Below are 57,671 nucleotides of genomic sequence, written 5' to 3'. Positions count from 1 at the left end.
AAATGTGGCAAAGGCATTGGAAATGATGGATACCTTTGGTATAGTTGAAGGATTGAACAAATTTTCAGAGGAAAGCAAAGTAGTCGGGTAACCGTCAAAGTGCCAAAAAAGCTATGAACTATGAAGACTTTGATCAAAATACATCCAACGGACAACATCGCCATTGCATTGGTGGATTTTGCTGCTGGTTCGGAAGTGGTTTTTGAAGAAAGACCCATTACATTTTTGGAAAAGACAAAGGCAAAGCACAAGATTGCACTGGACGACCTCAATGTGGGCGATGCCGTTTATATGTATGGCGTTCTGGTCGGAAAAGCGGTAAAGCCCATCAAAAAAGGCGGATTGCTGACCACCGAGAATGTTAAACACCAAAGCCATGTCACCACGGGAAAAACCGAGACCACATCATGGGTCCCTCCAGATATATCCGCTTGGAAGGACCGTACCTTTATGGGGTACCACCGCCCCGACGGACAGGTGGGGACCGCCAATGTATGGTTGTTCTTTCCCTTGGTTTTTTGTGAGAACAGAAATATCGAAGTGCTGAAAGAGGTTTTCGAAAAAGAATTGGCCTATCACAGGCCGACCAAGCACCAATTGATGCTTCGGAACCTATTGAAACCGACTTCGGGTTCGGAGCTAGCGAAAGAAGAGGAACCGGAAGGGTTTTTCAATACTATTGAAGTAAAGTTCATTACCCATCAAGGGGGCTGTGGCGGTATCCGCCAAGATTCGCAATTGCTGGCCAAGCTGTTGGCGGGTTATGTGAACAACCCTAACGTGGCAGGGGCGACTGTCTTGAGCCTTGGGTGCCAAAACCTACAGATAGATATCTTCAAAAAAGCATTGGAGGCCATCAACCCCGATTTTCAAAAACCCGTGCTCATTTATGAGCAACAAAAAATGGGAACGGTGGAAGAAATGCTTTCCACCATCATAAAGGACTCCTTCGAGGCCATTAAAAAGGCCGATCAAATCCAACGACAGCCTGCGCCATTGTCCAAGATCAAACTGGGATTGGAGTGCGGTGGGTCCGATGGTTTTTCCGGAATATCCGCAAACCCGGCCTTGGGATATGCTTCGGATATTTTATCTGCTGTGGGAGGTTCGCCCATTCTTTCCGAATTTCCCGAACTGTGCGGTGTGGAGCAAGAACTGGTCAACCGTTGTGTGGACGATGCGGATGCGGCCCGTTTTTTGGAATTGATGCGGGACTATGAAAAATCGGTAGTGGATGCAGGTTCAGGTTTCGACATGAACCCATCTCCCGGAAACATCAAGGACGGACTCATCACGGATGCCATGAAATCTGCCGGGGCCGCCAAGAAAGGAGGAACCTCACCTGTGACTGCTGTGTTGGATTATGGGGAGTATGTGACTAAACCAGGTCTCAATCTGCTTTGTACGCCCGGGAACGATGTGGAAAGTACCACCGCAATGGCAGGTTCTGGGGCCAACATGATCGTGTTCACCACCGGATTGGGCACGCCTACCGGAAACCCGATCACCCCTGTGATCAAAGTATCCTCGAACAGTGAACTGGCCGCCAAGATGTCCGACATCATTGATGTGGATGCAGGACCTGTGATCAAAGGAGAAAAAACCATCGAGGAAATGGGGGAGGAAATGTTGGAATACATCATCAAAGTGGCCTCTGGGGAAATAAAATCCAAGGCCATGCTACTCAACCAAAACGATTTTATTCCGTGGAAACGGGGGGTGTCCCTTTAAGGCTCTTCGTTTTGTTGGATGATTTCCTGATGACAAGTTCGGGGGCAAGGACCACCCGCTTTTCCACAGAAAGTACATGTTGCTTGTTGTTGATCTGCTCCAAAAATACCTGAGCGGCAATTTCGCCCATGGTGACAGGGGTTTGATCGATGGAGGACATCGGAAGTTCCATGTACTTGGTAAAAGGTTCGTTACTGAACCCTACAACACCTACTTCTTCGGGAATCTTCACCTTAAGTTTGCGCAATTCTTGGATGGCGCCCAATGCGGCATAGTCACTGGATGAGAAAATGGCATCGGGCCTGTTCTTTTTGGCCCAAAGTTTGGCCACAGCCTCGGCGCCGGCCTCAATTCTACTATTGGTATGTATGATAAGGTTCTTGTTGATGGGGATGTTATGATCCTCCAAAGCCCTCAAAAAGCCATTGTTCCTGTTCTTGTAAATCTCAAGGTTCAGATCGCCACAAAAATGGGCAATGCGTTGTGCACCTTGTTGGATAAGATGCTCCGTGGCCATGTATCCACCCCTGAAGTCGTCAATGGTAACGGAACTAACGCCAGGAATGTCCTTTTTACGGTCGAAGAAAATCAACGGCGTATTGTTTTCAAGGATTTTCTCAATGTGTACAGTATCATGGGTGGTCTTGGAAACCGACATGAAGATACCGTCTACCTGGGTGTTCAACAAAGCATTGATATGATTGGCCTCGTTTATGGCATCTTCATGGGATTGGCAGATGATCACATTGTAGCCATGTGGTGTAAGTTGTTTCTCAATCCCATCGATGACTGCGGAGAAAAAATTTCTGTTGATGTAGGGAACGATTACACCTATACTATTGGTCTTGCCGCTTTTTAAGGCTAATGCCAATCGGTTCTGCTTGTAGTTGAGCTCTTGGGCCGTTTTCATGACAAGCTCCCTCGTCTTCTCACTTATTTTCGGGTTGTTGTTCAAAGCCCGTGACACTGTGGCCGCGCTAATGTTCAACTTTTTTGAAATATCGTAGATGGTAACTTTTTCATTCTTTGCCATAACGCGGTGGTTTTCTGGACAAATTTATGTAATCGATTGAAAATATTTCCAAAATATAACAAATTCCGAACATAAGTTGCATTTTTTAGGTTTACGAATGTGAAATAGTTGAATATATGGGCTTTTTTCGGTGTCAAAGCACTAAAAATAGGTTCTTAAATTTACTATATCTCTAAATTTAGCACTTAAATTTTTGCAATTTCAGAATTAATATATATTTTGGTGCAATCGATTACAAAACAGTATTGCTAACAAACTCATTCATGCCTTTTGGAAGGCGACCTGTGCTAAAAATTAACTCAAAAACAACTTTATGAAAAAAACATTCTTTTTAAGGAAGAAAGTACTCTTGGTGCTGATGGGGCATCTTTTGGCTTTTTTGCCCATGCTGGGCTCCAATGCCAAAGGTGATACCAGTGCAGTGCTGGGCAAAATGCTGTTTCCCGATACGCAGCAATATGTGGTGAAAGGGACGGTGAGTGATGCCAATGGGATGCCCTTGGCCGGTGTTGCCGTTGTGGAAAAAGGTACCACCAATGGAGTTGCCACCGATTTTGACGGTAATTACGAAATTTCCGTGGCAGGTGAACAAAGTGTGTTGGAGTTCGTTTATCTGGGCTTTGCCACCGAAACGCGTACGGTAGGGAACAATTCTACCATGAACATAACACTAACGGAATCAACATCCGAATTGGACGAAGTGGTGGTGATAGGTTACGGTACCGCCCGTAAATCGGATTTGACGGGTTCGGTGGTGACCGTTTCGGGTACCGATCTTAAAAATGTGCCTGTTGCCACAGCGGCCGAAGCCATGACAGGACGTTTGGCCGGGGTGCAGATCGTATCCACAGAAGGCTCTCCGGATGCCGAGGTGAACATCCGTGTACGAGGGGGCGGGTCCATTACTCAAGACAGTTCGCCGTTATTGATTGTGGATGGATTTCCAGTGAACAGCATCAATGACATTTCCCCTTCGGATATTGAGAACATCACTGTGCTGAAGGATGCTTCCTCCACGGCCATTTATGGTTCCAGGGGAGCGAATGGGGTCGTCATCATCACAACCAAAAGTGGAAGGGACGGAAAAGTTGCTGTAACCATCAACTCTTTTTATGGGATGAAACAGATTGCCAATACCGTTGATGTATTGGATCCTGACGATTTTGTAGCGTGGCAGTATGAGTACGCAATGCTTCGTGATTCCGAAGATATTTCTTCCTACGAGAATATTTTTGGAGGTTATTTGGATATAGACCAGTACAATGGGTTGGAAGGCAACAACTGGCAGAAACAGATTTATGGTCGCACCGGGGAAATCCATAGCCAAGATTTTGGTGTAAGGGGAGGAACCGAAAAATTCAATTACAATTTTAATTATGCCCGTTTTGATGAAAAGGCCATCCAAGTGGGGTCTGAATTCATTCGTAACAACTTGGCGTTGAAGTTGAACAACAAGGTCAATGATAAGATTGACCTATCCTTTACCATTCGTTATTCCGATACAGAAATAGAAGGCGGAGGGGCCAACGAGCAGAATGAATCTTCCTCTGCCGATGCCAGACTTAGGCACTCCGTGGGATATACACCCATTCCATTGCCAGGAATCACTACGACCGATACGGAAGAGTATTCCTCCACGGCATTGATAGATCCCTTTGTGGCAACGGCGGACAACGACCGTTTACAGAAAAGACAGAACTATAATATGTTGGGTAGTTTTGGGTGGAAGATTTTTGACAATGTGAAGTTGAAGGCCGACCTAGGTCTGGACAACTACAATTATCTGGATTACCGGTTCTATGGTCGTCAGACCTATTACGCCAACAATGCACCTGCTGCTGATAACCAAGGATTGCCCGCAATCATTATGCGGGACAGGAAAGACAAAAGGTTCCGTACCGCCAACACCCTTGACATTGATCTGGGGAAATACCTCAATGATGACCATAGGTTGAAAGTCTTGTTGGGGCAGGAATATATTCTTTATGAGCGAAACGAAGTGACCCAAGTGGTGCACGGACTTCCTAGGTTTTTTGACTTTGATCAAGCCAGAAAATTGACCACACAGGGAACGCCCCAATCCGTTGACAATTTTTATAGCCCTGATGAAAAACTGTTGTCTTTCTTTGGACGTCTTAACTATGACCTTTTCAACAAGTATTTGTTCACGGCCACCTTTAGGGCAGATGCCTCCAGTAAATTCTTAGGGGACAACCGCTGGGGATATTTTCCCTCCGCGGCCGTTGCCTGGAAAATTTCCGAGGAAGGTTTTTTGAACAATGCTGATTGGTTGGATGCCCTGAAGTTCCGGGTGAGTTACGGACAAGCGGGTAACGAGAACATTCCAGTCGGGCAAACGATACAAAATTTTGTGTCCAATAACTCTACCTGGATCAATGGGGTGGACAGTTATTGGGCTGCATCTACCATTTTGGCGAACCCCGAATTGAAATGGGAAACCACAATAACAAGAAATATCGGTCTGGATTTTGGGCTTTTTAACAATCGTGTGAGCGGCTCATTCGAAGTATATAAAAACACTACCGAGGACCTATTGATGAGATTTCCCGTGCCCGGAACTGGATATGATTTCCAATACCGTAATATGGGAGAGACACAGAATCAAGGTATAGAGGCCAGCTTGAACCTTGCCGTCCTGGAAAAAGAGAACTATGGCCTCAACCTATCGCTGAATTTCAGCAAGAATGTCAACGAAGTCACCTCATTGGGCGTGATGGAAGCATTTAGCGAGCGTACCAATTGGGCCTCATCGGATATCCATAACGAATATATGATCATGGAAGGAGAACCTATTGGTATTATGCAGGGATACCTACATGATGGTCGATACGAAGTGTCCGATTTTGATTTTGTGGATGGTGCCTACGTGTTGAGAGAAGGAGTGGCTGATGCCTCTGCGGTTTTGGGTAATACGCCGATGCCCGGAAGCATGAAGTTCAAGGACCTTGATGGTGATGGATTGGTCACGGATGTTGACATGGATATCATCGGTAGGGCTTTGCCAAAGCATACCGGAGGATTTGTGCTCAATGGTTATGCATATGGGTTCGACCTCACAGCTGCCTTCAACTATAGCTATGGAAATGATGTGTACAACGCCAACAAAATAGAATACACCACGGCCAACCGAAACAGCCAATACCGAAATTTGAGTTCACAAATGGCCTCTGGGAACCGATGGACGAACATTGACCCGGCTACTGGGGCATTGGTGACCGACCCGGCTCAGTTGGAAGCGTTGAACGCCAATACCACGATGTGGTCACCTTATATGAACAACTATGTGTTCAGTGACTGGGCAGTGGAAGATGGTTCCTTTTTAAGGTTGAACACCCTGACCTTGGGTTACTCATTGCCCGATGATGTGGTCAAGAAAATTGGATTTACCAGGTTCCGTATCTACACAACAGGTTACAATGTTGCACTTTGGACCAAATATTCTGGACTTGACCCAGAAGTATCCACAAGAAGGAGAACACCACTGACACCTGGTGTGGATTTTTCACCATACCCAAGAAGCCGTCAGTTCGTACTTGGTGTAAACCTTAACTTTTAATCAAAAAAATTCAAAGAAATGAAAAGAATATTCTATTTGATGGGTGTTGTGGTTATGGGAATGTTGGCTTCTTGTGAAGTTGATGCACCGGCGCAGTCCACCCTCGATGAATCCGTTATATTTTCCACACCCGGTCTTACCATGGGCGCAGTGGATGGCATAAAGATACCCTTTGGGCAGACCAACTCCTATCGGGGCCGTTTTATCCCTTGGTATGGAATGAACACCGATGTGGAGTGGCATAACAATGGGCAGAGTTATACGACAGGAGATCAATATGACCTTATCAACTACGACGCCAAACCGGGCAATTCCCAGATGAATACGGAAAACAATGCCTGGGCGCAAATGTATGCCAGTATAGAACGTGCAAATATTGTAATCCGAGGGATCCGTGAATATGGAGATCCCATGCCAGGAACCGAGATGGGACAACATTTGGGGGAAGCCCTTACATTGAGGGCCATCGTCTATGCTGATTTGACCAAGGCTTGGGGGGATGTTCCCGCTCGTTTTGAGCCCATAACCTCTGAGACCCTATACATCCCAAAATCCAGCAGGGATGTTATATACAAGCAACTTTTGATGGATCTTGAGGAAGCGGCGGAATTGGTGGCATGGCCCAACCAATCATCCCTGACCTCAACAGTGGAGCGTGTCAACAAAGCATTTGTAAAAGGTCTTCGGGCAAAAATAGCCCTGATTGCAGGAGGGTATCAGCAATATCCTGATGGAATCCGTTTGAGTAACGATCCCGAATTATCCAGAAACGCCATGTACACGATTGCATTGCAGGAATGCAGGGATGTTATACAAAGTGGCACTGCCCGTCTGGAAACCACCTTTGAAGACTTTTGGAGAAAAGTATGCCAAGAGAATATTTCCGCAGGAGGCGAATCCCTTTGGGAACTTCCATTTGCATCGGGCAGGGGGCGCGTAGCCTTCACTTTCGGAGTTCGCCATAGGAGCGTGGACCAGCATACCGGGCAGGCACGGGGAGGTACCATGGGTCCGGTTCCCAGCCTGTTCTACGATTACTCAGAAGCTGACCAAAGACGTGACGTGACCTGTGTTCCCTATGAATATGGACAGGCCAATACCGATGGATTTGCACAACAGCAACTCCTTAGTTTGGACTTATGGAATTTTGGAAAGTACCGTTACGAATGGATGACCCGCTACGTAACGTCTTCCAATGACGATGGATTGAACTGGGTGTACATGCGCTATGCAGAAGTATTGCTCATGGCAGCCGAAGCCGCCAATGAACTGAACGGCCCCGGTGCTGCAGTACCTTATTTACGGGAACTGCGGGAGCGTGCCTTCGATCCCGCTGACCACGCGGAGCAAGTGGATGCTTATCTATCTGCGGCACAGGCCAGCGAAGCGGCTATGTTCAATGCCATTGTGGAAGAGCATAAACTGGAATTTGCCGGGGAAATGGTGCGCAAACAAGCCCTTATCCGTTGGAACATGTTGGGCGATAAACTCGATGAAACAAAAACAGAACTCAATGATTTGGCCTCACGTGCCGGGGATTATGCCACAGTGCCCACAACATTGTACTGGAGGATCAGCGAAGAAGACAATGAATCCTTGGAGGTTTTTGGGTTGAACCGAGGAGAGGAAGGCGCACCAGGACCGGAGTACAGTGCACAGGCTTGGGATGTTTTCAATGCAGAGAAGATCGACGCACTCTACAAACCAGGAGTGGATCCAGATGCACGCCAATTCTGGCCCATCTGGCAGGTGTTCATAGATGGTAGTAACGGACAATTGGTTAACGATTATGGCTATTAATGGCCATCCAAAAAACATCAGAAAAATGAAAACATTCAGATATATAAGAACAATAGTTGTCCTAGCCCTTTTGGCAGTGTTATCCATGGGCTGCAACTCCAAGGAAGGGGAAGTCATCGAGGAACTTGATGTGAACCGTGTTTTTGCGCCCACCGATCTTGAGGCACGGATACGTAACATGACCATAATCGAATTGAGTTGGTATGTGAGGGAAGATGCGGAAAGCTACATTGTGGAATTCGCGGAAGGTGCCGGTTTCAACAATATCATCCGCACCGTGGAAGTATCTCCGGACGAACTGCCGATTCAAGAGCAGTTTGATGGGGAGACCCTTTATTCCGCTCGCGTGAAGGGAGTTGCAGAAGGCAAGCAGGATTCCAAATGGGTCTCGGTCTCCATCCAAACGGATCCTGAACAGATATTCTTGCCCAGTGAGGATGGGGACATCCAAGCCACAGAGGCCACGTTGAGATGGCCCGCAGGAAGTGCGGTTACCCACCTGTTGATCAATCCAGGAAATGTGGAACGCCCCATTACCCCAGAGGAAGCCTCAGCGGGCATGGCAACAATTACAGGGCTTACTGGGGAGACAGAATATACCGTGTTGCTCTATAACAATGGTACCGTACGGGGCACATCGATTTTCACAACACTCATCGACATAGGTGATGCCACACTTGTACAGCCAGAGGAAGATTTGAGCGTAGTCATTGCCAATGCAATTGATGGTGATGTACTGGTATTGGCCCCTGGGGTCTATGAAGCTTTTGTGGGTAATATCGTCATTGACAAATCCATTACCATACAAGGACTTTATCCATATGACAAGCCAATCTTGAGTGTATCCTTCAGCATGGCTCCAGGATTGCAAGACCTTCAATTGGTGGATTTGGAACTCGTGGGTACAGCGGAACTTATCACTTTAATAAACATGGATGCTACCGGAAATTATAACTCGGTACAGATAAAGGGCTGTAACATACATGACTATGGACGTCAGTTGATCTATGGAAACACGGCCGGTGCCATTTTGGGTAATTTTATTATCGATAATACCGTGGCTTCCAATGCCACAACCGGAGGAGGGGATTTCATTGACTTTAGGAACGGTGATGTCCACAATGTTGAAGTGACTAACAGTACATTCATAGATGCTCCCAATGGTAGGGACTTTATTCGAATGGATGGAGCTGGTGACACCAATGCAACTGGTGTCACGGCAACAGTGCTTATCGATCATTGTACGTTCGTGGGGGTTTCCAATACAGAGGATAGGATTGTGTACATCCGTTTTGGGAACAACGACATTACGGTGACCAATAACCTATTTGCCAATACGGATGCGAAGTACTCTAACCAGACATCAACTGATGAGGAGATTACATTTGCCAACAATAACTATTTCAATGCGCCCAATTTGTTCAGTTCAACGGAGACTCGTTATGATACATCAGCGAACTTTACCACCTTGGACCCAGGTTTTGTCGATGCGGCAAACGGGGATTACACGGTGACCAACCAAGCATTGATAGATGAAGGAATTGGCGACCCACGTTGGCGTCAATAATACGGTCCTATAGTTTGTTTTAATGTGATAGGGTGGGTGAGGCCATGGTTCGAGCCCACTCTATTATTTTGTTTGGGCAATGCCCATAAATTGTGCGAATGATTGAAAAAAAGAACATAGTGAAAGGGCCAATCGGCCCATTATCCATTCTTATGGCCGCCATTTTTATGTTGTGCGTACCTCTTTTGGGTATGTCACAATCCGAGAGCCGGATCTTGGCCTTTCCATCTGCGGAAGGATTTGGGCGATATGCTTCTGGAGGACGTGGTGGAGAGGTGTACATTGTGACCAATTTGAACGATTCAGGCGAGGGCAGTCTCAGAAAAGGAATTATCAAGCATGGTCCACGCACTATTGTGTTTGCCGTATCGGGCACCATTTATCTAAAGTCGCCTCTCGACATCAATCGGGGAGACCTCACTCTGGCTGGACAAACGGCACCGGGTGAAGGTATTACATTGGCCGGTTATCCGGTTTCCATCAAGGCGGACAATGTCATCATTCGCTACATGAGGTTTCGAATGGGGGACATCAACAATCAACAGGCCGATGCCATTGGGGGAAGGGACACGAAAAATATCATTTTGGATCATTGTTCTATGAGCTGGGCCACGGATGAGGTAGCTTCTTTTTATAGAAACCATAATTTTACGATGCAATGGTGCATTGTGTCAGAAGCTCTGAACCATTCGGTACATGAAAAAGGAGACCATGGTTATGGAGGCATTTGGGGAGGCGCCCAGGTTTCTTTCCATCATAACCTTATCGCTTCCAACAATAGTAGGAATCCACGTTTCAGTGGTTCATCGACAACGGAGAATCTAGCCGATGAGTTTGTCGATTTTCGGAACAACGTCATCTACAATTGGAAAGGCAACAGTATCTACGGAGGCGAAAAAGGCACTTATAATGTGGTGAACAATTATTTCAAATCTGGTCCGGCTACGTCAAAGTCAACCAAAGACCGGATTGTAAACCCATCTGAGCCTTATGGTAAGTTTTATGTGGATGGCAACCATGTGGAAGGATTTCCCAACATTTCAAAGGATAACTGGAGCGGTGGTGTGCAGTGTGATGACCCGAAATCCACCAAGCTTGAAAAAGCCATTTCCATAAATGACAATGTAAGGACACAATCTGCCCAAGAGGCCTATCTTTCCGTGTTGAAATCGGCCGGGGCCAGCCTCCAGCGTGATGCCGTGGACAAACGGATTGTTAACGATGTGCGAAGCGGAACCACATCGGTAGGGAGCGGGATCATAGATTCCCAAGAGCAGGTGGGCGGATGGCCAGAACTCAAATCCAGTGAAGCTCCTGAGGATGCTGACAAAGATGGCATGCCAGATGCTTGGGAAAAAGTGAAGGGATTGGATGTGGGCAAGGACGACTCCATGCGCTTCACTTTGGATAAACTGTACACCAATATAGAAATCTACATCAATGGTCTGGTAGAGGAGCAAAAATACACTTCGTTGATCAATGGGGAACACTACCATTTTGTGGTTGCACAAGATGGCACAGGAGATTTTACCTCGGTTCAAGAAGCCATTGATGCCGTGCCTAATTTTCGGAAAGGCGAAACACGGATTTTTATAAGGAACGGGGTCTATCATGAAAAATTGACCCTGCCTTCGACCAAGACCAATGTTATATTCGTGGGTGAGTCGGCCACAAGCACCATTTTGACCTATAATGATTCGGCCCGTACGCTCAACAGTTTTGGAGAGGAAGTCGGGACCACGGGATCTTCATCCTTTTTTGTGTTTGGTGCAGGCTTTACGGCCAAGAACATCACTTTTCAGAACGATGCGGGAGATGGAAGAGTTGTGGGTCAGGCCGTTGCAGTGCGCGTATCGGCGGACAGGGTAGTCTTCGAAGACTGTAGGTTTCTCGGGTATCAGGACACCCTCTATGTGCAAGGCGATGGTACACGTCAATTCTACAAAAACTGTTATATTGAAGGAACAGTGGACTTTATTTTTGGTTGGGCAACTGCCGTTTTTGAGGACTGCGAGATCTTTGCCAAAGATCAAGGCTACCTCACCGCAGCATCCACGGAGAAAGATAGAAACCACGGATTGGTTTTTATCAACTGTCGCTTGACCGGGAGTGCAGCGGTGAACACCTTTTATCTGGGAAGACCTTGGCGAGATCATGCCCAAACGGTCTTCATCAATTGCTATATGGACAAGCATATCAAGCCCGAAGGATGGCATAACTGGAACAAACCCCAAGCGGAGCAGACCACTTTTTATGCGGAGTACGGTTCCACGGGACCAGGAGCGAATGATAAATTGCGGGTGGGATGGGCCAAACAATTGACCAAGCAACAGGCAGAAAACTATACAGTGGAAACTATTTTGAAGGGGACCGATGGTTGGAATCCAAAAAAATAAATATAAACAGATGAAACACATTGTAACACTATCAGGAATTGTGCTTTTGGGGTTTACGGCCTGCAAGCAAGAAAAAAAAGAGGCTGAAAAGAAAGCGGAAGTTGTGGAAGTGGCCACAGCCGCTCCCTATGCTGAAATTTCCATCAAAGAAGGAGGAACTTGGGAAGATGGTCCAAGAGGTCACAAGGAATACATAGGCGGAACCTTCAAAAATGTGGAAAAGATGACCGTCCCCGAAGAGCATACCGACCATTCCTGGTACATTCGGTATGAAGGCCCGGGATGGGAGAACAAAAATGTGGGCTACCGCCTTTATTTGGATTGGCGAAACGCTATTGATATCTATGGAAAAAAAGTGGATTCCTTGGTGTTGCCCTACGTAGGCCAGGACGGTTTTGATTCCTATCACGAAATGAGCGATTGGGGCTTGGACATCCTCAAAGCAGGAAAATCCATGGGTATTGGAGGGTATGGACGATTTGTCAATGATTCAGTGGTACATTTTCAAAAAGTGGGGAGCACCATGGCTTCTGTGGAAAGTGGAAAAGACGCAGCTATAGTCACCATCGACTACAAAGGCTGGGAAGCGGCAGATATCACTACGGATTTAAAAACAACCCTATCGATTTATCCAGAAGATAGGTTCACCAAGGCAGAGTTAAAACCTTCCACAGCATTTTCAGGGCTGTCCACAGGAATCGTAAAGTTTGACCATGTACCCTTGAAATCCAAGACCAGTTCCGAGGGAAAGTGGGGCTATATCGCCACTTATGGAAACCAGACTCTGGTGAACGATACCGACCTATTGGGAATGGCCGTGTTCTATAAAATGGACGAGTTGGATAAGATGGTGGAAGGTCCGCACGATCACTTGATGGTGTTCAAACCCACCACTTCTGGAATCACCTACTATTTCTTGGGTGCTTGGGAGCAAGAGTTGAATGGGATCACCAACGAAGCCGATTTCTTCAAGGATTTGGATGGCAAGTTGGAGCAGTTGGATCAAAAAGGAACTCTGGAACAATGAAACAGTTAGTAGGAACAATCGGAGTATTTTTCTTGTTGATGGCGCCTTTGAGCTGTAAGGAAAGCCCCAAAAAAGAAGAATCTTCCGAAAAGATGACATTGACGGTTCCCGAGGATTTGAAATGGTCGGAACGGATGATGCTGTCCGAAATGGAGCGCAATCCCGAAGCATGGACACTCGATTTTGTGGATAAGCACAAGTGGGAATACACACACGGGCTCATGCTCTTGGCCTGTCAGCGGGTAAAGGCCGAATATCCCAATCCTAAATACGATACATACATCAAGGATTGGTATGATCTCATGATCGATGACAGTGCCAACGTGAAGACCTACAAAATGGACATTTATAACATTGACCGTGTAAAACCGGGCAGTGCACTTTTCGGACTGTATGATGAAACAAAGGATGAAAGATACCTCAAGGTGATCCATCAGTTGAGAGAACAGCTCAAGGGACAGCCCCGTAATTCCAAAGGCGGTTTTTGGCATAAAAAAGTCTACCCCTATCAAATGTGGTTGGATGGACTTTATATGGGCGAACCTTTCTATGCGCAGTACACCCAACGGTTTGATGAAGGGGAAACGGCCCAAAGGGCATTTGATGATATTGTACTGCAATTCGACCTGATCCAACAAAACTCCAAAGACCCGGACACAGGTCTCCTGTACCACGGTTGGGACGAGAGCAAAGAGCAGGCATGGGCAGACAAAGAGACAGGATTGTCGCCCCATTTTTGGGGACGCGCCATGGGATGGTACGGAATGGCCTTGGTGGATGTGCTGGATTTTTTCCCGAAAGAACATCCGGGACACCAAAGGCTGGTCAATTACTTGAACCAATATGCGGAAGTGATCAATACGGTCAAGGATCCCAAGACGGGACTGTGGTACCAAGTACTCGATAAAGGAGGGGAAGAAGGAAACTATTTGGAAGCCTCCGCTTCGGCAATGTTTGTCTATACCTTGGCCAAAGGAACCAATCAAGGCTATCTCCCCGAAAAATACAAGACCGTGGCCAACGAAAGTTTTGATGCCATGGTCAAAGAGTTTGTAACAGTGGACGACAAGGGTGTCGTAAGTCTCAACCAAATTTGCGGGGTTGCCGGATTGGGTGGAAACCCATACCGTGACGGTTCGTACGAGTATTATGTGAACGAGCTCATACGTCCCAACGACCCCAAAGGGGTAGGGCCTTTTATCATGGCAGCCTTGGAGTTGGATAAATAGACCATGCACAATTGTGGTGCAAAGAACAGTTGATCTTGCAATGAAGAAAATAGCGTTAAAAGCAGTCCCATTGTTGACCTTCCTTTGGACATCATTGGGTTTTTCCCAAGTTTGGGTTTCCGATCAAGGAGATGGAACCTACCATAACCCGATTTTATACGCGGATTACTCCGATCCAGATGTGATTCGGGTAGGGGACGATTACTACATGACTGCTTCCAGTTTCACGGCAGTGCCGGGATTGCCCGTTCTGCATTCCAAGGATTTGGTGAATTGGAAACTGATCAACCACGCCGTTCAGGAAATTGTTCCGGCAGAGGTGTTCAATATACCGCAACACGGCAATGGAATATGGGCGCCGAGCCTTCGTCACCACAACAATGAATTTTATATCTATTGGGGCGATCCCGATTTTGGGATCTACATGGTAAAGACCAAGGACCCTTATGGCGAATGGGAACCGCCCGTTCTGGTCATGGAAGGAAAAGGGCTTATCGACCCCAGCCCCATTTGGGACGAAGATGGGAATGCCTATCTGGTCCATGCATATGCCGGGAGCCGTGCAGCGGTGAAGAGCATTTTGGCCATCAACAAGATGAATCCCGAAGGGACAAAGGTGCTTGATAAAGGGACCGTGGTCTTTGACGGTCATGATGCACATCCAACCGTGGAAGGCCCAAAATTCTATAAAAGGAATGGCTATTACTACATTTTTGCGCCTGCAGGCGGAGTGGCCACAGGTTGGCAATTGATCTTGCGTTCGAAAAACATATATGGTCCCTACGAAGAAAAAGTTGTATTGGAACAAGGGTCTACCCAAGTTAATGGCCCGCATCAAGGGGGGTGGGTGGACACTGCCGATGGTAGCGATTGGTTTGTCCATTTTCAAGATGTGGATGCGTATGGGCGCATCGTGCACCTTCAACCAGTACATTGGAAAAATGATTGGCCCGTTATGGGCAAGGACTTGGATGGCAATGGCATCGGGGAACCTGTTCAGGTATTTAAAAAACCGGTTGCGGGCCATCCGATCATCGCTCCCGCAGAGTCCGATGAATTCAATTCAGATCGTATAGGATTGCAATGGCAATGGCAGGCAAATCTACAGGTTACATGGTATTCCTTGATCAAGGACAGAGGGTTTTTGCGTTTGTTCACCGTAAAGAAGAAAGAAGCGGACAACAACCTCTGGAACATTCCGGCCCTGTTGTTGCAAAAATTCCCTGCGCCGAGTTTTAAGGCATCGACCAAGATCAAATTGGTGCCAGAAGAAGCAGAAAGTGGTAAAAGTGCAGGATTGATGGTGTTCGGTCTGGATTACGCCACCCTTACGCTCACCCACGATACAGAGGGGTATGTCTTAAAGCAGACCCAAGCTATTCAGGCCAAGAAGAACCTTCCCGAAGAAACCAACGAGGAAACTCGTGTAAAGACCAACGAAGTGTATCTTCAGGTCGAGGTTACGGGACCCGATGCGATGTGTCAGTTCAGTTATAGCACCAATGGAAAAAAATACACCAAAATAGGAAAGCCCTTCAAGGCGCAGCCCGGGCAATGGGTGGGTGCCAAGGTGGGGGTTTTCAGTGTCAGTGAGGCAGCCATCAAATATGGCGGCTATGCCGATGTGGATTATTTTAGGATTACAGAATAAAAAGAAAATGAAAGGAATTTTAGCAGTTTTGTCAGTGTTGTTGTTTTGGGCAAGTCAACCTCAAGATAAAGTAACAACACTCTATTTGATAGGCGATTCTACCATGGCCGATTATACTGGCGATTATGATCCGGGAAAAGACTATATGAAGACCCGTTATCCGGTAGCAGGTTGGGGTCAGGGATTCCAATCCTTTTTTGCCAAGGACAGTTTGGATGCCGTGAGACCCTTGTTCCAGTCCGATTCGGTCCGTGTGGACGATAGGGCCAGGGGAGGCAGGAGCACCCGTACTTTTTTTCAGGAAGGCCGTTGGCGTTCGGTCTATGAGGCGCTCCAGCCCGGTGATGTGGTCATCATGCAATTTGGGCACAACGATGCCGCCGAGAACAAGACCGAACGTTATGTGGACATTGAGGGTTACAAGGAATTTCTGCGGTTGTTCGTGACACAGACACTACAGAAGAATGCTAGACCCATCATATTGACGCCAGTGGCTAGAAATTATCCTTGGAAAGAAGGTAAACTGGAAAATGTTCACGGTGAATATCCCCAAGCGGCCAAAGAAGTTGCAGCAGAAATGGACGTTACGCTGATCGACCTGAACCAATTGTCCATAGACTTTTTCTCTTCCAAGGGAAAAGAGTATGTGTCGGAAACCTATTTTATGAACTTGCCCGCTGGGGTCTATGAAGCCTATCCCGATGGGCAGGAGGACAATACCCACTTTCAGCCCGAAGGGGCAAAGGCGGTGGCACAACTGGTATTTGATGCCCTAAAGCAATTGAAGTGATCAAATTATCGCCCACACATATCACTATGCTCTGTTTACTGCTCGGCGGAGTTGTATCGGCCCAAGTGGAAAGGCCCAATGCCACTCCCTACACCATAGCCGCCACCTACCAGAAATTGCTCAAAAACTACCCGGACATTGTTCCTGTGGAGCCATTGCAATCTGACAAGATTGTATGTGAAGAGGACCTCACCTACTATCAAGTGGATGGAGTACTCCTAAAGGCGGATATCTATTATCCCAAGGATATTGCCCATAAAACACCAGCTGTGATTTTGGTGCATGGAGGCGGATGGATCTCGGGCAGCAAGGAAAACCAACGCGTTATGGCACAGCATTTGGCCGAAAACGGTTTTGTGGCCATGGCAGTGAATTATCGCTTGGCCGATGTGGCAAAATATCCGGCCGCCATTGAGGATTTGAACGCGGCAGTAACATATCTGTGCACATCCAAATATCCTTTGGATACCAAAAAAATAGCCATTCTGGGTGCCTCTGCAGGTGCACAGTTGGCCTCCTTGGTCGGGATGAAGAACAAGCACATCAAGGCCATTGTGAATGTGGATGGAATAGTCTCCTTTGTCCATCCCGAAGCGGAGGAAGGTACTTATGCAGGGTACTGGTTGGGTGACATGAAGGCGGACAATCTGGAAGTGTGGGAAGATGCTTCTCCCTTGGAGTTCATCGCCCCGAGCTCACCGCCCATACTGTTCATCAACAGTGCACAGCCTCGATTTCATGCAGGACGGGACGATTTGATCAAAAAATATTCGGAATGGGGCATTTACAGTGAAGTACTTACCTTTCCCAATTCTCCCCATTCCTTTTGGTTGGTCCACCCATGGTTTGGACCTACCGTGGACCATACCGTGCAATTTTTACAAAAAGTGTTCAAATGATGAGGTTCAAGGTATTTCTTCTATGTTCTCTTTTGGGATCTATTCTTCAGGCCCAGGAACCTTACCGGAAAATCGTGGTGGCGCAGGATGGGAGTGGCGATTTCACCCAGATCCAGGAGGCCATCAATTCCACTCGCGACCTTGGCCCTTCTTATGTACAGTTTTTTCTCAAGGAAGGGATCTATGAAGAAAATATTGAGATTCCTTCCTGGAAACATCAATTGACCTTTATTGGGGAAAGCAGGGACGGGACCATCATCCGTGGGAACAATTATTCAGGAAAACCGACCAAGGATGGGGATAAACTGTCCACCTTTACATCGCATACCGTTCTCGTTGAAGGGGACGACATCCATTTCAAAAACCTGACCATACAGAACACTTGGTGCAACAAGGGACAGGCTGTGGCACTGCATGTGGAGGGTGATCGGTTCATTGCCGAGGATTGTGCTATTTTGGGTTGCCAGGATACGGTCTATACGGCAAATGAAGGCAGTCGACAGTATTATGACAACTGCCTCATTGCAGGGACCACCGATTTTATTTTTGGGGAGGCAACGGCCGTTTTCAAGGATTGCGAGATCCGTAGCCTAAGGGATTCCTATATTACCGCGGCGGCCACACCAAAGGATCAAGCCTTTGGTTATGTGTTCCTCAATGCCCGTTTGACTGCGGAGAAAGGCGTTTCCAAAGTATATCTGGGACGTCCGTGGAGGCCTTATGCCCGAACCGTTTTCATCAATTCTGAATTGGGACCGCACATATTGCCCGAAGGATGGCACCATTGGCCCGGGGATCAAATGTTCCCGGATAAGGAGAAAACGACCTATTATGCCGAATCCAATAGCAAGGGGCCAGGGGCCGGCCCTAAAACAAGGGTGGACTGGTCGCACCAACTAAATGCCGATGAGGTGAAAAAATACACCTTGGAAAACATATTCAATGGCTGGGTACCGGCCGAGATAAAACTGCATAACTAAGATGAAATTGAAGAAAGATCTATTTTTTGATGGAGCCTCCGATTGGGAGGATTTGGGCGGAGGGGTTTCCCGACAATTTGTAGGGTACAATTCCCAACAGATGATGGTAAAGGTCAAGTTTGAAAAAGAGGCCATCGGTGCCATGCACCATCATTTTCATTCCCAGGTCACCTATGTGGCCGGTGGGCAGTTTGAAGTCACTGTGGATAGCCAAACCAAAGTATTGAAGGAGGGTGATGGTTTTTTTGCCCAGCCCAATATGGAGCATGGGGTAAAATGTCTCGAAGCGGGCCTATTGATCGATGTATTTACACCTCTCAGGGAGGATTTTTTGAAATGATATAAAGAAATAAAACTGAACAATATACAGCACATGAAAAAGATTGGATTTCAACTGATGACTTTGGGCATGGCCGCGCTATTATTTGTGGCCTGCGGGGAAAAAGAAGGTAAAACCATCGTTGGGCTGCCCAGCGACGAAACAACCGATATGTATGAAGGGGTGGAGTTTGATATGCCAAGGGTCAAAGAGACCTCCTTTCCGGATTATCAGGTGTCCATTGCGGATTTTGGCGCAGTGGGCGATGGCATCCTGAGCAATACAACCGCATTTGCTGATGCCATAGAAGAGGTATCCAAGAATGGGGGCGGAAGAGTAGTGGTGCCCAGGGGAATGTGGCTTACAGGCCCCATCCAGTTCAAGAGTAACATCAACCTGCATTTGGAAGATGGGGCGTTGCTACTTTTCAGCAAGAATTTTGACGAATACCCCTTGGTGGAGACCAGCTTTGAGGGGTTGAACACCGTTCGCTGTATGTCGCCCATCTACGCGGTCGGGGTGGAGAATATCGCCATTACCGGAAACGGGACCATAGATGGCAACGGCGATGCATGGCGTTATGTGAAAAAGGGAAAGATGACCTCCAGCCAATGGAAGAGCCTTGTCAAATCTGGAGGTGTACTCAACGAAACGGAAGACATTTGGTTCCCTTCTGAATCCTCCCTCTCAGGATTCATAGCCACGGACAACTTTAACGTACCCCAGACAAATGACAGGCAAGTTTTGGAGGGAATGAAGGATTTTCTCCGTCCCGTAATGGTGAGCATTGTCAAGAGCAAGCGTATTTTGTTGGATGGTCCAACGTTCCAAAACTCCCCTGCTTGGAACATCCATCCGCTCATGAGCGAAGATGTCATCATCCGCAACCTTAACGTAAGAAACCCATGGTATTCCCAAAATGGTGACGGTCTGGATCTGGAATCCTGTAAAAATGTACTCATCTACAACAACACCTTTGATGTGGGGGACGATGCCATCTGCTTCAAATCAGGTAAGAACAAGGACGGACGCGACCGGGGCATGCCCACGGAAAATGTCATAGTAAAGAACAATATTGTCTACCACGGTCATGGAGGCTTTGTGGTGGGCAGCGAAATGTCGGGCGGGGTAAGGAACGTCCATGTTTCGAACTGCACGTTTATCGGCACCGATATTGGACTTCGCTTCAAAAGTACCCGTGGAAGGGGAGGCGTTGTGGAGAACATCCATATTTCCAACATCGATATGATCAACATTCCAACAGATGCCATCAATTTCAATTTGTTCTATGGTGGAAACTCCCCGGTTTTGGAAGATGACCAAAGTGCAGAGGATGAGGCCCGTGATGAAACCTTAGTCCCCGTCACCGAGGAAACGCCCTCCTTTAAAAACATCCACATGAAGAACATTCGGGTGGTAGCTTCGGGTGTTGCGGCCAATTTTCAGGGATTGCCCGAAATGAACCTTCAAAATGTTACCTTGGAAAATGCCTTTTTGGAGGCAGAGAAAGGCATTGTTGCCGTGGACACGGACGGTCTGATCTTGAAAGATGTCAAGGTTGTTCCGACCAAGGGAAGTGCCCTTACCCTGTACAACAGCAAAAATGTGGAGGTCAAAGCATTTTCCTATGAAATGAAGGAGGGTAAACCCATTAGGGTTTTGGGTGCGTTGACCCAAAAAGTAAAACTGCAGAAGGATTTGGAGGCCAAAACTGAATTGGGGAAGGGAATACCCGATGAGGCCATAATTTTTGAATAAGACTTTATGAGAAAGCTATTGTTGCTGATCCCTTTGCTGTTGGCATTTTCGATACCGCAGCATACACCTACCATTCATTTGGCCGGGGATTCCACCATGGCGAACAAACCTTATACACCCAATAATCCAGAAAAGGGGTGGGGGCAGGTGTTGCCTTTATATATGGAAGGGATCCAAGTAAAGAACTATGCCATCAATGGGAGGGCGACCAAGGATTTTCGTGCCGAGGGACATTGGGATAGACTTCTCGATGGGGTAAGGCCGGGTGATTATGTCATCATCCAGTTTGGACATAATGATGAATCCCCCAGCAAGGGCGAATTGCGTTACTCCACACCGGAGCAGTACAAGGCCAATCTGAAACAGTTTGTTTTGGATGCGAGGGAAAAACAAGGAACCCCCATTTTAGCCACATCCATCACCCGGAGGAAATTTGAGAACGGCACGTTGGTCTATACCCACGGCGTCTATCCTGACAAAGTGCGCGAAGTGGCCAAGGAAATGGAAGTTCCCCTGCTTGAAATGGAGGAACGCACCCGTGAATTGGTCACCACTTTTGGCGAGGAACGCTCAAAGCAATTGTTTTTGCACTATCTGCCCGGGGAATATGCCATTTTTCCAGAAGGGGAAGCGGACGATACCCATCTTTCACCAACAGGGGCCTTTGCCGTGTGTGATTTGGCGGTGGACGAACTGAAGAAGGCCGTGCCGGAACTCATGGCGTATTTTAAGCCCTAATGTCTAAAATAGCAAAGAACATTTTGCAAAAGCGTCACTGTGGGCTACTTTTGGCATCTCCATTTGTTTGATAAAAAAGCGTTGTGGTTGCCAAATCGGACCTTGTTTTAGTGGAAGAAAAATGGAACGCCTATTCCCATGCGTTCGGAATCGTACTGGCCATGGTGGGCAGTGTGTTTCTTTTTCGGGAAGAATTGTGTGGAACACCTTATCTGAAGGGCAGTCTCATTGCCTATTCCCTGTCGCTCGTATTGCTCTTTGTGGCCTCTACGATATATCATGCCGTACAAAACCCCAAACTCAAAAAGAAACTCCGGATTTTGGACCATATCAGTATTTATTACCTGATTGCAGGGACCTATACCCCGGTATGCCTTACCGTGTTGTTGCCATCCAAGGGATGGTTGTTGTTCTATCTGGTTTGGGGCATTGCCCTGTTCGGAACGGTGTTGAAAATATTCTTTACGGGAAAGTTCGAAGTTTTTTCCTTGCTGCTTTATGGGGTGATGGGATGGCTCATCGTCATAGACCTGCCCTATTTGATGGGGCATATGTCTTCCACCGGTTTGCTCTATCTTGGATTGGGAGGGGCCTTTTACACCATTGGCATCTTATTTTATGCGGTGAAAAAAATCCCTTTCAACCATTTGATATGGCACATTTTTGTGCTGGGTGGCGCGGTGAGCCATTGGGTTTTGATTTATGGGATTGCCGAACAATTGGTTTGAGAAAACCGAACCTACACAAAATAAGCAATCCCTATTCCTAGAATGATGACCAAGAGTTTTCTGAGATTGAAAGCGTGTCCTTGTGCACTTTCAAAAAGGATGATGGTGGAAATATGAAAAAACACCCCAATGGCCAAGGAGGTCAGCAAATGGCCGTGGCTCTCCATCCATTCCGATTGTGCCGAAACAAAGCTGCCCAAAGGGGTCATCAATGAAAAAGCGGCCATGAACAGCAGGATGGTGCCCAACTTCATTTTGGAATTCAGCAGGAAAATACTGAGTACGATGGCAATCGGGACCTTGTGGATGATAATGCCATAGAGAATGGAGTTGTTGCCATGGATGGGAACGCCTTCTACCAGGGCATGCACGGACAAACTCAGAAAAAGGAGCAGGGGAAATCTATTCTCCTTCAAATCGATGTGCATGTGCCCATGTTCCGCCCCCTTGGAAAAGAATTCCAAAAAGATCTGCAACAAAATACCTCCCAAAATATAAAGTGCGATGGTTTTGGGATCATGGCCTTCATACACTTCCGGGAGCAGTTCAAAAAAAGTGAGCGCCAACAAAAAGGCACCGCTGAACGCCAACAAAAGCTTGATGCGACCAGTGTCGGTGGGCTTGGTGAACCGGACAAATGCGAATCCTGCCCAAACGGCGACGATGGGGGCCAAATAAATGAAGATAGAAGGAAAATCCATATCCGGGCTTGAAGGGGCAAAAATAGCCTATTTTTACGGAAAGATTTTAAGATAGGATGGCAGGAAATTTTAAGATGATGGCCAAGACCCTCTATGGTTTTGAACCCCTTCTGGCCAAAGAACTAAGGAACTTGGGTGCTGGTCGGGTAGAGGAAGGCGTTAGGAACGTAACATTTGAAGGGGATACCGGGTTCATGTACAAGGCCAATCTGTGCCTTCGGACGGCATTGAAAGTGTACAAGCCCATAAGCACGTTCAGGGTCTTCAATGAAAAGGACCTCTACAAAAGTATTTATGAACTGGATTGGCCCCATTTTTTTGGTGCTGATAAAACCTTCGCCATAGACACCACCATGAGTTCGGAGGTGTTCAATAATTCCATGTTCGTTTCCCTCAAGGCCAAGGATGCCATTGTGGACAAATTCAGGGAAGTGGAAAGACAGCGTCCCAATGTGGATTCGCAGGATCCCGATGTGCGTATCAATATCCATATCCATGAAAACACTTGTACGGTTTCATTGGACAGTTCTGGAAATTCATTGCACCAAAGGGGATATCGCATTTTGACCAATATTGCGCCCATCAACGAGGTGTTGGCAGCCGGACTGCTCTTGGCCAGTGCTTGGGACGGACACACCGATTTTTTGGATCCCATGTGCGGCAGCGGTACGTTTTTGATCGAAGCGGCCATGATTGCTTGCAATATTCCGGCCAACATCAATCGGGAAGCATATGCCTTTATGCACTGGAAGGACTACGATGCGGAGCTGCATGAAAAAATTGTGGAGGCCAGTTTGAAGAAGACCCGGGAGTTCCATCGTAAAATAATTGGATATGACAAGGCCCCTTCCGCAGTGCGTAAGGCACAGGAAAATGTGGAGAATGCCAATCTTGCGGAATACATCACCATAGAGCGGAAGGATTTTTTCAGGACGGAGAAACCGGTAGAGGGCAAGCTGCATATGGTGTTCAACCCTCCTTATGGGGAGCGTTTGCCCATTGAAGTGGACGAGTTCTATGCCAAGATAGGGGACACCCTAAAGCAGCAATATCCAGGTACGGATGCATGGATGATCACCTCCAATCTTGAGGCATTGAAGCATGTAGGGTTAAGACCGTCGCGTAAAATAAAGGCGTTCAATGGAAAATTGGAAGCAAGGCTGGTCAAATACGAAATTTATGAAGGAAGCAAAAAAGCAAAGTACCAACAATAGTGAAACTATTTTGTGATTGTTGCAACAACAACATCGAAAAAATTTGCACAAGTGGAATAAATGTTTAGCTTTGACATGTGTTTAAAGCACAAACTAACTAACTCAATCTAATTGTCGGGAAAAGGACTTGAATTTTCAGGTCCTTTTTTTGTTGTCTTCAATAGAGGTTTCTTCACTTGTCAGACCAAATGGCCAATTCATTATGGGATGGGTCGGCAAAATGGAACCTTCTACCGCCGGGAAACGAGAATATATCCTTGACAATGACACCCCCTGCCTTGGTCACTTTGTCGCGCATGCCTTCCAGGTCCTCATGGTAGAGTACGATCAAAGCTCCGTTCACTGCCTGTTCCTCGGTTCTTTCAAAACCACCTTCAAGACCACTATCCGAAAAGGCAACATAATCAGGACCATAGTCCGTGAACGACCAACCAAAGGTTGGGCCGTAAAAATCCTTTATTTTTTGAAGGTCGTTTGCCTTGAACTCCACATAATTGATAAGGGTATTCTTCATGACTACTGTTCGGGTTCTTCTTTTTTCTTTTTGGATTTTTTGTAGAGGGGGATGAAATAGGAAATGGAATAGTTGTAGCTCACTCCAAAATTGCTTCCATCAGTCACCTTGTTGAAACCTGGAATCCAGAGGTTAGGGAAGCGTTCATCTTCCTTATTGGAGACCAGGAATCCCAAGCGGGCACTCATGCCAATATAAATATTGGCAAAAAGTTCTGCTTTGATGCCCATCACGAACTCCAGCCACGAAGCATTCAGGCCGCTGAACTCCTGATTGGGCTGGGTGCCCGGTAAAAAGTCGGGATTGTACAGATGATTGCTATTGAAAATGGTGTAATCGTTCAAGGTCTGGCTAAAGCTTGCTGCGGCAAACCTTCCCCCGATGGTAATGGAGTTGTTCATTCCGAACCAATTCTGGTAAGTGTTCACTTCTGCCCCCACTTTGATATAGCTTCCCGAGGTCTTGAAATTGTAGAGAAGGGTACTGTTCAGGCTTTCTCCCTGTGTTTTGGTCTCGTTGCCTATCTCAGCGGCCAAATAGAGTTTTTGGGTCAATCGGTAGTCCCCGACCAATTCCAGACCTGTATAGTCCTCATCGGCAAAGGATAATACCAGTTTGCTCAAATCCACACCCACCCGAAGGCCATATTCATCCTTATACTCCACGGTATCCTTGGGTTGAAGGTCTATGGGTTCGCTCTGCCCCAACATACAAATGGGGAGCAGCACCATGGAAACGAAAAGACTAATGGAATATCTTGACATGGATGTTGGTGGAGTTTTCAATGGTTTGTTGGACAATGGAAATGTCCTGTATCCAATTATTCGCACTTTCGGGGAGCGTAATACTGATGCCATCGTAATTGATCACGAACCCACACGCCCGGGAGGCAAAATTTTCCCTTGTAGTGTACGAAATGGTCAGGGAATCGATGTTTCCCGTTTCCGCATCGGTCTCTTCATCATCGGCGGAATCGTTGATGAAGGCAAAAGAGGTACTGGTCACGTCGTTCCGGAGTGGAATCCCTATCGAGTCCAAAGCGGTCCGGTCAGTGAAGGTGTTCAGGGTGCTGTCCAAGATCACTTCTTTGATGCGGAGCGATGGCACATCCTTCGCGACAGTGGTATCTTCTATATCAAAAAAGCCAATGACCAAAAGCGGTGTGTCCCCGTTGACACAGATATCATCCTTTTCACAGGAAGAAAAATAGATGAGCAATGATAGGATAAGCAGGATGGGGATTATTCTCTTCATTCCAAATAGTAGCGGATTTTAATTCAACAATTACACCCGTTTTTCCAAAAGTACAACATTTTCCACGTGATGGGTCTGCGGGAACATATCCACGGGCTGCACCTTGGTCACTTTGTAGGTGTCCTTCATCAATGCCAAGTCCCTTGCTTGGGTGGCACTGTTGCAGCTTACGTAGACGATTTTGGGCGGTGCCACTTGGAGCAATTGCTCCACGACCTGTTTGTGCATGCCATCCCTTGGGGGGTCGGTAATGATCACATCGGGTTGTCCATGTTGGGCGATGAAAACATCATTGAACACATTTTTCATATCGCCCACAAAGAATTCCACATTCGAAATGCCGTTGAGGACCGCATTGGCCTTGGCATCTTCAATGGCTTCGGGAACAGATTCCACGCCCACCACTTTTTTGGCCTTTTTGGAGACAAACTGGGCAATCGTCCCTGTGCCGGTATACAGATCGTACACCAGTTCATTCCCAGTGAGCCCGGCAAAATCCCTGGTCACGTTGTAGAGCACATGGGCCTGTTCCGAATTGGTCTGGTAAAACGATTTCGCATTTATCTTGAACCGTAGCCCTTCCATTTCTTCAAAAATATGGTCGCGACCTGAAAAACAGACCACTTCTTGGTCGTAGATCGTGTCGTTCTGTTTGGGGTTGATCACATATTGCAGCGAAGTGATCTCCGGGAATTTTTTTATCAAATGGTTCAGTAGCAGTTCCCTTTCTTCCTTTTGATCCTCAAAGAATTGGATGAGCACCATGATTTCCCCAGTGGATGACGTCCGTATCATGAGCGTTCGCAACAACCCATTTTGGTTTCTGGGATCAAAAAAGTCAAGTCCGTTTTCGACAGCGAATTTTTTCACCTCCAGTCGGATGGCATTGGAAGGGTCTTGCTGAAGGTGACATTTTTTGATGTCCAAGATCTTGTCCCACATGCCGGGAATATGGAAACCCAAGGCGTTCCGATCTTCAAAATCCCTGTCCGAGACAATTTCCTTCTGGGTGAGCCATCTGCTGTTGGAAAAAGAAAATTCCATCTTGTTCCGGTAGAAATACTCCTTTTCGGAACCTAGAATGGGGCTGATCCCTGGAAGTTCCAGATTTCCGATGCGTTTCAGATTGTTCTTGACCTCCCGTTGCTTGAAATACAGTTGGTGCCCATAGCCCATATGTTGCCATTTGCACCCACCGCACGTCCCAAAATGTTGGCATTCGGGGGTTGTCCTTTTATCGGAAAGCTTGTGGAAATGGGTGGCCACACCTTCAAAATAGGCGCTTTTCTTTTTGGTGGTCATCACATCCACCACATCGCCAGGAACGGCATTGGATAGAAAGATGATCCTGCCATCCGGTGCTTTTCCCACCGATTTTCCTTTGGCCCCGGCATCGATGACTTCCACATGTTCAAACGTCTGTCGTTTATTCTTTCGTCGCATGCGGCAAAAGTAACCTCTTTTTGGTATTTGTCATGGTAGAGCATCTTAAATCAACCCTAAAACTTTGGCCCTATCTTCCCCAAAATATTTGGCCAATAATTTGTAATTTGCGTGCACTCCAAGGGATGATTTCTCTCCCACGCTGCTTTTTCGGGACTCCGAAAGAATAAAGGTACAGTAGGAATGGTTGTTTTATCAATTTAATCATTATTGAAATGACTGTTTTAGAGCATTTGACTTCGCAGCAAGCGATCGATTTGGAAAACAAGTACGGAGCCCACAATTACCATCCACTGCCCGTGGTTTTGAGCAGGGGGGAAGGTGTGCATGTCTGGGATGTGGAAGGGAAAAGGTACTACGATTTTCTCTCAGCTTATTCCGCAGTGAACCAAGGACATTGCCACCCCAAGATCATTGGCGCCCTAATGGATCAGGCCAAAACACTCACCCTGACTTCAAGGGCTTTTTACAATGACATGCTGGGAAAATACGAACAGTATGCCTCCTCTGTTTTTGGATTTGACAAACTGTTGCCCATGAACACTGGGGCGGAAGCCGTGGAAACGGCACTCAAAATCTGCCGTAGATGGGCCTATCAAAAGAAAGGTATTCCCGAAGACCAGGCGCAAATCGTGGTTTGCGAAAACAATTTCCATGGAAGGACGACTACCATCATCTCTTTTTCCAATGATCCTGTGGCCCGAACGGACTATGGACCCTATACCGAAGGTTTCATCAAGATTGCTTACGATGACCTGTCGGCCTTGGAAAAGACGTTGGAGGCCAATCCACATGTAGCCGGATTTTTGGTGGAACCGATACAGGGCGAAGCTGGTGTTTATGTGCCCTCCGAAGGCTATCTGAAAAAGGCCAAGGCCCTTTGCGAAAAATACAATGTACTTTTTATTGCCGATGAGGTCCAGACCGGCATTGCCCGGACAGGTAAAATGTTGGCCGTGGACCATGAAGAGGTAAAGCCGGACATTTTGATCTTGGGCAAAGCGCTTTCAGGGGGAGTCTATCCTGTTTCGGCAGTCTTGGCCAATGATGGGATCATGGAAGTCATTACGCCGGGAAGCCATGGAAGTACTTTTGGGGGCAACCCCGTTGCAGCTGCCGTGGCCATGGCCGCCTTGGAAGTGGTCAAGGAAGAGGGTCTGGCCCAAAATGCACAGGAATTGGGGGAATTGTTCCGGGAAGAATTGAACAAATTCATACCCACCTGTGATTTGGTCAAACTGGTCCGTGGGAAGGGATTGCTGAACGCCATCGTGATCAATGATAGCGAAGACAGCTCCACAGCTTGGGACATCTGTATGACTCTTAAGGAAAATGGACTTTTGGCCAAGCCGACCCATGGAAACATCATCCGGTTCGCCCCACCTTTGGTGATGAACCGCGAACAATTGATGGATTGCGTTTCCATCATCATCAAGACACTACGGGATTTCTCCAAGTAGTTTTTGTCAAGGGTATAAAAAATTAAAGAGGGCAGTGAACCACTGCCCTCTTTTTATATTGTTTTGGATAAAAAGGATTCTTACAGGAACTTATATCCCAACCCAACGGTTAAGTAGTTACTCCTAACCTTGACATCTTCGCTACCGGTATAGGAGTTGTTTATCTGAAAGGTATATCTGGCTTCAACAAAGAAGTCTTCGTTGATGTCATAACCGATTCCTCCTGCAATGTCAAACTCCACACCGCTAAAGTCCTCTGGTGTTTCTTCCAGCGAAAAGACCAGTTGTGGGCCAACTTGAAAATTGAATTTCTCAGAAATGGCAAATTTGCCCAAAATTGGAAGCAACAAGCCTTCGCTCTCATCCACGCTGGCATAAAGAAGCTCTGGTTGGACGCTGAAATTGTCAGAGACAACGAAATCGGCCACAGCACCGATGTAAAATCCAGATTCTGAAGCGGATATGCTAATGCCTTCGGCTTTAACGCTTCCCCTTGCATTCAGATACCCTGCGGTCGCCCCAAATCTTACGTCTTGTGCTTGCGCAGAAAATGCCAATGCAAATACAGCAACGGTCACTAATACAATTCTTTTCATGTTTAGATAAGGTTTATGTTTAAGCGACCAAATATAGAAATATAAACAAATGTTGTTTCCTTTTTTGTTGTGAAGCGTTCTAATATTGTGGAATGGCTGTAGTTGTTTTTTTTGATAATTGGCGAAGTATTTCATTTGAAAAACACGTCACAAAACCGCTGCTTCCAGCAGTTCCAGCTCCATTTCATCGGCATTGAAGGTGGCTTGGATGCCTACCGGAAGTGTGAAGTTATTCGGAACATGCCCAAAGCTCATGCCATAGGCGGCAGGAATTCCCAAAGGGGCAATCCTGTCCAAAATCACCTCTTTTAGGGTGAAATTGGTGTCTTCTTTTTCTCGGTCACAGCCTTTGCAGACCCCGATCATGATCCCTTTTGCTTTGGAAAATGTAGGGCCTTCGATGAGTTGGGTCAACATACGGTCTATCCGATACGGAGCTTCTTCCACATCTTCCAAAAAAACGAGCTTGTCCGTAAAATCAATTTCGTGGGGAGTGCCGATCAGTGCATTGACCAAGGTGAGACTTCCCCCTGCAAGTTCGCCCTGACAAGTTCCAGGGGTGATGACATATCTTTCGTATTCAGGATTGCCCAGAAATTCTGGATTTGTCAGTTTCACATTTTTGATGGATTGGGCACCCTTCCCCTTCATCAGGATTTTTTTAAAATACTTTTGGCTATAGGAATCATCCAACGTACTGCCCACCGGGCCATGGAAACAGACCAGCCCGGTTTGTTTGTAAATGGCCTGTATCAATGCGGTGATGTCACTGAACCCGATGAGTACCTTGGGATTGTTCCGAATGCTATTATAATCCAGACGGTCCAGGATGCGGGTGCAGCCATAACCGCCCCGTGCGCAAAGGATGCCATCCACTTCTGGATTGGCGAACATCTGGTTTACGTCCATCACCCGTTCTGCGTCCGTATTGCTGAAATACCCATAATTGCCCAAGATCCGTGAAGTATGAAAAGTTTTGAACCCCATTTCTTCCAAGGTATCCAAGGCTTTTTGCAACACTTCGGGCTTGATGGCATAGCCGGGTGCCACCAGGCCAATGGTGTCGCCTTTTTTTAGTTTTTTGGGTTTGATGATTGGATTTGGGGTGATCTGTAGTTCATTTCCCCATCCGGTCTGCGGCAATAGGGTAGTGGCCCCAAGAGCGGTCACGGATTTTAGAAAGTTTCTTCGTTTGGACATTGGGCAAGGATTGCATTATACATTACCAATGGCAAAAAGCCAAAGTAAATATATGCACAAAAAAATTAGCCCATGGATTTGGACCTAGTCACTGCTCCGCTCATCGCGGCGCAATTGCCGTTGAATCTTGCGTATGGCCGATTCTATGGATTTCTCGGGTTCGATGATGTTGTATTCGCCCCAGAAATCAGCGTCGGTGAAACCTATGGCCTCATCACCCATGATGATGGACTTCTTGATCCGTTCCCGGTTTTTGGGAAGATCACCGCTATTGTTTTTCTCCCAATCGGTTATGGCCATCTCGGCGGTCATGCTATATACGGAATTGAACCATTTATCGGCCCAATTTACCTTGAACTCCATGGAAACACTACTATAGCCGTAGTACCATTTCCCATCTTTCTCCCGATAATTTACCCTATAGGCAACTTCAGTGGGCCAGACATCCACTTTAGCGGGTTTTCTTCGGACAAAGAGTTGGGCTGCCTTGTCCCGGTCAGTAATGTTCAAGGAGAAAATGGCGCTGGTCAATGTCCTTTTTTCCACATCGATATAGAGCTCTCCCTGATATAGGGGATCCATGATATTTTCATGCTGGGCGAACTTGATCACATAGATCAATGCATCGTTGACCCTGATGGACCGATCAAATGAAAATTTATAGTTGGAAATGGATTCATTGGCGAAGAGGTATTCGGGATACTTCATCACATCCACGTACAATGTGTTGTATGGCCCGCCCTGAAGCTTGAGCGCCACGGTATCCAATTTGCTATAATCTGTGCTCTTCCTGGCCTTGTAGAGTTCCACTGCATCATCCCTGTTGGAACTGTAGGGTGTTTTGTAGATGTTCACCACGGCTTCGGCCAAGGATACGTTCCTTCTTCTCCTTTTGATGGTCTCCCTATAAAAAGCGGTCATCAGGGTCGGATCACCGAAATAATTTTCGTCCCTTTTGGCCATGGTCTCCTTCACCAGTGCCATGGCATCCCGTGGGGCATTGATGTTGATCTCCGATAATTGGGTAACGGAAACTGCGAGGGAGATTTTGTTCTTTTCGGGCTCCAGTTCCGATAGGGGCACGCTTTGGGTACGATAGCCCAGAAAGGATACGATCACATTGGTACTGTTGCTATTTTTAGGGACCTTCAGCAGAAAGTTTCCTTCGGTATTGGTAATGGTGCTAATGTTGGTGCCCTCCACGGTGAGCGTGGCAAAAACCAAAGGTTTGTTCGTGGATTCGTCCACCACTTCACCACTATATTGGTCAAAATCAACGGTGCCTTCTTGGAATGCAAAGGCCTTGGCTGTGCCGACCAATGTGAGGATCAGCATTGCGAACAACAATGATGACAGGGCTTTCCACAAAAGTGAAAATGGTTTGTTCAGTTGCATACCCAAAAGTTTTAGTTGAAAGTGCAATTAAAGATACAAAATTTTGGATTCCGTAGTACCTTCGGTCATCTTAAAAATATGGACTAAATATTTTATAATCAAGTGCCTAAGGTTCTAGTTGACCATGAAGAGTGCATTGGCAAAAAAGAGCTTCCCATTCTCCCAAAATCCCCTGAACAATGGGTTGTCCACCATATAGATCACCTGCCCCCTGCCAAATTGCTCGGAACCATAGATCAAGGATTTTGAGATTTTCTTTTGTGCCTTACTGCCTGCAAAACCCGAAAATGGCTTGGTGCTGTCCTCAATGTAAACGGCATTGCCCCCATCCAGATAATCGTAACTGGAGCTGCCCAGTTTCAAGGTGAAATAATCCGTTCCATAGCCATAGGCCAGTGGGTGGGTATTGTCCACCTTGGTCTTGAAGACCGCCCCGGTAATGGCATCTTTTATCTGTTCCCTTTCGGCATCCTCATAGGGGAGCGGGATATGGGTCTGTTCCGTCTCTTTTTCCTTTTCCTTTGTTTTGATGCCAAACCCTTTTTCCCCGTCCAAGGCACTGATGGCACCGCCCATGGCGATGATCTTGCCTCCTTTTCTTACCCAATCCTTCAGTTCGGAAAGTTGGTCCTCATTGAAATAGTTGCCATAACGGCCATCGGGCAGGATCAAAATAGTGTATTTGGCCAAGTCCACCCTTTTGGCATAATCATCATCAATAACGGTCACGGGATAATACAATTGTTGTTCAAAAAAGTGCCATATCTCACCAAAGCGAAGGGTTGAGGTAGGGCCGCCCGAAAGCACGGCAATCTTGGGCTCGGCGATCATCTGTACGTAAGATGAGCCAAAATCCTTTCCGGAATCCACAAAGCCGGTGCGGGTGGACACGATTTCTTTTTGATAGGTAGCTGAGATGGTTTGCAGCTTTCGCACAAAATTGGGGTCGTGGGCATTGTCACCTTTGGTGATGATCAAAGTACCGCGTTCAAAAGATTTGCCCTCAATGGAAAAGGGATGGTCCGTTTTCCGAACCCGGATGCCCTTTTTGATGAGTTCGGCCAAAAATTTGGCGTCCTTTAGGCTGTTCCAGTCCGTAAGATAGGCATAGCTGTCGGGGTCGATCATAGACTTGGGTGTTACATCCCCATTGTTCTGGGGTGCCACCAAGGAAGTTGAGGCAATGGCTTCCAATCCATAGGCATAGGGCAATGACCATGCGGTGATGTCATAGGTCAACGAGTCTGTTAGTTTGGCATTGGGCTCGAACAGCACCTGCACCAAGGTGCCCTTGGGCTGGTTGGTGGAGACCACCATTCCGTTTTTGTCAATGGACACGTTTCCATTGCTTCCAGAACCATAGGCATGGCCTTTGTAGGAACCGCTGGAAAGGTCCCCGAACTGGATTTCATGTTTTTCCAAAAGGGATTTCAGGGCATCCAGTTTGTCCTTGTTGCCCTTGAGCACGTAGCTTTTGTACTTGAAGTTTTGGTTTTGGTAGAATTTCTTGAATTCTTCGTTGAGTTTTTTGGCATTCTGGGAAGAAACCTCTACAGTGGAAAGTCCAGTGGTGAAATGATGCGCGATCCTGTCCTTTAGGGTGAGCGTGTCCCCGATCCCGGTGATTATCCCAAGACCGGCCCTTCCACTCCCCCCTTGTTCGTAGGTCATCCCGATTGAGCCGTTATAAATGGGAAAGGTGTCCCCGTAGCTGGGATAGAAAAGGTCAAAGACCTCTTTGGTAAAGTAGAACCATCCGTTGGCATCAAAATATTTGGCGTGGTTTTTTCCTAGTGTAATCTGAAAATCCCGTTGGAAATCTGTAATGACCTCATGATAGGGTTCGGCAGCGGGTGCAAAATAGTAGGGGTTGTCCACTCCCTGTTCGTGGAAGTCCACATGCACGTGGGGCAGCCAATCATTGAACTTCTTGATGCGCTGTTGGCTCTCCACTTGGGTAAGCCATGCCCAATCACGGTTCAGGTCGAACATATAGTGGTTGCTCCGTCCGTTCCACCATCCCTCATTATGTTCTTTACTGTTGGGATCCAGTTGATGGGGGGTGTTTTTGTATTGATTGTACCAATTGCTGTAGCGGTCACGTCCATCCGGATTGACACAAGGGTCCATGATAACAACGGTATTTTCCAAATAGGAGCCCTTGGAGGTCAAAAGCTCATAAATGGTTTTCATCGAGGCCTCGGTGCTCACACTTTCATTTCCGTGCACATTATAGCTGAGCCACACAATGGCCTTTTCGGAATTTCCGCCACCTTTGGTGCTTTTTAAATGTTCCTGGCGTATGGTTTCCAGATTGGCAATGTTGTCCGGGGAAGACACATAGGCCAGCAATAGGGGCCTACGTTCATTGGTCTGCCCATAAACGGTGAGTTTTATCCTATCTGGGGCCGCTTCGGCCAAATATTCATAATAGTCCACCACTTCGTGATGGCGGGTAAATTCCGTTCCAAGCTCATAGCCCAAAAATTCAGAGGGCGATTTTAGTTGCTGAGAAGTTGAGGAAAGGGCAAAGAGGAAGGCGGCCAAAAATAAAAATCGGGTCATGTATGGGTCATTAGTTCAAACCAAATCTAACAATAAATTCAGCTAGAGTCATAATTTTCAAGTGTCACATGGCCAAAAAAGTAATTAACGTATTTTTAGGATTAGTAAAAAAGAAGAGAATTATCTTTGACCACCTCATTCAGTTTTAATGGAAGTAGATTGTGTACCCTTTAAGGAAACAGGTTATTTTTCAAGGCTTATTTGCGATTACCTGGAACAACGGGAGGAACTAAAACCATTTTTCAACCGATTTCCCTTGCCCGAGAACTTTGAAGGACAGATCAAGGAAAAACAGGAAAACTATCCAGATGCCCATAGAGCGATTTTGGTGGCATCTTTGAAGGATCAGTATAGAGGGTTTGAGGCAACGGAAGCCACTTTGGGCAACATTGCTTCCTTGGAGGGCACCAATACGTTTACCGTGGTGACAGGGCATCAACTGAACCTTTTCACAGGACCCTTATATTTTTTGTACAAGATCGTTTCGGCCATCAACTTGGCGAAGCAACTGAAGGAGAGGTACCCGAACCATTATTTTGTGCCGGTATACTGGATGGCCACGGAGGACCATGATTTTGAGGAGATCAATTATTTCAACCTGCACGGAAAGAAGATACAGTGGAACAAAAAGGCATCCGGAGCCGTGGGAAGACTGTCCACAGAGGGTTTGGAAGTCCTTTTTGAAACACTGACCGCCGAATTGGGACAGACCACCAAGGCGGAAAGATTGAAGGACCTCTTCCGTAGGGCCTATATAGAGCATGACAATCTTGCGAAGGCCACCCGTTTTTTGGCCAATGAACTGTTTGGCGACCAAGGATTGGTCATTGTGGATGGGGATGACGCCAGTTTGAAGCAATTGCTGGTCCCGTTTGCGGAGAAGGATATTTTCGAGCATACCCCCTTTCACAGGGTCACGGAGACCATTGATGCGCTTGCCAAGGTATCTGCCGACTATACCATCCAAGTGAACCCTCGGGAAATCAATTATTTTTATCTCAAGGATGGCTTGAGGGAGCGAATTGTTAAAAAGAATGGCCATTTTTATGTGGTCGATACCCAGATCAAATTTACGCCAGATCAGCTCCGGGAAGAATTGGAGCAGCACCCCGAACGGTTTTCACCCAATGTGATCGCCCGGCCACTCTACCAAGAAGTGATTCTGCCCAATCTTTGTTATATCGGAGGGGGAGGGGAGTTGGCCTATTGGTTGGAACTTAAACCTTACTTTGAGGATATGGGAATCACCTTTCCCATGCTCCTGCTGCGAAACTCAGCTTTGCTGGTCACGGGGAAGCAGTACAAAAAAGCACAAAAACTGGGTGTAAAGATTTCCCACCTCTTCCTGAAACAGCACTCGTTGATCAACAAGAAAATCCGGGAAATCTCCAATATCGATATTGATTTTTCTCCCCAGAAAAAACTATTGGAAGAACAATTCCAACTGATGTACGAACTGGCGGAGCAGACCGACAAGAGCTTTTTGGGAGCGGTAAAGGCCCAGGAAGTGAAGCAAAAGAAAGGATTGGATGCCCTGGAAAAGCGGTTGCTGCAGGCCCAAAAAAGAAAGTTGAAGGACCATGTGGTCCGACTCACCGACCTTCAGAATGAACTGTTTCCCAACAAATCCCTTCAGGAAAGACAGCTCAATTTTTCCGAGATGTACCTCGAAATGGGGGACTCCCTTATTCCTACCTTATCGGATACCTTAGATCCATTCTGTGACGGATTCCTTGTCCTGAAATCCTGATCTAGGACAGAAAACCGATTTTTTTTAAAAAAAGTAAAAACTAGGTAGGGTATTTTCCCTTCTGGTTGTTTAGTTATTGAAAGTTGCTATGAAAAAGAAAAGTTTAAAGATTTATGAGTTGGTTAACTCATATGTTTAGGTTGGTTTTGATTTTATTGAAAAGCTCCGGAGTGGTTCCCGGGGCTTTTCGCTTTTATATCCATTTTCAAAAAGGAATCAGAAAAAATCCGAAAAGAAGGACCGGACCTCAAAATAGGTGGCTTCCTTCATGGTGTTAAACCGCAGCTCGGCATGTCCTACCCTTTCTTCGGGACCAATTCCAACGCTGTGGAATCCGCCTGCAATGGCAGCGTCGATACCTTTTTCGGCATCCTCGAAAACCACACAGTTGCTGGGTTGCAATTTTAATTTTTCGGAAGCGTACAAAAAGATATCTGGGGCAGGTTTGCTCTTCGCCACACTGTTCCCGTCCCCGATCACATCAAAATAATGCATGGCTTTGAGCTGTTGGAGCACCTTGATGGCATTTTTGCTGGCACTTCCCAAAGCGACCAAGAATCCTTCCTGCCGCAAATGGGTGAGCAATTCCTTGGCACCGGGAAGATAATCGTCGGGGGTCATGCTCTCCAAGCTATTGACATAAATGTCATTTTTCTTGGTGGCAAGCTCAACGATCACATCATCGGCAAGGGAAACATGATTGTGGTCCATGATGACCTTTATGGAATCCATTCGGGAAATTCCCCTGAGCTTCTCATTGAGTTCACGGTCAAAGTGCCAGCCCATTTCATCGGAAAGTTTTTTCCACGCTTCGTAATGCAACTCGGCAGTATCGGTGATCACTCCGTCCAAATCAAAGATGAATCCCTTGATCATGCTTTTTACTTTTTTAGGAAACGCAAAGAAATGACGAAAACTGTTAAGAAAAAAACTACATAAGGTTATGTTCTTACATTGGCGGGGAATGACAAAGGGCGCCATGCTGGTATCCATTGGGTTGGGCCACCTTTTTGAAAAGATGTCATAAATATCCTTTAAAACATACTTTTTCAACTAAAGCAAATTGCTATTTTTGCCCATGCATAACAACGTACTCATCTTGGATTTCGGTTCCCAGTACACCCAATTGATTGCAAGACGCGTCAGGGAACTGAACATATACTCGGAAATAAAGCCATACAACAAATTGCCCAAAGACCTTTCTGAATACAAGGCCGTGATCCTTTCGGGGTCGCCTTCCTCCGTTAGGTCCGAAACCGCACCACATCCCGATCTTTCTGGGATAAAAGGGAAAATGCCATTATTGGGCATTTGTTACGGGGCGCAATACCTATCCCACTTCCATGGGGGCAATGTGGCCCCATCGGCGACAAGGGAATATGGAAGGGCCAATTTGTCCTTCGTAAAAAATGAAGAGGAATTTTTGAAAGGGTTGGACCAAGGAAGTCAAGTGTGGATGAGCCATAGCGATACCATCAAGGAACTTCCCGAAGGTGGAATCCGTTTGGCAAGCACCCACGATGTGGAAAATGCGGCTTTCAAGATCGATGGCGAAACCACCTACGGAATTCAATTTCACCCTGAAGTTTACCACACAACGGACGGGAAAAAATTGCTCGAAAACTTTCTGGTGAACATCGCCGGATTAAAACAGGACTGGACCCCAGATGCCTTTGTGGAGACTACCGTTGAAGAATTAAAAGCAGAGATCGGTCAGGATAAAGTGATCTTGGGACTATCCGGGGGGGTAGATTCCAGTGTGGCGGCCATGCTGCTGCACAAAGCGATCGGAGATCATTTGCACTGTATTTTTGTGAACAATGGCCTTTTGCGCAAGAATGAGTTTGAAAATGTGTTGGTCCAATACAAGCACATGGGGCTCAATGTGAAGGGCGTGGATGCTTCGGCACGTTTTTTGGACGCGCTGAAGGGAGAATCCGATCCAGAGGGAAAAAGAAAGATCATTGGCAGGGTCTTCATCGAAGTTTTTGATGATGAGGCCCACAAAGTGGAAAATGCCAAATGGCTGGCGCAAGGCACCATTTATCCGGACAGGATTGAATCCGTTTCGGCAAGTGGTGGACCATCGGCCGTCATCAAGAGCCACCACAATGTCGGTGGATTGCCGGATTATATGAAACTGAAGATCGTGGAGCCCTTGAAAATGTTGTTCAAGGATGAAGTGCGAAGGGTAGGGGCCAGCATGGGCATGTCCGAATCCATTTTGGGACGTCACCCATTTCCCGGACCGGGATTGGGCATACGCATCTTGGGGGACATCACCCCGGAAAAAGTGGCCATTTTGCAAGAAGTGGATGCCATTTTTATTGAAGGTTTGAAAAAATGGGGACTTTATGACAAGGTTTGGCAGGCCGGAGCCATGCTTTTGCCCGTAGATAGTGTCGGGGTCATGGGAGATGAGCGTACCTATGAGAAATGTGTAGCGCTCAGGGCCGTTGAAAGTACCGATGGAATGACAGCAGATTGGGTGAATTTACCCTATGAATTCCTTCAAAAGACCTCTAATGATATAATAAACAAGGTCAAGGGCGTTAATAGAGTAGTGTATGACATCAGCTCAAAACCACCTGCAACTATAGAATGGGAATGAAAAAAAACATCTTACAACTGTTCATTGCGGTCATCTTTTTGGCGGCAATCCCAGTTTCCGCACAGAACTATGCCACACATGCCGTAAAGGAAGGGGAAACGCTACAGAGCATTTCCCAAAAATATAGGGTAACCCCATACTCCATTTTACAGGCCAATAAAGAAATCAAAAGTGCTTCCGATGTGAAGGTCAACACCATGTTGATCATACCCTTGAACGGGGCCGTTACCGTGGAGGACAAAAAGCCGGAACAGGAAGAACAGGAAGAAATAAAGCCCATTGGTTATACACGGCACAGGGTAAAGAGAAAAGAGACCATGTTCGGGCTTACCCAAAAATACAAGGTCACGGAAGAGCAGATCAAACGCTATAACCGCCAGTTGTATTCCGAGCAGTTGAAAAAAGGAATGGTGCTCCAGATCCCCAAGTTTCCCAAAGTGGATCCAGATGAGGAAAGGGACCTCGATTTTGAGACCTATACCGTCCAACCCAAGGAAACCAGATGGAGCATTGCCCACAAGTATGGCATTACCGTGGACAGTCTCTTGCTCTTGAACCCTAATTTGGACAAGACCAGCAACTATTTGGCGGCCGGGCAGGAACTGAAACTCCCCCGACCCAAAGGTGATAGCCTCAAGGAACAACAAGTGAACCTGTTCACATCCTATACCGTACCCCCAAAAATGACCCTCTATAGTCTGGGCAGGGAATATGGGATTCCTTCAGACTCCATTGTCAAGCTGAACCCAGAGGTGATGAAGCAAGGTGGCCTCAAGGAGGGTATGGTCATCCGTTTGCCCAAAAAAAGGGACACATCGGGGGCCGTGAACACTGAAAATTTCATCTTTTACGAAGTCAAGCCCAAGCAAAATATTTTCAGGATCACCCAAAACCTCAAAATTTCAAGGGAGGAACTTTTCCGTTTGAATCCCGATCTTGAAAACGGCCTCAAAGCGGGCATGGTACTCAAACTTCCGAAGGAAAAAGCAAAAGGACTGGAAGTGAAGAATGCATTGGTCCTGGACAAGATCAACCTTATTGATAGTATAGATGTAAAGAACAGGCCCAAATTGGTCTTTATGCTGCCTTTCAGATTGGACCGTGTAAATGTGAATGACAAGGAAAGGGCCGAAAGCATGATCAAGAGCCGAAGAGATCTTACCCTTAGCCTTGGGTTCTACACCGGAGCTCTGGTAGCCTTGGATTCCATCAAGAAATTGGGTGTTTCTGTCGATGTGAAAACATACGACACCGAACTGAGCCAGGCCAAGGTCAAGGAGATACTTTTCAGGGAAAACCTGAACGGGGTGAACGCCATCATTGGCCCAGTGTCCTCTGAGGCTTTGAACGAGGTTGCCGTGCAAGCTGCCACCAAGAACATCCCGGTGATCGCTCCGATTGCTTCAGAAAGCAAATTGAGCCATGGCAATGTTTTCTTTTCCGTGCCGCGCGATGCCGTATTGAGGGAGAAAATGCTCGCCTACATGAAAAAAATGCATAAGGGGGAGAATGTGATCATTGTGGCCGACTCCACCCATCAGGTGGCGCACGATTCCATTCTGTCCAAATTTCCGGCGGCGCAGATTGCAAAAATCATTGACAACAAGTCCCTCCATTTGGATAGGTTTTTGGTGAAACTCTCCGACACCAAGGAAAATTGGGTGTTCTTGGAAACGGATCAACCCAATATGGTGTCCAGCGTCAGTTCCATTTTGAACTCGGCCAACACGGAAAAGACAAAAGTGCGCATGTTCACCACTAGCTATAATGGGGCCTTCGAGGACGATGCAGTTTCCATGACCCATTTATCCAACTTAAGGTTCACTTACCCCTCATTTTATAGGGAAGCGGCCAACGACACCTTTGTCGCGGCCTATGAAAAACGCTATAATGGATTGAAGCCCGACCGATATGCGGTGCGTGGGTTTGATGTCACTTTTGATGTGCTGTTGAAGCTGGCCCATAAGAACAATCTTTTTGAAACCTCCAAGATCATTGGTCTAACGGAGTACACGGGCAACAGTTTTGATTATTTGAACGATTGGACCTCAGGCTACTTCAACCGGGCGTGCTATATTATGATGTATGAAGACCTACAGATCAAAGAAGTAAATCCAGATGACATCAAAAGTAACCTATAACGGAGACCTACGGACCACTTGTGTCCACGTCAGGTCAGGAAGTGAGTACATCACCGATGCCCCCGTGGACAACAATGGCAAGGGTGAGGCCTTTTCCCCGACCGATACCGTGGCGACCGGATTGGCCAATTGCATGATGACCATGATGGGGATCAAGGCCAGGGATTTGGGTGTGGATTTGACGGGTTCCATTGCTGAAGTGACCAAGCACATGGCCGCCAACCCAAGACGGATATCCAAAATCGAAGTGAAGTTTGAACTGCCGAAAGACGTGTCCGAAAAGAACAGAAAGATTTTGGTGCACACCGCAAACACATGCCCCGTGCACTACAGCCTACATCCAGACATTGAAAGGGTAATCGATTTTCATTGGGTAAGATAGTTTTCATCGGATGCTTGCTTTTTCTCGGTTTTTTGGGAGCTGCACAAGAAATTGAGGAGGGTGTTCCATGGGATGAAAACATACGGCTCACTTGGGCCGATTTTAAAGGAAAAGTGCCCCCTGCCGCCGTTCCTGCGGCCACAACTGCCAGTGGTATCAGCTATACCTATTCCGCAAATCTGTTGCACCACGAAGTGAGACTCGATTTTGAGGTGACCGCCTATTTTTACCCGAACGAATCTTGGTATAGGCCAACACTCTGTAACGACAATACCTTGGCCCACGAACAACTCCATTTTGACATTTCAGAGCTCTTTGCCCGAAAAATGCGCAATAGGCTAAAACGCACCTCATTTTCCGATGATGTAAAGGCCGAGGTACGGAAAATCTACAACGATATTCTTCAAGAACTTGATGACTATCAGGATCAGTACGATTGGGAGACCAATTTTTCCAGGAACAGGGAAAAGCAACTGGAGTGGAACCAAAAGATTGCCAAAGCGCTAAAAGACCAGTCAAAAAGGGGGTAAGACGAACCACCAAGATCATATACTTCCCTAAGACAGACAAAATCGATATGTTTGTAGGGCCTTGATGGCACACACCAAAATCAACCGTCATGAAAAGAACCGTACTGTTTTGTTTCCTATTTTTTACCGTTTTGTTGCTGCGTGCACAGGACGATCTACCGTTGAGGGGCTTGGCCATTGCCGCTCCCGATAAGGAAAACGTGGGACTTTTCGTGAAATTCATCAACGAGCAACTGGCCCCGAGGAAAATCAACACCTTGGTGCTGCGTGTCGATTACAATTTTGAATACACTTCACACCCTGAGTTGGTCGGCGAAAACCCGCTCACTCAAAAGGACGTGGACGCTATCGTTGTTGCTTGCCAGTCACACAATATCCAGGTGGTTCCGCAGATCAATTTGTTGGGGCACCAATCCTGGGCCGATAAGATCGGTAAACTGTTGGAGGTCTATCCTGAGTTTGATGAGACACCAGAAGTGAAAATTCCAGAGGAATACAAATGGCCCAACGCCGACGGACTGTACTGCAAAAGTTATTGCCCGCTTCACCCCGAGGTGCACAAAGTGGTCTTTGATCTTGTGGACGAGATCACAACGGCCTTTAAGGCCGATGCCTTCCATGCGGGGATGGACGAGGTGTTCTATATAGGCATGCCCAATTGCCCACGATGTAATGGAAGGGACAAGGCGGAACTTTTTGCAGGGGAGGTCACTAAGATCAGGAACCATCTGGCCAAGACCAATAAGCGGCTATGGATCTGGGGCGACCGCTTGATCGATGGCAAGACCACTGGATTGGGGATGTGGGAGGCCAGTATGAACAATACCCACCGCGCCATCGACCTTATTCCCAAGGATGTCATGATCTGCGATTGGCACTACGAACGACCTGACCCTACGGCCATCCATTTTGCCATGAACGGATTTGATGTGGCCACCTGCTCTTGGCGAAAGCCCCAAGTGGCCCTGGAACAGCAAGAAATGCTCAAAACTCTCCGAAAGAACGCCACCGCCGACATGAAACCCCGCTACAGGGGCATGCTGCATACCTCATGGACCAGCTTTTCCAATTTTCTGAAAATGTTCGAGGAAGAAAACCCCGAAGAGGAAAACGATGCCACTACGTTTAAGGCATTGTTTGAAAAATAGCCTGTTATATAGAGCTTACATTTTATATATCACACCTCATAAACCCATCCTTTAACGCAGCAATCTTGTCGTCCCAGGTGGCAATGAACTCTTGGGCCACATAACCGCTAAACCCGGTTTCATGGATGGCCTTGATGATGGCAGGATAATACAGTTCTTGGGTCTCATCGATCTCATTACGGCCAGGGACCCCAGCGGTGTGGTAGTGCCCAAAATAGGGGTGGTAGTTCTGTATGCTGCGGATAATGTCCCCTTCTTGGATCTGCATGTGGTAAATATCGAACAACAATTTAAAGTTATCGCTGCCCAAGTGCTTGCAGAGTTCCACGCCCCAAATAGAGCTATCGCACATATAATCGGGGTGGTTTTGCTGATTAAAAAGCTCCATCTGTATCACCACACCATGTTTTTCGGCCAAGGGCATGATCTGCGAAAGCCCGTCCACACAGTTTTGAAGACCGACATAATCGTTCATGCCGTTGCGGTTGCCACTAAAACAGATGAGGTTGGTGTAGCCCGCCTCGGCGACCTTCGGGATCATTTCCGTATAATTTTTGATGAGCTGCTCGTGGTATTTTGGGTTGTTCCAGCCCTCCGTCAAGCTGATTTCCGCGCCATTGCACATGGAGCAATGGATGTCATATTTCTTCAAGATATGCCATCTATCTGGACCTATCAAATCAATGGCCTTTACACCCAGTTCGTTCAGCGTCTGTAAAAACTCTTCAAAGGGAATATCGTTAAAACACCATTCGCACACGCTGTGGTTGATGTTGTGCTTCAGTTTAAACTCCTTCTGGGCCCCTTTATCCTGTGCAAAGCCGGACACGGATGCCAAACCTGCGGAACCCACAGCGGCTGTGGTTATAAAATTTCTACGTTTCATTATTGGTAATGATTGTTCAGCGAAAGATAGTACATTAGCCCTACAAATGGAAATACGGCCCGATACAAAACAGCTTTTGGAATTGGCACATTACAAGATGCCTTACGGTAAGTACAAGGGGCGTTATCTGGTGGACCTGCCCTTGCCCTATCTGGTGTGGTTCAGCCAAAAAGGCTTTCCCGAAGGGAAGTTGGGCAACTTCCTGAACACCATGCTCACCATAAAGGACAACAACCTGGAACCCATCATCAGAAAACTACAGAAACAATTTCCCAAGGAATCTCCCTGATTTCTGCGCAGCAATTTGTAACTTTACGCCCCGTAATAGAAGTTGCAATATGTCACAGACCAAGTACATTTTCGTTACGGGAGGCGTTACCTCATCTTTGGGGAAAGGAATCATCGCCGCATCCTTGGCCAAACTCCTACAGGCCAGGGGATACCGGACCACCATACAAAAATTGGATCCCTACATCAATGTGGATCCTGGAACGCTGAACCCCTACGAGCATGGCGAATGTTATGTGACCGACGATGGGGCCGAAACCGATTTGGATTTGGGCCACTACGAGCGTTTTTTGAATGTTCGTACTTCACAGGCCAACAATGTCACCACGGGAAGGATCTACCAAAGTGTCATTGAAAAGGAGCGCCGTGGCGAATTTTTGGGCAAAACCGTTCAGGTGGTGCCCCATATCACCAATGAGATCAAGGAGCGTATCCAGATTTTGGGCAAAAGTGGCGATTATGACATCATCATCACCGAAATCGGGGGAACCGTGGGCGATATCGAGTCCTTACCCTATATTGAAGCGGTGCGGCAATTGCTCTGGGAATTGGGCGAGCACAACGGAATTGTGGTGCACCTTACATTGGTACCCTTTTTATCCGCCGCGGGCGAACTGAAGACCAAGCCTACGCAGCACTCCGTAAAAACATTGATGGAAAGCGGTATCAAGGCCGATATTTTGGTATGCCGTACAGAACATGAAATTTCCGAGGACATCAAGGAAAAACTGGCCCTGTTCTGCAATGTGAAAAAAGAAGCGGTGATCCAATCCATCGATGCATCCACCATTTATGATGTACCCTTGATGATGCAGGAAGAAGGCCTGGATGCCGTTACGCTTGAAAAATTGGCCCTTCCCAACAACACGGAACCCAATCTGGACCAATGGAAGGAGTTTTTGGAAAGGCACAAGAACCCAAAAAATAAAGTGACCATAGGTCTGATCGGAAAATATGTGGAACTTCAGGATTCCTATAAATCCATATTGGAGGCCTTTATACATGCCGGTGCCGCAAATGAAGTGAAGGTAGAGGTGCGTTCCATACATTCGGAACACCTATCTGCCAAGAACATCGACAAAAAATTGATGGGACTGGACGGAATTCTGGTCGCACCCGGTTTTGGCGAACGTGGTATCGAAGGAAAAGTGATGGCCGTGCGATACGCCCGCGAGAACAATGTGCCGTTCCTGGGCATCTGTCTGGGCATGCAAATGGCCGTGATCGAATTTGCACGCAACGTGCTTGGGATGGACAAGGCCAATTCCACGGAAATGGACAAGGACACCGCATATCCCGTCATCAGTTTGATGGAAGAACAGAAATCCATCACCGATATGGGAGGGACCATGCGTTTGGGGGCCTGGGACTGTCATTTGAAAGAAAACAGTTTGGTCGAAAAAGTGTATGGCAGTGCTGACATTGCAGAACGTCACCGCCATCGATATGAATTCAACAATGCCTACAAGCAACAAATGGAGGAAGCCGGTTTGATGGCTTCTGGTTTCAACCCCAAGACAGGGCTCGTGGAAGTGGTGGAAATCCCGTCCCATCCATGGTTCATTGGGGTGCAGTACCATCCAGAATACAAAAGCACCGTGGCCAATCCACACCCCTTGTTCGTTGGTTTTGTAAAGGCCGTATTGGTCCAGAAGCAGAAACAAAAGAATGCCAGTTTGGCATAAACTGCGGTTTTGGACATATATTTGCCACCTGAAATAGCGATAATAGAGTTCTACTAAATAATTTTCATGGAAGAGAAGAAGCTGGATGTCAAGTCCATTATTGGATTTGTGCTGATTTTTGGGATACTTGTTTTTATGTTCTACCAAAATCAGCCTACCCCAGAAGAGTTGGAGGCCCAAAAAGCGGAGCAGGCCCGTGTGGAGGCTGCTGCCAAGGCGGCAGAGGAAACAAAAAATGATCCAGCACCCATCAAACAGGCGCAGGCCATTGACCTCAATGATTCAACTGCCGTCGCCAATTACAAAAGTGCCGTAGGGGCATTTGGCTTTACACAGGCATCCGAAGGGACCACCAAGTTGGAGAACGCGGTGCTCTATCTCGAAGTATCCAATAAAGGTGGGCAGATTGTCGAGGCCCGGATGAAGAACTTTGTCACTTTTGATTCGGTTCCCGTGTATTTGGTGAAGGAAGGCAATGCCAATTTTGCCCTGAATTTTTCCACGTCGGACAATAGGGTACTCAATACCGCTGACCTCTTCTTTGAACCCACGCTTTCAAAAAATGGGGACAATCAGGTGCTTTCCATGAAGGCCAAAGTGGCCGACAACCAATTTTTGGAATATCGCTACGAAATGAAACCCGATGAATACCTTTTGGGTTTTACGGTACGGTCCCAAGGCCTGAACGGTGTCATCAACAGTGGCAAACCGATTACCCTCGAATGGGACATGAAGGGCATTCGCCACAACAAGAGCGTGCAATATGAAAACCGCTATACCCGATTGACCTATAACCATGATGATGGCAACATCAGCAAATTGTCGGAGAGCAGTGATCTGGACGAAGAAACCGAGGTGGATGTAAAATGGCTTTCGTACCGACAGCATTTTTTCAGTTCCATTTTGGCAACGGACATCCATTTTGAAACCGCGCAAATGAGCTCCAAAAACTTGGTCGAGGACGAGAGCAGGGAAACCCGCTTCACCAAGGAATACAGCACCACGGCCCCATTGCAACTGCAAGGAGGGGAACTGTCACAGAACATGCACTGGTACTACGGTCCCACCGATGTGAAGGTGTTGGACGATTATAAAGAATTGGGCCTTGCGGATTCCATTCCCTTCGGATGGGGAATCTTTGGATGGATCAACCGTTATGTGTTCACCCCTTTCTATGGGTTCCTGAGCTCTTTCCTTCCCTTTGGGATCGCCATTATCGTGATGACCATCATCGTGCGGTTGGTATTGTCGCCCGTCACCTATAAATCCTATCTCTCACAGGCCAAGATGAAGGTTTTGAAGCCTGAGATCACCGAAATCAACGAGAAGTACAAGGACAATGCGATGAAAAAGCAGCAGGAGACCATGAAGCTTTACAACAAGGCAGGGGTGAGCCCCATGAGCGGTTGTGTGCCGGCATTGTTGCAGTTGCCCATTTTCTATGCGCTATTCATGTTCTTCCCCACATCCTTCGCTTTGCGGCAGAAACCCTTTTTGTGGGCGGAAGACCTTTCATCCTATGATGTCATATTCAATCTACCGTTCACCATCCCATTTTATGGGGACCACGTGAGCTTGTTCCCTATTTTGGCATCGGTGGCCATTTTCTTCTATATGATGATGACCACAGGGCAAAGCATGCAGATGCAACAACAGCCTGGCATGCCCAACATGAAGTTCATCATGTACCTGTCGCCCATTATGATGTTGTTCTTCTTCAACAACTACGCCAGTGGGTTGAGTCTCTATTACTTCATTTCCAATCTGATCACCATTTTTATCATGTTGGCGATAAAGAACTACATTTTGGACGAGGACAAGATCCATGCACAGATCCAAGAGAACAAGAAGAAACCCAAAAAAGAGAACAGGTTCCAGCGCAAGATGCGTGAGATGATGGAACAGGCCGAGGAACAGAAGAAAACAGGGAAAAGATAGTTTTCGGCTGAATTTTTTGATGGTCGATTAAACCTATGATGTCGAACGATGTCCAATTGGGGTTAACCATCAATTCAGCCATATGAAAAATCCAAGATTGACCTTATTGTTCTTTGTGTTCCTTGCTTTGGGAACAACGGATTATGTGGAGGCTCAAGTGAGGCGCACCCCACAGGAACAGCGCACTGTCAGAAGAAAAGTCCGTCGTCACAATCGACGTGTTGTGAGAAGGACATTACGGCGACTTCCGGCCAATACCAGACCTATATTGTTCAGAAATGTCACCTACTATCCCGTCGGTGGAATGTACTTTGTTCGCCACAAAGGCGTGTATGTCCGTACATTTCCGGTTAGGGGGTTGAGGTTACGGGTGTTGCCCACAGCAACAGTGCGTATCGTGGTCCGGGGAGTTCCCTATCAATATGCGGACGGTGTTTTCTATTGGGAAGATAACGGGGAATACGAAGTGGTGGCCCCTCCTGTTGGGGCCGTGGTGAAGGAGTTGCCCAAAGATGCGGAGGAAATCGATTTTGATGGCATCACCATGCACGAATTGAACCAAGCCATTTACAAGGAAGTGGACAATGGTTATGAAATCATAGAGGTGTTGGAAGAAGAGCCTGAAGATTAATTTGGGTTCATTTTGAAAAAAAACTCCCCCAAAAAAATTCTGGGGGAGTTTTCCATATTTCGGTTTAGTTTGGAAAGATTTGGGACTTCAAAGATGCGTCATATTCAAGCGGAAAAAAAGTAATAGTTGTCAAACCATTGGTTTTTGTAGTAAAGATTTCCCCTTTTGATGTGTCATCGATGAACTGCAATTTTTAAGGACAAAGGCCCTTTGGAAATCATTTCCAAAGGGCCTTTGCTGCAGTATAGAAACAACTCAAATCTTAGTTTGATGTATCAGGAATCATTACAGTGTCCAAAACATGGATCACTCCATTGATGGCCTGTACATCAACCGCATCGATACCTATTCCGGTATTCCCCGCACCATCGGTCACATCGGCAATGTTGTCATCGGTTCCGGGCAGGTTGATGGTGATGGCATCCCCTTCCAAAGTAGTGGGCATGATGCCGTCGGACAAATCGCCTGACCTCACATTGGCGCCAGCTATCACATGGTGTTGCAACACGCTGGTCAACAAACCACCGTCGATATCTGCCAATCCATTCCACATATCGTTGCTGTCCAATAAGGCTTGGAAAGCATCATTGGTCGGGGCAAATACGGTAAATGGTCCTACTCCGGACAGGGTGGCCACAAAGTCAGGTTGACCTTCCGCAGTCAATGCAGCTTGCAAAGAATCGAACATCGGGTCGGCAACAGCAAAGGTTACTACTGTTGGTAAATCGATTACGGCATCCACGGCATGGATCACACCATTGGTCGCCACAATATCGGCCAAGACCACGTTGCTCGTGCCATTCAAGGTTACTCCATCATCCGTGTTGATATAAAGGCTCAGATTTTCATCGGTATCAAATTCGGCGGCAGTGTTCACATACGAATTTGTCAATCCAGAGGAGAAGGCAGCAGCACCTACCACCACATGGTTGGATAGGATTGCATTCAGATCATTTCCATTTGGATTTGTGAATGCACTAAAGGCGTCATTCAATGGAGCAAAAACAGTGAAATCCTCTTCCTCATTGGAAAGCAGATTGGTGAAAGTGGTGTTTCCGCCATCGGTCAACGCACCTACCAAAGAAGTCAAATTTGGATTGGCCACGGCATGATCCACGATATTGGGCAAGTCGATCACGGCATCCACTACGTGCACAATACCGTTCAGCGCTTTGACGTCGGGCATCACCACGGTGGATACTCCATTAAAGGTTACACCGTCAGAAGTATCGAAGAACAAACTCATGTTCTGGTCGCCCGCACCAACAGCGAGTGTACTTGTATATCCTGAACCTAGACCTGTCAAATCTTCTGAGGTCACCTCACCACTGATGACGTGGTTGAGCAGTACATTGGTCAATACATCCACAGGAACATCTTCCAAGGCAGCACCATTCAAGAAGGTCTCAAAAGCCTCATCGGTGGGAGCCAAAACAGTGAATGGTCCATCTCCTCGCAACACAGTGGGAAGGTTTCCATTGGCAGCAACAAGGGCCGCCACTAGGTTTTCAAGGTTCTCATTGCCTATGGCAAGATCGGTGATGGGAACCAACAATACATCGGCCAGTGCATCCAACGCAGCTTGTGGTAACAATACCTTATCAATGATGTGTACAACACCATTGGATACCTCGATATTGGCAGTGGTCACTTGGGCGGCCTCAGCAGTGGCATCGCTGAGGAAAACCCCGCCTTGTGTGGAAACTTCCAAAGTGGATCCTTGCAAAGTGGTGATGGTCTGCCCGTCGCTTAGATCAGAGGATAGTACAGCCGCATCGGCGACAACATGGTAAGTCAAGACCACGGCAAGTAGGTCCTGCAATTGCTGGGAGTTGAAATCGTCCAGCGAATCAAAGCCATCCAATTGGGCCAACAGGTCGGCAAAAGCTTCATTGGTGGGCGCGAATACCGTAAAAGGACCTTCGCCGCTCAAAGCGGTTACTAGGTCATTGTTGGGACTTTCATCTGCTTTTTGAAGCGCGCTGACCAAACTGCTCAATTGTGGTGTCGCTTGGGCTGCAGCAACAATGGTAACATCATTTTCTGGTGGGTCGGTGGGTCCGTTGTCATCATCCGAGCAGGATGCGAAAATCAATAACAACGATACTAATGCAAAACGGGATAGGCTTTTTAATGCTTTCATAATCTTGTTGTTGTATTTATGTTTAATGTTTTAAAGATAAAGTTAAACAAATTAAAATCCATTTTGTTTAATAAAAATTGTAAAAAGTTTAACATTTTTAATTTTTCTTCATTTTGAAAAGTTTGCCACAGAAATCCGACTGATATCGGATATCGTTTTAATGCGTGTTATTTTTTATTTTTGTAGCCTTAATGATGTGAAATGAAAAAGGTTGTTGTAGGACTTTCGGGAGGAGTGGATTCCAGCGTTGCGGCATATCTCCTTAAAGAGCAGGGGTATGAGGTTATCGGCCTTTTTATGAAGAATTGGCATGACGATTCTGTGACCATTTCAGAGGAATGTCCATGGCTGGAGGATAGCAATGATGCCCTCATTGTGGCCGAAAAATTGGGTATTCCGTTCCAAACTGTCGATTTGAGCGCGGAATACAAGGAGCGTATCGTGGATTATATGTTCAATGAATATGAGAGGGGACGTACACCCAATCCGGATGTGCTCTGCAACCGCGAGATCAAGTTTGATGTCTTTCTAAAAATTGCAATGCAATTGGGGGCCGACTACGTGGCCACAGGGCACTATTGTAGAAAAGGCACCATCCAGCATGAAGATGGTACCGAAACCTACCAGTTGTTGGCGGGAAAGGATCCCAACAAGGACCAATCCTATTTTTTATGCCAATTGTCCCAGGAGCAACTGTCCAAGACTTTGTTCCCGATCGGGGAACTGTTAAAGCCTGAAGTCCGAAATATCGCCGCTGAGAACAATCTCATCACCGCCGATAAAAAGGACTCCCAAGGACTCTGCTTTGTGGGCAAGGTGCACCTGCCCGACTTTTTGCAGCAAAAATTGAAGCCCAAAAAAGGGATCATTGTGGAAGTGCCCAGTACTGCTTCCCAATTTGCCATAGCTGTTCCCGAATTTCATAATGAAAAGGAGAAATTGGCCTTTCAGGCGGAAAAACCCATTTTTTCCTTGGAAGATGGTAAAGTGGTGGGAGAGCACCAAGGGGCCCATTATTTTACGATTGGGCAACGCAAGGGTCTGAATGTTGGTGGCACCAAGGAACCTTTGTTTGTCATTGAAACCGATGTGGACAAGAACATCATTTACACCGGGCAAGGGAAAATGCACCCCGGACTGTACCGGAACACACTTTTTGTCAAAGAGGATGAATTGCATTGGGTGCGTCCCGATCTGGCCTTAAAAGAAGACCAAACCATGGAAGTGATGGCACGTATCCGGTACCGTCAACCGTTACAGAAAGCCACCCTCTACAAAGTAGGGAACGGACTGTATGTGGATTTCCAAGAAAAACAATCGGCCATCACCGAAGGGCAGTTTGTGGCCTGGTATGTGGAAGATGAATTGGTGGGGTCTGGAGTGATTTCGTAGCTTATTGCTATCTTCCTACATTCTGAACTAAGTTTAGAATCTCATGATTATAATTTTAAATTGATGTGAAACTGAAACCTGCCCATCCAGCAGGCAAGTTCAATTCAACAATTCTTAAAACAATTTGACACAGAAATCCATAATTATGAAAATTTGTTCAGTTATTCTTATCGTTTTTATATTTTTCAGTTGTAATACACAGAAACAAGTTGTGGAGCACCCTATTGAACAAAATAGAGAGAAGGAATGTGTTTTGCCAAAGTTTTCGAAAACAATTAATTACAGGAGTACAGTTGAAAAATATAAATCTATTTACAAAGACACAATTATAGAACTTGAGTCAATTAGAGCCAATTCAATTGAATACAAAACAATATTTAACCTGAAAAATTCTGAACACTCTTTATGGATTATAATAATCCAAGAGAATATTTCGGATTCAATTTTGATTGATTGTGTTTCCACAACAAAATGGGTTGAGTCTAACTTTAACATAGATAAGTGTGAAATTATAATTGATTATGAAAACTTTGATAATAATGGGCTGCCTAATGACGGGGGGACCGAAATAGTCAATTTTTGATAAAGGTCATAATTTTTGAAACTCAAAAAAGCGATGGTCTTAATTCAATACATCTATTTAGAATGCAAAACGGAATCATCCAACTTTTCGGAATAGAATATCCCATCATCCAAGCAGGAATGATCTGGGCCAGCGGATGGCGGTTGGCCTCGGCCGTCTCCAATGCCGGCGGATTGGGATTGTTGGGCGCGGGAAGTATGTACCCGGAAGTATTGGAGGAACATATCATCAAGTGCAAAAAAGCGACCGACAAACCCTTTGGGGTGAACGTTCCCATGCTGTACCCGGATATTGAAAAGTTGATGGAGATCATTGTCTCCCATGGGGTGAAAATCGTGTTCACTTCCGCGGGGAATCCGAAGACCTGGACAGGTTTTCTCAAAGAGAAAGGAATTACCGTGGTGCATGTGGTGAGCAGTGTCAAGTTTGCCCTGAAAGCCCAAGAGGCAGGGGTGGACGCGGTTGTGGCCGAAGGTTTTGAAGCGGGCGGCCATAACGGTAGGGACGAGACCACGACCATGGTGCTGATTCCTTCTGTAAAGGAAAAAATCACTGTTCCACTCATTGCTGCGGGAGGCATTGCGACAGGAAGGGCCATGCTGGCCGCTATGGTACTCGGAGCGGATGGGGTGCAGGTGGGGAGCCGCTTTGTGGCCACCCCCGAAGCGTCTTCACATGAATCGTTCAAAAAAAGAGTGGTCGAGGCACAGGAAGGGGATACCCAACTGACCTTGAAGGAGCTCGCTCCCGTGCGACTGCTCAAGAACAAATTCTACCAAGATGTGCAGGAGGCCTATGCCAAAGGCGCATCAGTGGATGACCTGAGAACATTGTTGGGAAGGGCCAGGGCCAAACGTGGTATGTTCGAAGGTGATATGGAAGAAGGGGAACTTGAAATTGGCCAAGTTGCCGGTCTGATCCATGCTGTGAAGCCTGCCGCCGAAATTGTGGCCGAACTGATGGCCGAATTCCAGAAGGCAAAGTTGGAAGTGAATGGTTATTAAACCGTTCGGGCAGAAGCTTTCCACACTTTTTCATACATTTACCCCAGAGCAATGAGAACACTTATCCCCACACTAGTTTTTTTGGTGCTCGCTTCCTATTGCCATGGGCAAGTGGAGCGGGACAAGGCACTCCATTTTTTGGGCGGCAACCTATTTGGTCTGGCCGGAGCAGGAATCGCTAAACAGGCCTCTGAGGGCAACCGTATCTGGACCTTTGTGGGTTCGGTCGCCGGAAGTACGCTTATAGGCTTGGCCAAGGAAGCGGTCGATGCAGGACAGCGCGAGAACGGTTGGGACAACGACGATTTGGCCGCAACGGTCTTGGGAGGTGTCACTGTAGGGGTCACCATTGATCTATTTTCCAAAAAGGACGATAAAAAAAGACTGCGTGGCCGCTATTCCCAACTGGATCTGAAAAAGAAAAAAACCTTTCCCTATCCAAAATCTGAATTTGTGGTATTGGATGGCAACCTTCCCAGTTTGAACACTTTGGGACTTTCTTACCTATCACTTTAGATTAGATAAGCCCCCTTGCCTTGATTTCCAAATATTTGTTGATGGTGTTGACCGTCAAGTCCTCCGGTTTGGTCAGGATGGTCTGGATGCCGTGTTTACGGAGTTCATTCACAATGAGCTTTTTCTCATAAATGAACTTTTCGGCAATGGTCTGCTCAAAGATCTGATGCACCGTTTCCGCCTTTTTATGGGCAAATTCGTTCAGCTCTGTGTTTTCAAAGAAGATCACCACCAACAGATGCTGTTTGGCCATGGCCACCAAGTAGGGAAGCTGCCTGTGCAGGGCATCCATGGTCTCAAAATTGGTATAGAGCAGCAAAAGACTCCGTTGGTTCAAGCTTCGTTTTACGTCCACATACAAGCGACTGAAATCACTTTCGATGAAATTTGTCTCCAGGTTGTAGAGCGTTTCAAGGATAAGGTTCATCTGGGAGCTTCGCCGCTCCGCTACCACCCTGTTCTCGATTTTGTCACTAAAGGAGAACATGCCGGCCTTGTCCTGTTTTTTTAGGGCAATGTTACTGATCACCAAGGTGGCGTTGATGGCATAATCCAAGAGGCTGAGGCCATTGAAGGGCATTTTCATCACCCGTCCCTTATCGATCACGGAATATACGGGTTGTGATTTTTCATCCTGATATTGGTTCACCATCAATTGCCCCCGTTTGGCCGTGGCTTTCCAATTGATGTTCCGGATATCGTCGCCAAGCACGTAGTCCTTGATCTGTTCAAATTCCATGGTGTGTCCAATACGCCTGATCTTCTTCAGGCCATATTCGTGCAAACGGTTGGTGAAGGCCAGCAGATCGTACTTTTGGAGCTGGAGGAACGAGGGGTAAACGGGAACTTCCTGTGACTGTCCAAAAGTGTGCTTTCTGGCCAAAAAACCTATGGGCGAGACCGCAAATATGTTCAGACTTCCAAAGGAATACACCCCACGTTCGGTGGGCCGTAGTTGATAGTGGAACATTTTTTCCCCACCACTGGGCAGCTTGGTCTCCAACAGAAAATCCCTTTTCTGGAACTGGAAAGGAATCTCATCGATGACCTTTACTTTTACAGGGAACAAATATCCGTTCATCAATTGGAGTTGGATCGGGTTTTCGTCCCCATTGGAGAGTTTATCGGTCAAGATTCGATGTCCTTGGACCTTTCCTTTGGAAGCAAATAGCAGGATGATGTCAACAATCAGCAATAAGACCAAAACGAAGAAAAGCACCTTCAGTGCGCCAAAGAGGTTGGGGACCATATACGAGATCACAAATCCCACGATGAGTGCCGTGAGGATCATGAAAAATCGTTTCTGCAGGTATATGGGTCTGAAGAGCCTTTTCACTTTTTATCTTGGGATTTCGATGCCGTCCACGATTTGTTTCACCACCTGCTGGGCGGTCAATCCTTCCATTTCCCTTTCCGGGGTAAGCAAAATGCGGTGTCCCAAAACGGGAATGGCCACTTTTTTGATGTCATCGGGCGTGATGAAATCCCTGCCGTTGATCGCGGCAAGTGCTTTTGAAGCATCCATGATGGCAATTGAGGCCCTGGGCGATGCCCCCAAGTACAGATTGGCATTGCTCCGTGTGTTGTCCACAATGGAGGCAATGTATTTGAGCAGGTTTTTCTCCACAACAATTTCCTTGATGGTATCCTGGTACTCCGCAATCTGCTTTGCAGAGAGTAGGGCATTGACGAGGTCTTCCTCCACTTTGGCTTTCTGTTCGTGCTTGCTCTCCAAGATCTGGATTTCCTCTTCCAATGAGGGGTAGCTCACATTGATCTTGAAAAGGAAACGGTCCAATTGGGCCTCGGGCAATCGATAGGTGCCTTCTTGTTCAATGGGGTTTTGGGTGGCAAACACCAAAAATGGGGGTTCCATAGCATATTCCACACCATCCATCGTGATCTGTCTTTCGGCCATGGCCTCAAAAAGGGCGGCCTGCGTCTTGGCAGGGGCCCGGTTGATCTCATCGATGAGGATGATGTTGGAGAACAATGGCCCCTTCTTGAACTCAAATTCAGAAGTTTTGATGTTGAATATGGAGGTCCCCAAAATATCGCTCGGCATCAGGTCCGGGGTAAACTGGATACGGCTGAAATCCACGCTCATGGTCTTGGCCAGCAACTTGGCCGTGACGGTCTTGGCCACCCCGGGAACCCCTTCGATGAGGGAATGCCCGTTGGCCAAAATGGAAATAATGAGCAGTTCTATCATATCCTGCTGCCCAATGATCACTTTGCCCAGTTCGGACTTTATGTTGGAGACAGCTTGCTGTAGTCGGGTCAAATCCACGCGGGAATTGAACTGTAGTGCGTCGTCTTGTGGTTCTTGTTCTTCCATATATTACTGCTTAAATGCGGTTATTTTTTTGTTGAGTTCTATGCTTTCCTGCTCCGTGTGGGCATTTTTATTTTTTAGTTTCAAGATATATTCGATCAAAACCTTGGTTTCTTGAATGTCCTTACCGGCTTTGGCCGCCAGTAGCTGTATGGTCTTTTCGTTGATCTGTGCCGTTTCGATATGGTACTGACTGCGTATGTGGGCCAAAAAGTAATTTATTTTTTTGTTGATCAGGTCCGTGTAGTCTTTATTTTGATGGTACAGCGACCCAACGGCCTGTGCAAACTCCACCGAGGAATTTTTTAGGGGTTCAATGATGGGAATGATGCGCTGTTCCCGCTTACCCTTGAAGATGACAAAGAGCAGGATGCCCAAAATGGACAAATAGTAGGCCCATTTCAAGGAAACTTGGTTGAGCACAAAACGCATGGGAGAATCAATGAACACCCGGCCGGATTTTTTGTAATTGTCCCAGTACAGCACATCGGCATCCTGGAGATAGGAAAAGGTATGGGCCACATAGTCCGAATTGCCCTTGAGCATATAATAATTGGAATAGGCCTGTGGGGTTGTGGAAATGATGAAATGGCCCTTTCCAAAGCGGGTCTTGATGAGATTGGGTTTGGTTACCTCTTCGTCCGGCTCTCCGTCCAGATAGTTTTCAATGGTATAGGAGATATGCCCCAAAATGGTGGTCCTGATGGAATCCACACTGGTAAAATAGGAGTTGAACACCCCTCGGGACAGTTTAAACTCCTCCTTTTCGAATTTTTCATGGGTAAGGTCCAAAATGGTCGTGCCCTCTTTCAAGGAATAGTCGGCCCCAAAATCGATGTTCAGGGTATCCATCAGTTCCCAACCAAAACCAGTAGCGGCAATGAAAACGGTGTTTCCTCGGTCCACATAGTCCAAGATCTGATTGGTTTCCTGCTGGTCCAGGTCAATATATTCGTTGATGAACATATAGTTGGACGTTAGGGACGAATCCCGATCGATCAACACATCATAGACACTTTTATCCACCGTTTCAATCTCACTATTGGGGAAAATGGAAGGGAGTTCGTTGTACAGCACAAAACACCCGAACGGGATCTTGTCCACCGAAGTGTACGATGGCCGCCAGTTTATGGGCCTTGGCCG

The 57,671-nt window shown here is 46.8% G+C and carries 47 protein-coding genes (2 of these 47 running past the window's edge); 31 read left to right on the top strand and 16 right to left on the bottom strand.

What is annotated here, in order from left to right; genetic code table 11:
- A protein-coding gene (locus FOT42_RS14685) for a tagaturonate reductase (RefSeq protein WP_151891288.1) crosses the window boundary here: on the top strand, window positions 1-91 show its final stretch. 1,367 nt of this gene lie to the left of the window's left edge; 91 of the gene's 1,458 nt are visible here — the last part of the coding sequence; the start codon falls outside the window, past its left edge; its stop codon occupies window positions 89-91.
- Between the two features lie 29 nt (window positions 92-120).
- Entirely contained in the window at window positions 121-1,731 is a 1,611-nt protein-coding gene (locus tag FOT42_RS14680) for a UxaA family hydrolase (RefSeq protein WP_151891287.1), read from the top strand.
- Here the strand turns inward: FOT42_RS14680 and FOT42_RS14675 are convergent.
- Complete coding sequence (locus FOT42_RS14675) at window positions 1,700-2,764, bottom strand: LacI family DNA-binding transcriptional regulator (RefSeq protein WP_151891286.1); 1,065 nt, start codon at window positions 2,762-2,764, stop codon at window positions 1,700-1,702. The two genes, FOT42_RS14680 and FOT42_RS14675, sit on opposite strands and share 32 nt — an antisense overlap.
- A 313-nt stretch (window positions 2,765-3,077) precedes the next feature.
- On the opposite strand from FOT42_RS14675, the gene FOT42_RS14670 reads away from it, so the two are divergent.
- The 14 genes from FOT42_RS14670 to trhA all read left to right on the top strand — a co-directional run bounded on the left by FOT42_RS14670 (window position 3,078) and on the right by trhA (window position 22,223).
- Window positions 3,078-6,341: a SusC/RagA family TonB-linked outer membrane protein gene (locus FOT42_RS14670; RefSeq protein WP_226789914.1), complete on the top strand. Its 3,264-nt coding sequence runs from the start codon at window positions 3,078-3,080 to the stop codon at window positions 6,339-6,341.
- Between the two features lie 18 nt (window positions 6,342-6,359).
- A complete protein-coding gene (locus FOT42_RS14665) occupies window positions 6,360-8,141 on the top strand; it encodes a RagB/SusD family nutrient uptake outer membrane protein (RefSeq protein WP_151891285.1) in 1,782 nt (593 codons plus the stop codon).
- Window positions 8,142-8,166: 25 nt separating this feature from the next.
- Window positions 8,167-9,708: a DUF5123 domain-containing protein gene (locus FOT42_RS14660; protein ID WP_192938412.1), complete on the top strand. Its 1,542-nt coding sequence runs from the start codon at window positions 8,167-8,169 to the stop codon at window positions 9,706-9,708.
- A gap of 98 nt (window positions 9,709-9,806) precedes the next feature.
- A complete protein-coding gene (locus tag FOT42_RS14655) occupies window positions 9,807-12,104 on the top strand; it encodes a pectinesterase family protein (protein ID WP_226789913.1) in 2,298 nt (765 codons plus the stop codon).
- A 10-nt stretch (window positions 12,105-12,114) separates the two neighbouring features.
- Entirely contained in the window at window positions 12,115-13,131 is a 1,017-nt protein-coding gene (locus FOT42_RS14650; RefSeq protein WP_151891283.1) for a DUF4861 family protein, read from the top strand.
- Window positions 13,128-14,360 carry a glycoside hydrolase family 88/105 protein gene (locus FOT42_RS14645; RefSeq protein WP_151891282.1) on the top strand — a complete coding sequence of 411 codons (1,233 nt, stop codon included), beginning with the start codon at window positions 13,128-13,130 and terminating at the stop codon, window positions 14,358-14,360. Before FOT42_RS14650 ends, FOT42_RS14645 begins: the two co-directional genes overlap by 4 nt.
- 40 nt (window positions 14,361-14,400) lie before the next feature.
- Window positions 14,401-16,011 carry a glycoside hydrolase family 43 protein gene (locus FOT42_RS14640; protein WP_151891281.1) on the top strand — a complete coding sequence of 537 codons (1,611 nt, stop codon included), beginning with the start codon at window positions 14,401-14,403 and terminating at the stop codon, window positions 16,009-16,011.
- A 7-nt stretch (window positions 16,012-16,018) separates the two neighbouring features.
- Complete coding sequence (locus FOT42_RS14635) at window positions 16,019-16,801, top strand: rhamnogalacturonan acetylesterase (RefSeq protein ID WP_151891280.1); 783 nt, start codon at window positions 16,019-16,021, stop codon at window positions 16,799-16,801.
- Window positions 16,798-17,700, top strand: coding sequence for an alpha/beta hydrolase (locus FOT42_RS14630; protein ID WP_151891279.1), 903 nt, complete (start codon window positions 16,798-16,800; stop codon window positions 17,698-17,700). The genes FOT42_RS14635 and FOT42_RS14630 overlap by 4 nt, the downstream gene beginning before the upstream one ends.
- Entirely contained in the window at window positions 17,697-18,680 is a 984-nt protein-coding gene (locus FOT42_RS14625; protein WP_151891278.1) for a pectinesterase family protein, read from the top strand. The genes FOT42_RS14630 and FOT42_RS14625 overlap by 4 nt, the downstream gene beginning before the upstream one ends.
- 1 nt (window position 18,681) lies before the next feature.
- A complete protein-coding gene (locus tag FOT42_RS14620; RefSeq protein WP_151891277.1) occupies window positions 18,682-19,020 on the top strand; it encodes a cupin domain-containing protein in 339 nt (112 codons plus the stop codon).
- Between the two features lie 33 nt (window positions 19,021-19,053).
- On the top strand, window positions 19,054-20,757 hold the full coding sequence (locus FOT42_RS14615; protein ID WP_226789912.1) for a glycoside hydrolase family 28 protein: 1,704 nt from the start codon (window positions 19,054-19,056) through the stop codon (window positions 20,755-20,757).
- Window positions 20,758-20,763: 6 nt separating this feature from the next.
- Window positions 20,764-21,495 (top strand): rhamnogalacturonan acetylesterase, encoded by a 732-nt coding sequence (locus FOT42_RS14610; protein ID WP_151891276.1) that lies wholly within the window; start codon window positions 20,764-20,766, stop codon window positions 21,493-21,495.
- Window positions 21,496-21,578: 83 nt separating this feature from the next.
- The gene (gene trhA / locus FOT42_RS14605; protein WP_151891275.1) at window positions 21,579-22,223 is read left to right on the top strand and encodes a PAQR family membrane homeostasis protein TrhA; all 645 of its coding nucleotides are present in this window, start codon (window positions 21,579-21,581) and stop codon (window positions 22,221-22,223) included.
- 11 nt (window positions 22,224-22,234) lie between these two features.
- On the opposite strand, the gene FOT42_RS14600 is transcribed toward trhA, so the two are convergent.
- A complete protein-coding gene (locus FOT42_RS14600; RefSeq protein ID WP_151891274.1) occupies window positions 22,235-22,924 on the bottom strand; it encodes a ZIP family metal transporter in 690 nt (229 codons plus the stop codon).
- A 56-nt stretch (window positions 22,925-22,980) separates the two neighbouring features.
- Between FOT42_RS14600 and FOT42_RS14595 the strand changes: the two genes are divergently transcribed.
- Complete coding sequence (locus tag FOT42_RS14595) at window positions 22,981-24,138, top strand: THUMP domain-containing class I SAM-dependent RNA methyltransferase (RefSeq protein ID WP_151891273.1); 1,158 nt, start codon at window positions 22,981-22,983, stop codon at window positions 24,136-24,138.
- 172 nt (window positions 24,139-24,310) lie between these two features.
- Here FOT42_RS14595 and FOT42_RS14590 read toward each other — a convergent pair whose 3' ends face one another.
- The 4 genes from FOT42_RS14590 to rlmD are packed head-to-tail and all read right to left on the bottom strand — an operon-like array spanning window position 24,311 to window position 27,349.
- Window positions 24,311-24,652 (bottom strand): VOC family protein, encoded by a 342-nt coding sequence (locus tag FOT42_RS14590; protein WP_151891272.1) that lies wholly within the window; start codon window positions 24,650-24,652, stop codon window positions 24,311-24,313.
- Between the two features lie 2 nt (window positions 24,653-24,654).
- Window positions 24,655-25,416, bottom strand: coding sequence for a DUF6048 family protein (locus FOT42_RS14585; protein ID WP_151891271.1), 762 nt, complete (start codon window positions 25,414-25,416; stop codon window positions 24,655-24,657).
- Window positions 25,397-25,906, bottom strand: coding sequence for a DUF6452 family protein (locus tag FOT42_RS14580; RefSeq protein ID WP_151891270.1), 510 nt, complete (start codon window positions 25,904-25,906; stop codon window positions 25,397-25,399). Before FOT42_RS14580 ends, FOT42_RS14585 begins: the two co-directional genes overlap by 20 nt.
- A gap of 30 nt (window positions 25,907-25,936) precedes the next feature.
- Complete coding sequence (gene rlmD, locus FOT42_RS14575) at window positions 25,937-27,349, bottom strand: 23S rRNA (uracil(1939)-C(5))-methyltransferase RlmD (protein ID WP_151891269.1); 1,413 nt, start codon at window positions 27,347-27,349, stop codon at window positions 25,937-25,939.
- A 215-nt stretch (window positions 27,350-27,564) separates the two neighbouring features.
- Between rlmD and rocD the strand changes: the two genes are divergently transcribed.
- The gene (rocD, locus tag FOT42_RS14570; protein WP_151891268.1) at window positions 27,565-28,809 is read left to right on the top strand and encodes an ornithine--oxo-acid transaminase; all 1,245 of its coding nucleotides are present in this window, start codon (window positions 27,565-27,567) and stop codon (window positions 28,807-28,809) included.
- 80 nt (window positions 28,810-28,889) lie between these two features.
- On the opposite strand, the gene FOT42_RS14565 is transcribed toward rocD, so the two are convergent.
- The 4 genes from FOT42_RS14565 to FOT42_RS14550 form a co-directional block, all read right to left on the bottom strand.
- On the bottom strand, window positions 28,890-29,405 hold the full coding sequence (locus tag FOT42_RS14565; protein ID WP_151891267.1) for a porin family protein: 516 nt from the start codon (window positions 29,403-29,405) through the stop codon (window positions 28,890-28,892).
- Window positions 29,406-29,552: 147 nt separating this feature from the next.
- Window positions 29,553-30,605 carry a S66 peptidase family protein gene (locus FOT42_RS14560; RefSeq protein ID WP_151891266.1) on the bottom strand — a complete coding sequence of 351 codons (1,053 nt, stop codon included), beginning with the start codon at window positions 30,603-30,605 and terminating at the stop codon, window positions 29,553-29,555.
- 84 nt (window positions 30,606-30,689) lie between these two features.
- A complete protein-coding gene (locus FOT42_RS14555) occupies window positions 30,690-32,000 on the bottom strand; it encodes a carboxypeptidase-like regulatory domain-containing protein (protein ID WP_151891265.1) in 1,311 nt (436 codons plus the stop codon).
- Window positions 32,001-32,114: 114 nt separating this feature from the next.
- Window positions 32,115-34,565: a M14 family metallopeptidase gene (locus FOT42_RS14550; RefSeq protein ID WP_151891264.1), complete on the bottom strand. Its 2,451-nt coding sequence runs from the start codon at window positions 34,563-34,565 to the stop codon at window positions 32,115-32,117.
- A gap of 148 nt (window positions 34,566-34,713) precedes the next feature.
- Between FOT42_RS14550 and bshC the strand changes: the two genes are divergently transcribed.
- Window positions 34,714-36,315, top strand: coding sequence for a bacillithiol biosynthesis cysteine-adding enzyme BshC (gene bshC / locus FOT42_RS14545; RefSeq protein ID WP_151891263.1), 1,602 nt, complete (start codon window positions 34,714-34,716; stop codon window positions 36,313-36,315).
- Window positions 36,316-36,531: 216 nt separating this feature from the next.
- Here bshC and pgmB read toward each other — a convergent pair whose 3' ends face one another.
- Entirely contained in the window at window positions 36,532-37,191 is a 660-nt protein-coding gene (pgmB, locus tag FOT42_RS14540; RefSeq protein ID WP_151891262.1) for a beta-phosphoglucomutase, read from the bottom strand.
- A 202-nt stretch (window positions 37,192-37,393) separates the two neighbouring features.
- On the opposite strand from pgmB, the gene guaA reads away from it, so the two are divergent.
- The 5 genes from guaA to FOT42_RS14515 all read left to right on the top strand — a co-directional run bounded on the left by guaA (window position 37,394) and on the right by FOT42_RS14515 (window position 43,127).
- Window positions 37,394-38,926, top strand: a complete 1,533-nt coding sequence (gene guaA / locus FOT42_RS14535) for a glutamine-hydrolyzing GMP synthase (protein ID WP_151891261.1) — start codon at window positions 37,394-37,396, stop codon at window positions 38,924-38,926.
- Window positions 38,923-41,067: a LysM peptidoglycan-binding domain-containing protein gene (locus tag FOT42_RS14530; protein WP_151891260.1), complete on the top strand. Its 2,145-nt coding sequence runs from the start codon at window positions 38,923-38,925 to the stop codon at window positions 41,065-41,067. The genes guaA and FOT42_RS14530 overlap by 4 nt, the downstream gene beginning before the upstream one ends.
- On the top strand, window positions 41,045-41,449 hold the full coding sequence (locus tag FOT42_RS14525) for an OsmC family protein (RefSeq protein ID WP_151891259.1): 405 nt from the start codon (window positions 41,045-41,047) through the stop codon (window positions 41,447-41,449). Before FOT42_RS14530 ends, FOT42_RS14525 begins: the two co-directional genes overlap by 23 nt.
- Window positions 41,437-41,979, top strand: coding sequence for a DUF922 domain-containing protein (locus tag FOT42_RS14520; protein WP_151891258.1), 543 nt, complete (start codon window positions 41,437-41,439; stop codon window positions 41,977-41,979). The genes FOT42_RS14525 and FOT42_RS14520 overlap by 13 nt, the downstream gene beginning before the upstream one ends.
- Window positions 41,980-42,068: 89 nt before the next feature.
- The gene (locus tag FOT42_RS14515; RefSeq protein WP_151891257.1) at window positions 42,069-43,127 is read left to right on the top strand and encodes a family 20 glycosylhydrolase; all 1,059 of its coding nucleotides are present in this window, start codon (window positions 42,069-42,071) and stop codon (window positions 43,125-43,127) included.
- Window positions 43,128-43,149: 22 nt separating this feature from the next.
- Here FOT42_RS14515 and FOT42_RS14510 read toward each other — a convergent pair whose 3' ends face one another.
- Entirely contained in the window at window positions 43,150-44,013 is an 864-nt protein-coding gene (locus FOT42_RS14510) for a hydroxypyruvate isomerase family protein (RefSeq protein WP_151891256.1), read from the bottom strand.
- 46 nt (window positions 44,014-44,059) lie between these two features.
- Between FOT42_RS14510 and FOT42_RS14505 the strand changes: the two genes are divergently transcribed.
- The 4 genes from FOT42_RS14505 to FOT42_RS14490 all read left to right on the top strand — a co-directional run bounded on the left by FOT42_RS14505 (window position 44,060) and on the right by FOT42_RS14490 (window position 48,555).
- Window positions 44,060-44,302 carry a DUF3820 family protein gene (locus FOT42_RS14505; RefSeq protein WP_119619397.1) on the top strand — a complete coding sequence of 81 codons (243 nt, stop codon included), beginning with the start codon at window positions 44,060-44,062 and terminating at the stop codon, window positions 44,300-44,302.
- A 49-nt stretch (window positions 44,303-44,351) separates the two neighbouring features.
- Window positions 44,352-45,986 (top strand): CTP synthase, encoded by a 1,635-nt coding sequence (locus tag FOT42_RS14500; protein WP_151891255.1) that lies wholly within the window; start codon window positions 44,352-44,354, stop codon window positions 45,984-45,986.
- A gap of 66 nt (window positions 45,987-46,052) precedes the next feature.
- Window positions 46,053-47,924, top strand: a complete 1,872-nt coding sequence (yidC, locus tag FOT42_RS14495) for a membrane protein insertase YidC (protein WP_151891254.1) — start codon at window positions 46,053-46,055, stop codon at window positions 47,922-47,924.
- 82 nt (window positions 47,925-48,006) lie between these two features.
- Window positions 48,007-48,555, top strand: coding sequence for a DUF6515 family protein (locus FOT42_RS14490; RefSeq protein WP_151891253.1), 549 nt, complete (start codon window positions 48,007-48,009; stop codon window positions 48,553-48,555).
- A 262-nt stretch (window positions 48,556-48,817) separates the two neighbouring features.
- On the opposite strand, the gene FOT42_RS14485 is transcribed toward FOT42_RS14490, so the two are convergent.
- Complete coding sequence (locus tag FOT42_RS14485; RefSeq protein WP_151891252.1) at window positions 48,818-50,698, bottom strand: fasciclin domain-containing protein; 1,881 nt, start codon at window positions 50,696-50,698, stop codon at window positions 48,818-48,820.
- Window positions 50,699-50,899: 201 nt separating this feature from the next.
- On the opposite strand from FOT42_RS14485, the gene mnmA reads away from it, so the two are divergent.
- The 3 genes from mnmA (at window position 50,900) to FOT42_RS14470 (ending at window position 54,193) form a co-directional block, all read left to right on the top strand.
- Entirely contained in the window at window positions 50,900-52,090 is a 1,191-nt protein-coding gene (gene mnmA, locus FOT42_RS14480; RefSeq protein ID WP_151891251.1) for a tRNA 2-thiouridine(34) synthase MnmA, read from the top strand.
- 645 nt (window positions 52,091-52,735) lie between these two features.
- A complete protein-coding gene (locus FOT42_RS14475) occupies window positions 52,736-53,677 on the top strand; it encodes an NAD(P)H-dependent flavin oxidoreductase (protein ID WP_151891250.1) in 942 nt (313 codons plus the stop codon).
- Between the two features lie 51 nt (window positions 53,678-53,728).
- Window positions 53,729-54,193: a YfiM family lipoprotein gene (locus FOT42_RS14470; RefSeq protein WP_192938410.1), complete on the top strand. Its 465-nt coding sequence runs from the start codon at window positions 53,729-53,731 to the stop codon at window positions 54,191-54,193.
- Window position 54,194: 1 nt separating this feature from the next.
- Here the strand turns inward: FOT42_RS14470 and FOT42_RS14465 are convergent, their stop codons facing one another.
- The 3 genes in view from FOT42_RS14465 to FOT42_RS14455 are tightly spaced (at most 48 nt apart) and all read right to left on the bottom strand, a layout consistent with a single transcriptional unit that may run on beyond the window.
- Window positions 54,195-55,484: a DUF58 domain-containing protein gene (locus tag FOT42_RS14465; RefSeq protein WP_192938409.1), complete on the bottom strand. Its 1,290-nt coding sequence runs from the start codon at window positions 55,482-55,484 to the stop codon at window positions 54,195-54,197.
- Between the two features lie 48 nt (window positions 55,485-55,532).
- Window positions 55,533-56,531: an AAA family ATPase gene (locus tag FOT42_RS14460; protein ID WP_151891248.1), complete on the bottom strand. Its 999-nt coding sequence runs from the start codon at window positions 56,529-56,531 to the stop codon at window positions 55,533-55,535.
- Window positions 56,532-56,534: 3 nt separating this feature from the next.
- Window positions 56,535-57,671, bottom strand: the 3' portion of a protein-coding gene (locus tag FOT42_RS14455; protein ID WP_151891247.1) for a DUF4350 domain-containing protein. The gene runs 75 nt beyond the window's last position; the window shows 1,137 of its 1,212 coding nt (coding positions 76-1,212); its start codon lies beyond the right edge, outside the window; the stop codon is at window positions 56,535-56,537.

Origin of the sequence: Flagellimonas hadalis (assembly GCF_007785775.2) — a bacterium.
Taxonomy (GTDB): Bacteria; Bacteroidota; Bacteroidia; order Flavobacteriales; family Flavobacteriaceae; genus Flagellimonas; species Flagellimonas hadalis.
This window is presented reverse-complemented; position numbering and strand designations above follow the sequence as displayed.

What these genes read in the sequence shown, in the direction of transcription:
- FOT42_RS14525 (WP_151891259.1), top strand. Translation starts at nt 41,045, where the DNA reads ATGACATCAAAAGTAACCTATAACGGAGACCTACGGACCACTTGTGTC.
- FOT42_RS14680 (WP_151891287.1), top strand. Translation starts at nt 121, where the DNA reads ATGAAGACTTTGATCAAAATACATCCAACGGACAACATCGCCATTGCA.
- FOT42_RS14610 (WP_151891276.1), top strand. Translation starts at nt 20,764, where the DNA reads ATGAGAAAGCTATTGTTGCTGATCCCTTTGCTGTTGGCATTTTCGATA.
- FOT42_RS14490 (WP_151891253.1), top strand. Translation starts at nt 48,007, where the DNA reads ATGAAAAATCCAAGATTGACCTTATTGTTCTTTGTGTTCCTTGCTTTG.
- FOT42_RS14505 (WP_119619397.1), top strand. Translation starts at nt 44,060, where the DNA reads ATGGAAATACGGCCCGATACAAAACAGCTTTTGGAATTGGCACATTAC.
- FOT42_RS14470 (WP_192938410.1), top strand. Translation starts at nt 53,729, where the DNA reads ATGAGAACACTTATCCCCACACTAGTTTTTTTGGTGCTCGCTTCCTAT.
- rlmD (WP_151891269.1), bottom strand. Translation starts at nt 27,349, where the DNA reads ATGCGACGAAAGAATAAACGACAGACGTTTGAACATGTGGAAGTCATC.
- FOT42_RS14500 (WP_151891255.1), top strand. Translation starts at nt 44,352, where the DNA reads ATGTCACAGACCAAGTACATTTTCGTTACGGGAGGCGTTACCTCATCT.
- FOT42_RS14650 (WP_151891283.1), top strand. Translation starts at nt 12,115, where the DNA reads ATGAAACACATTGTAACACTATCAGGAATTGTGCTTTTGGGGTTTACG.
- bshC (WP_151891263.1), top strand. Translation starts at nt 34,714, where the DNA reads ATGGAAGTAGATTGTGTACCCTTTAAGGAAACAGGTTATTTTTCAAGG.
- FOT42_RS14530 (WP_151891260.1), top strand. Translation starts at nt 38,923, where the DNA reads ATGAAAAAAAACATCTTACAACTGTTCATTGCGGTCATCTTTTTGGCG.
- FOT42_RS14510 (WP_151891256.1), bottom strand. Translation starts at nt 44,013, where the DNA reads ATGAAACGTAGAAATTTTATAACCACAGCCGCTGTGGGTTCCGCAGGT.
- FOT42_RS14565 (WP_151891267.1), bottom strand. Translation starts at nt 29,405, where the DNA reads ATGAAAAGAATTGTATTAGTGACCGTTGCTGTATTTGCATTGGCATTT.
- mnmA (WP_151891251.1), top strand. Translation starts at nt 50,900, where the DNA reads ATGAAAAAGGTTGTTGTAGGACTTTCGGGAGGAGTGGATTCCAGCGTT.
- FOT42_RS14595 (WP_151891273.1), top strand. Translation starts at nt 22,981, where the DNA reads ATGGCAGGAAATTTTAAGATGATGGCCAAGACCCTCTATGGTTTTGAA.
- pgmB (WP_151891262.1), bottom strand. Translation starts at nt 37,191, where the DNA reads ATGATCAAGGGATTCATCTTTGATTTGGACGGAGTGATCACCGATACT.
- FOT42_RS14675 (WP_151891286.1), bottom strand. Translation starts at nt 2,764, where the DNA reads ATGGCAAAGAATGAAAAAGTTACCATCTACGATATTTCAAAAAAGTTG.
- FOT42_RS14655 (WP_226789913.1), top strand. Translation starts at nt 9,807, where the DNA reads ATGATTGAAAAAAAGAACATAGTGAAAGGGCCAATCGGCCCATTATCC.
- FOT42_RS14620 (WP_151891277.1), top strand. Translation starts at nt 18,682, where the DNA reads ATGAAATTGAAGAAAGATCTATTTTTTGATGGAGCCTCCGATTGGGAG.
- FOT42_RS14460 (WP_151891248.1), bottom strand. Translation starts at nt 56,531, where the DNA reads ATGGAAGAACAAGAACCACAAGACGACGCACTACAGTTCAATTCCCGC.
- guaA (WP_151891261.1), top strand. Translation starts at nt 37,394, where the DNA reads ATGCATAACAACGTACTCATCTTGGATTTCGGTTCCCAGTACACCCAA.
- FOT42_RS14550 (WP_151891264.1), bottom strand. Translation starts at nt 34,565, where the DNA reads ATGACCCGATTTTTATTTTTGGCCGCCTTCCTCTTTGCCCTTTCCTCA.
- FOT42_RS14485 (WP_151891252.1), bottom strand. Translation starts at nt 50,698, where the DNA reads ATGAAAGCATTAAAAAGCCTATCCCGTTTTGCATTAGTATCGTTGTTA.
- FOT42_RS14555 (WP_151891265.1), bottom strand. Translation starts at nt 32,000, where the DNA reads ATGCAACTGAACAAACCATTTTCACTTTTGTGGAAAGCCCTGTCATCA.
- FOT42_RS14560 (WP_151891266.1), bottom strand. Translation starts at nt 30,605, where the DNA reads ATGTCCAAACGAAGAAACTTTCTAAAATCCGTGACCGCTCTTGGGGCC.
- FOT42_RS14670 (WP_226789914.1), top strand. Translation starts at nt 3,078, where the DNA reads ATGAAAAAAACATTCTTTTTAAGGAAGAAAGTACTCTTGGTGCTGATG.
- yidC (WP_151891254.1), top strand. Translation starts at nt 46,053, where the DNA reads ATGGAAGAGAAGAAGCTGGATGTCAAGTCCATTATTGGATTTGTGCTG.
- FOT42_RS14640 (WP_151891281.1), top strand. Translation starts at nt 14,401, where the DNA reads ATGAAGAAAATAGCGTTAAAAGCAGTCCCATTGTTGACCTTCCTTTGG.
- rocD (WP_151891268.1), top strand. Translation starts at nt 27,565, where the DNA reads ATGACTGTTTTAGAGCATTTGACTTCGCAGCAAGCGATCGATTTGGAA.
- FOT42_RS14600 (WP_151891274.1), bottom strand. Translation starts at nt 22,924, where the DNA reads ATGGATTTTCCTTCTATCTTCATTTATTTGGCCCCCATCGTCGCCGTT.
- FOT42_RS14465 (WP_192938409.1), bottom strand. Translation starts at nt 55,484, where the DNA reads ATGATCCTCACGGCACTCATCGTGGGATTTGTGATCTCGTATATGGTC.
- FOT42_RS14635 (WP_151891280.1), top strand. Translation starts at nt 16,019, where the DNA reads ATGAAAGGAATTTTAGCAGTTTTGTCAGTGTTGTTGTTTTGGGCAAGT.
- FOT42_RS14615 (WP_226789912.1), top strand. Translation starts at nt 19,054, where the DNA reads ATGAAAAAGATTGGATTTCAACTGATGACTTTGGGCATGGCCGCGCTA.
- FOT42_RS14665 (WP_151891285.1), top strand. Translation starts at nt 6,360, where the DNA reads ATGAAAAGAATATTCTATTTGATGGGTGTTGTGGTTATGGGAATGTTG.
- FOT42_RS14580 (WP_151891270.1), bottom strand. Translation starts at nt 25,906, where the DNA reads ATGAAGAGAATAATCCCCATCCTGCTTATCCTATCATTGCTCATCTAT.
- FOT42_RS14625 (WP_151891278.1), top strand. Translation starts at nt 17,697, where the DNA reads ATGATGAGGTTCAAGGTATTTCTTCTATGTTCTCTTTTGGGATCTATT.
- FOT42_RS14660 (WP_192938412.1), top strand. Translation starts at nt 8,167, where the DNA reads ATGAAAACATTCAGATATATAAGAACAATAGTTGTCCTAGCCCTTTTG.
- FOT42_RS14515 (WP_151891257.1), top strand. Translation starts at nt 42,069, where the DNA reads ATGAAAAGAACCGTACTGTTTTGTTTCCTATTTTTTACCGTTTTGTTG.
- FOT42_RS14645 (WP_151891282.1), top strand. Translation starts at nt 13,128, where the DNA reads ATGAAACAGTTAGTAGGAACAATCGGAGTATTTTTCTTGTTGATGGCG.
- FOT42_RS14585 (WP_151891271.1), bottom strand. Translation starts at nt 25,416, where the DNA reads ATGTCAAGATATTCCATTAGTCTTTTCGTTTCCATGGTGCTGCTCCCC.
- FOT42_RS14590 (WP_151891272.1), bottom strand. Translation starts at nt 24,652, where the DNA reads ATGAAGAATACCCTTATCAATTATGTGGAGTTCAAGGCAAACGACCTT.
- FOT42_RS14475 (WP_151891250.1), top strand. Translation starts at nt 52,736, where the DNA reads ATGCAAAACGGAATCATCCAACTTTTCGGAATAGAATATCCCATCATC.